Raw genomic sequence first — 57,671 nt, forward strand, 5'->3', positions numbered from 1 at the left:
TTCCTGGGTACCGCCGGCTGATATGACGACCTTCTTGCCCTGCCAGGTGTGTTGCACTCGGTAGCCCGCCATTTCAGTACGGACAATCTCCGCAATCTGTTCCGGCTCCGGCAAACGACCCGGGCCAGAATCTTTGCCGGTTAGGCGGCCGTGGGCGGGCTCGATGACGGTGATACCGCGACGTCGCAAAGTAGCCACGTTGTCCTGCGTAGCGGGGTTATGCCACATCTCAGTGTGCATGGCCGGGGCCACAATAACCGGGCACGTCGCGACCAATACGGTGGCCGTGAGCAAATCGTCTGCACGGCCTGCGGCCAAGCGCGCGATAAGGTCTGCGGTGGCAGGCGCAATGACCACTGCATCCGCATGCTGTCCTACGTTGACGTGCTGCACCTCATCCACGGCCTCAAACACGCTCGTGGAGACAGGATGGCCAGATAGAGCCTCAAACGTAGCCGCGCCCACGAAGTTCAGTGCACTTTCCGTCGGGACAACGCGGACATCATCGCCCGCTTCCTTGAGATTGCGCACAAGGTGGCACGCCTTGTAGGCAGCGATGCCGCCAGCGACGCCCAGAACAATATTGCGAGAGGTATCTTTATCAGTCACACCGCACGATGGTACCTGCCGACATAGAGAAAGGCTCCACCCGCCGCGACCAAGAGGTGCACCCCAAACCGGGGATACACGTCTGTGGCGGCACGTGGAGCCTTAAAGCTATTACACGCTTTGTGCTAGCTACTTACCTTCCTCGTGGTCAAGCAGGCCAGCATCAATCTCGCGCAATGCGATGGACAAAGGCTTTTCGCCTGGCTCTGGGGTAACCAGCGGGCCTACGAACTCGAAGACACCTTCATCCTGCTCTTGGTAGTAGCTATTGATCTGGCGTGCGCGCTTAGCGGCAAAGATGACCAAAGCGTACTTAGAGGAAACCTTGTCCAAAAGCTCATCGATCGGGGGATCAGTAATGCCGATCGGATCATCAAATACTGGTTCCGCCTTTGCGGCTTCAGTGTTAGAAGGGGTGGTCACGTTAGTCACATGCACCTTTACATTGATTGAAGATGGTCAAAAAGGAGGTCTATGCCCGCAGGATATCACTAATGGCAGATACTGCCTCGTCCAGATCCTCGTTCACAACGACGTGATCGAACTCGTCCTGTGCGGCTAGTTCCTCATGCGCAGTTTGCAACCTACGGTCAATGACGTCTTGCGGCTCGGTACCGCGGCCGGTGAGCCGCTCCACAAGTACCTCCCATGACGGGGGTGCCAAAAAGACCAGGTCTGCCTCCGGCAGCGCTTTCTTAACACTCCGAGCACCCGCGAGGTCAACCTCAACAAGTACTGGGCGGCCAGCGGCCAAAGCTTCCTCTACCGGCTGGGCGGGCGTTCCAGAGCGCTGCAATCCGCCGTGGATATCAGCCCATTCGAGCATCTCCCCGGCATCGATTCGCTGCTGGAAGGCTTCTGGGGTGACGAAGAAGTAGTCGACACCGTCCTGCTCCCCGGGGCGGGGCTGGCGCGTGGTCATAGACACGCTGAAGTACAGCCCCTCGACGTCACTGCGCAGACGCGAAACTACGGTGGATTTTCCCACTGCGGAAGGCCCCGCCAATACGACGAGGCGCCCGCGTGCAGTTGCGTCAGCCATGGTTGTGACTATTCGCCGTAGCCGAAACGCTCGAGGAGAGCACGACGCTGACGCTCACCCAGGCCGCGCAGACGGCGGGTCTGAGCAATCTCCAGGTCCTCCATGATTTCCTTAGCCTTGACCTTGCCAACCTTCGGCAGAGCCTCGAGGAGTGCAGAAACCTTGGTCTTGCCGATGATCTCATCGGTCTCAGCCTTTTCGAGCACGTCCTTCAGGTCGGTCTCGCCGCGCTTGAGCGCAGCCTTGAGCTCGGCGCGAGCCTTGCGGGCCTCAGCGGCCTTTGCGAGAGCTTCCTTGCGCTGCTCATCAGTCAACTTTGGAAGGGCCACGGGTTTCCTCCGATTCATTAGATTGATTCTGTTACGTCTAGTACTTGGTACCAGATTACGGCTGCCTAACGCAGTTTATACACCGCGGAAAGTCATCAATAACCTTCGAGCAAACCGACTTCTGGCAATCCTAGCACTGCTCATTGAACGGTGACGATTAACGGGTCCAAAAGCACGCCTATTTTAGCACGTCACCGCACATACCTTAAACAAAGTACCAGGTAAACGGCGCGGCCGTTAATCAGCCACGCCGCCCCTTTTAGTCCCGGAACTCCGCTGCCACCTGAGCAACTGCTTTGCGCAGGTCAGCGACGTCAGGACCTTGCTCCAGCACTGCTCGAGACACATTGGCGAATCCCAGCGATGGACGAGCAGAAACAATGCCGTGCACCTGCTCTGGGCCTGCGCCCTGAGCGCCAACACCGGGCAGAAGAACCGGGCCATTGAGCGCATCGAGGCGCGGCGGGTTGTCCAACGTCGCGCCGACGACTACGCCGACATCGCCAGGCTTGTTAGCCTTCTGCGCCTCGACATTGAACGCGGCGCATTCATCGACGACGCCCTGAGCGATAGTGCTCTCCTCGCCCACCGGGACCGATTGGATGGCACGCGCCTCCGGGTTGGAGGTAGCCGCCAGGACGAATACACCGCGGCCGGTTTCTTCGGCCTTGGTGAATACCGGCCCGAGTGCACCGACACCTAGATAGGGCGACACGGTCACAGAGTCTGCGCGCAGCGGCGAGCTATCGCTAAGCCACGCATCTGCGTAGCCGGCCATGGTGGAGCCAATATCGCCGCGCTTGGCATCGGCAACAGTCAGGCACCCCGCTTCGCGCAGGGCAGCCAGAACGTCTTCGAGGACTGCAAAGCCCTGGGAGCCAAAGCGCTCAAAGAAAGCAACCTGTGGCTTTACCAAGGCGGCGGTATCGCTAAAGGCTTCAACGCAGCGCAGGCTAAAGGTCCGCAGACCGTCAGCGGTAGGCTCCAGCCCCCACTTGTCCAAGAGATATGGGTGAGGGTCGATGCCGACGCACAGGCGTCCCCGCTCCTGACCGGCCTCTTCTAGCCGCTCGCCAAATCCTTTAGTTCTGTGGGCCATGCTCAAGCTCCTGGAGTGCGCGTACCTGGAGGTTGCCAATGCGCATCGCTTCGATGCCCTGGACAGCCGCGGTTACACCCTGCACGGTGGTCACCAGCGGGATTTCCATGTGCACGGCGGCGGCACGGATATCGTAGCCGTCGTGGCGGGCACCGGCGGAGCCGGCCGGGGTATTGAGAATCCAGTCGATCTCGCCGTTGAAAATCTTATCCACGATGGACTCTTCGCCTTCCTTGGCCTCAGAGACCTTGGCGGCAACCTCGCACTCGATACCGTTGCGGCGCAGCATCTGGGCAGTGCCGGCGGTAGCGACGATGTTGTAGCCCATGTTGGCCAGGCGCTGAATCGGGAAGATCAAGGTGCGCTTGTCGCGGTTGGCAACGGAAACGAAGACGGTGCCCTCCGTGGGCGGCACGGCAAAGGCCGCGATTTCGCCCTTGGCATAGGCCGCGCCAAAGTTGGTAGCCAAGCCCATGACCTCACCGGTGGACTTCATCTCTGGCGAGAGCAGCGTGTCGAGCAGGCTGCCATCGGGGCGGCGGAAGCGGTTGAATGGCAAGACTGCTTCCTTGACGGCAATCGGGTGCTCCAGCGGCAAAGAACCACCATCATATTCGGAAGGAATCATGCCTTCGGCGCGCAGATCCGCGATGCTCGAGCCCATCATGACGCGAGAGGCTGCCTTAGCCAGTGGTACGCCGGTGGCCTTGGAGACGAACGGGACGGTACGGGAAGCACGTGGGTTGGCCTCAATGACGTAGAGGATGTCATCCTTCAAGGCGAACTGGACATTCATCAGGCCCTTGACGCCAATGCCCTCGGCGAGCAAGCGGGTGGACCTGCGGACCTTTTCAATGTCTTCTGGTCCAAGGGTCATCGGTGGCAGCGCACAGGAGGAGTCGCCGGAGTGAATGCCAGCCTCCTCGATATGCTCCATGACGCCGCCCAAGTAGACCTCGTTGCCGTCGCACAGGGCATCAACGTCAATCTCGATGGCGGAGTCCAGGAAGCGGTCTACCAGAACCGGGTGGTCCGGAGACAGCTCGGTGGCACGCTCGATATAGTCTTCCAGCGCCTTTTCGTCGTAGACGATTTCCATGCCGCGGCCGCCCAGCACGTAGGACGGACGAACCAGTACTGGGTAGCCGATGGAGGAAGCAACCTCGCGGGCCTCTGCGAAAGAGGTGGCGGTGCCGTATTCCGGTGCTGCCAGTTCCGCCCCGTCAAGGACCTTGCCGAATTCGCCGCGGTCCTCGGCGGAGTCGATTGCTGCAGGGCTGGTGCCCACAACCGGAACGCCTGCCTCTTCCAGGCGGGCAGCGAGGCCCAGCGGAGTCTGGCCACCCAGCTGGACAATCACGCCAGCAACGTCACCGGAAGCGGCCTCCGCGTGGTAGACCTCCATGACGTCCTCAAAGGTCAGTGGTTCGAAGTAGAGGCGGTCTGCGGTGTCATAGTCGGTGGAGACGGTCTCCGGGTTGCAGTTGACCATGACGGTCTCATAGCCCTGCTCCGAAAGCTCGAGGGCCGCGTGAACGCAGGAGTAGTCAAACTCGATGCCTTGACCGATGCGATTAGGGCCAGAGCCCAAAATGATGACCTTGCCCTTAGAGCCTTCCGGTGCCGGGCGAACCTCGGTCTCGGCATCCGGGTCGAGCTCATAGGAGCTGTAGTGGTACGGGGTCTGGGCCTCGAACTCGCCGGCACAGGTATCTACGGTCTTGTACACGGGGCGAATACCCATGCGCCAGCGCAGACTGCGTACGCCATCCTCGCCATTGAATTCGGGGCGAAGGGCGGCAATCTGGGCGTCGGAAAGCCCAAAGACCTTGGCCTCGCGCAGCAGCTCCTCGGTGAGCACTGGGGCGTCGATAAGCTCCTGGCGGAAGGCCACCAACGTGGCCAGCTCAGCGATGAACCAGGGGTCAACGCCGGAAGCTTCGTGGACCTCGTCGATAGAAGCGCCAAGGCGAAGGGCCAGCTCGATGTCGTACATGCGGCCCTCGGTCGGGCGCTCCAGATCCTTGAGCACGGCCTGCAGGTCAGTAGCACGCTCGCCCGCGAAGTACTCATCCGGCTTGGTCCAGAAGCCATTGGGCTTGTTTTCCAAAGAACGCATGACCTTGTTCAGGCCCGCGATGTAGTTACGGCCGATGCCCATGGCTTCGCCCACGGACTTCATGGTAGTGGTCAGGGTGTCATCGGCGCCCGGGAACTTCTCAAAGGCAAAGCGTGGGGCCTTGACAATGACGTAGTCCAGGGTCGGCTCGAAGGCTGCCTTGGTCTCGCCGGTGATGTCGTTTTGCACCTCGTCCAAGGTGTAGCCAATGGCGAGCTTGGCCGCCAGCTTAGCAATCGGGAAACCGGTGGCTTTGGATGCCAGCGCGGAGGAACGGGACACGCGCGGGTTCATCTCGATGACGATGATGCGGCCGTCTTCCGGGTTAACCGCGAACTGGATATTACAGCCGCCAGTATCGACGCCGACCTCGCGGATGATGGCAATACCCAAGTCACGCATCTTCTGGAACTCACGGTCAGTAAGCGTCAGCGCCGGGGCGACGGTGACGGAATCGCCGGTGTGCACGCCCAGGGCATCGACGTTTTCGATGGAGGCGACAACCACGACGTTGTCATCGCCATCGCGCATGAGCTCGAGCTCGTATTCCTTCCAGCCCAGGATGGATTCCTCAATGAGCACGTTGGCCTCAGGGGATGCAGCCAAGCCGCCGCCGGCGATGCGGTCCAGGTCCTCATTATTGAAGGCCAGACCGGAGCCCAAACCACCCATGGTGAAGGAAGGACGGACAACGACGGGCAGGCCGAGCTTGTCGACGGTCTCGTGGACCTCATCCATGTTGTGGCACACAGCGGAGCGGGCGGACTCGCCGCCGATGGAGGCGACGATGTCCTTGAACTTCTGGCGGTCCTCGCCGCGCTCGATGGCGTCAATATCGGCGCCGATGAGCTCGATGCCGTACTTGTCCAGAATTCCTTGGCGGTCAAGCTGAACTGCAGCGTTCAGCGCGGTCTGGCCGCCCAGGGTAGCCAGCACGGCGTCGATGGGGTGTGCCTCTTCGCGCTCCTTGACCAGAATCTTTTCGATGTATTCCGGCTCAATGGGCTCCACGTAGGTGTGGTCCGCAAACTCAGGGTCGGTCATGATGGTGGCCGGGTTGGAGTTGACCAGCGTTACGCGCAGGCCCTCCTCCTTGAGAACGCGGCAGGCCTGGGTACCGGAGTAGTCGAACTCGCAAGCCTGGCCGATGACGATCGGGCCGGAGCCGATGACCAGGACGTGGTTGATGTCGTTGCGCTTTGGCATAGTTATTCTTCCTTTTCCTGGTTGTCTACTTATTTGGGGTGTGGTTAGCCATCAGTTCTTCAAACTGATCAAAAAGCGGGTTGGCATCGTGCGGGCCCGCCGCGGATTCTGGGTGGTACTGCACGGAGTAGGCCATGCCGTTGCGCAATGCCACGCCCTCTACAGTGTCGTCATTCAGGCAGATGTGAGTGACCTGCGCTGGGCCGAAGTCGGTGGCGAACTCGGCGTCGTCGCTGTTGAGGTCATAGCCTTCCGGCGCCTTCAGCGCGAAACCGTGGTTCTGGGAGGTGATGTCGATCTTGCCGGTCACGTTATTGCGCACCGGCACGTTGATGCCACGGTGGCCGAACTTCATCTTGTAGGTGTCCAGGCCCAGCGCGCGGCCCAGGAGCTGGTTGCCAAAGCAAATGCCGAAGAACGGAATCTTGGCTTCGAGCACCTGCTTGATGATGCCCACCATTTCATCGGCGGTAGCCGGGTCGCCCGGGCCGTTGGAGACGAAGACGCCATCCGGGTTATAAGACTTCACCTTGTCAAAGGAGGTATTCGCGGGCACGACGACGGTTTCGATGCCGCGCTGAGAAAAGTGGCGCGGGGTTGCGGTCTTCACACCCATATCGAAGGCAACGACGGTGTACTTCTTCTCCCCTACGGCCTCAACCGTGTAGGGCTCGTCAGTAGATACCTCCGCGGCGAGGTCGGCGCCTTCCATGGAGTCCTGGGACTTAACTTCCTTGAGCAACTCCTCTACCGGGCGCTGTGCAGCTTCGCCGGAGAACAGGCCGGCGGCAATGGAGCCGTAGTTGCGCAGGTGGCGTACCAAGGTGCGGGTATCGATGCCGCGGATGCCGATGACACCCTGCTTTTCCATCTCCTCGCTCAGGCTGCGCTCCGCGCGCCAGTTGGATACGCGCTGCGCGAGGTCGCGGATGACGAGGCCCGCAACCCAGATGTGGTTGCCGTGGGACTCATTGTCCTCGTCGTTCCAACCGGTATTGCCAATGTGCGGCGCTGCGGAAACCACAATCTGGCGGTGGTAAGACGGGTCCGTCATGGTCTCCTGGTAGCCGGTCATCGCCGTGGTGAATACGGCCTCGCCCAAGGTGGTGCCGGTGGCGCCAAAGCCATAACCGCGGAAGGTGCGCCCGTCCGCGAGAACGAGGATTGCTGGGGTTCTATCAGTCACGTCGTGGCCTTTCTCTGCCATATAGGTGGTCTCAGTGTGCAAGGTTAGTCTTCTTCGGAGGCTGCCAAGTCAAAAGTGACGGCACCTCGCAAAATGGTGTGGGTAACGCGGGCGCCAAATTCTTCGCCAGCGTAAGGGTTGTTTTCGGACTTGGAGGCCAGCTTCGAGGAATCAGAAACCCAGTGGTGGTCCGGGTCCACAATGGTCAAGTTGGCTGGCTCGCCCTCTGCGATGGGGCGGCCATGGCCCGGCAGGCGGGTGATTTCCGCGGGGCGCTCGGACATGACGCGGGCAACAAAGCGCCAATCGGCCAGGCCGGTTTCGACGAAGATCTTGGCGATGACGGCCAGGGAAGATTCCAGTCCCAACATGCCAGGGCGGGCATTTTCAAACTCCACGCACTTGTCTTCGGAGCCGTGCGGGGCGTGGTCGGTGGCAACACAGTCGATGGTGCCGTTAAGCAGTGCCTCGCGCAGGGCCTCGGTATCGCGCTGTTCGCGCAGCGGCGGGTTGACGCGGAAGAGGCCATCGTAGGTGCGCAGCTTGTCATCGGTCATCAATAGGTGGTGCGGGGTTACCTCGGCGGTGAGCGGAATATCCTGCTCCTTTGCCCACTTCAGTAGCTCCACGGTGCCCTGCGTCGAGGCATGGCAGATGTGCACGCGGTTGCCGTAGTCGCGCGCCAATAGGGCGTCGCGAGCCACGATGGATTCCTCCGCCACGCGCGGCCACCCGCGCAGGCCGAGCTTGGCCGCGGTCTCGCCTTCATGGGCGGAAGCACCGCCGGTCATGCGGTCATCCTCGGCGTGCTGCGCCAGCAGCACGTCCATGCCCTTGGCGTATTCCAGAGCTCGACGCATTAGCTGCGGATCTTGGACGCACTTGCCGTCATCGGAGAACATGCGGACCTTGGCGTCCGAGCGGGCCATCATGCCGAACTCAGTGAGGGTCTTGCCTTCCAGGCCCTTGGTAATGGAGCCCACCGGGTGGACGTCGCACAGCGCCAGTGCTTGGGACTTGGCCCATACGGACTCAGCGATGATCGGCTGGTCGGTCACCGGGTTGGTATTAGCCATGGTGAACACGGCGGTGAAACCGCCCTTGGCGGCAGCCTTGGAGCCGGTCTCGATGGTCTCGGTATCCTCGCGGCCGGGCTCGCGCAGGTGGACGTGCATATCCACCAGGCCCGGCAAGAGCACATTGCCCTGGCCGTCGATAACCTGTGCATCCTCGGCTTCTGCCGTGTTGCCGATGGCAGCGATGATGCCGTCCTTGACCACGACATCGGTGGGCTCGCCTTCGCCGTACAGGCGCACATTCTTAATCACAAGTGGGGATTCCGCCGGCGCGGAAAGGCGACCGGTTTCCGGGTAAGTAGTCATTGTCTCTCCCTAAAGTTGAGTGTGGGTCGCGGTTTTAAATGCCGGCGTTTTCGCCATTGGTCAGCAGGGTAAACAGCACCGCCATGCGGGCGTGTACACCGTTGTGCACCTGCTGGAGGACCGCAGTTTTGTCCAAATCTGCGACGCCGTAGTTAATCTCCATGCCACGCAGCATTGGGCCTGGGTGCATGACGATGGCGTCCTTGTGCATGGCCGCCGCGCGATCCTTGGACAGGCCAAAGAGGTTGGCGTATTCGCGGTGGGAGGGGAAGAAGCCGCCGTTCATGCGCTCTTGCTGTACGCGCAGCATCATGACGACGTCGGCGTCTGCGATTTCCGCATCAAAGTCATAGGACACGCGCACCGGCCAGTTCTCAACCCCAAAGGGCATGAGGGTGGCTGGGCCTACGAGGGTTACCTCAGCACCAAGAGTGGTAAGCAGATCTACGTTGGAGCGCACGACGCGCGAGTGCAAGCAATCGCCCACAATCTTTACCTTCAGGCCGGCAAAGCCTTCGTCGCTGTGCAGTCCCAGACGCTGGCGCATCGTGACGGCGTCGAGAAGCGCCTGCGTTGGGTGCTGGTGCGCGCCGTCGCCCGCGTTGATCACCGAAGGTCCCTTGCCGTTAGGCGCAACCCACTGAGCCAGCTGCTGGGGCGCACCAGAGGAAGGGTGGCGCATGATGATCGCATCGGCGCCGATGGCGGCCAAGGTCAGGCCCGTATCCTTCAGGGACTCGCCCTTCTTTACCGAGGAGGTGGAGGCGGACAGGTTAATAACGTCCGCGGACATCCACTTGCCGGCCGTTTCAAAGGAAGAGCGGGTGCGGGTGGAGTTTTCATAAAAGAGGGTATAGATGGTCCGGCCCCGCAGGGTCGGCAGCTTCTTTACCTCGCGGCCTTCGAGGGCCTCGCGGAAGCGATCCGCTTCATCCATCAGACCGATAATTTCGCTTCGGTCCAGCTCTGCCATATCGATGAGGTGCTTCATGGTTATGCCTCCCCCGTTTCGGAGCCACCTGCATTGGTTGAAGCGGCGGCTCGGGTCAATACGACCGCATCCCGGCCGTCAATCTCGCTGTTGTATACGGTGACATCTTCTTCTCGCGCGGTGGGCAGATTCTTTCCCACATAATCGGCGCGGATAGGAACCTCGCGGTGGCCGCGATCTACGAGGACGGCCAGCTGAATAATGTCCGGACGGCCCACGTCACTCAACGCGTCCAAGGCGGCGCGGATAGTGCGGCCGGAATACAGCACATCGTCGACCAAAATAACGGTGGCGTTATCGATGCCACCGGTGGGGATGGTCGTGGGTTGTAGCGCGCGATGCGGCTTACCAAGCAGGTCATCGCGATAGAGGGTGATATCGAGGGAGCCCCACGGGACTGCGACCCCGGAAAATTCTTCAATCTTGTGCGCTAGGCGCTGTGCAAGTGGCACGCCACCAGAGGGAATGCCAAGCAGAATGACCCGCGGTGCGTCCGCGGAATCGAGCGCCGTTTTTTCAATGATCTGGTGCGCGATGCGTGCAACGGTACGCGAAACATCATCGGAGCTTAAAAGCTCTAGCTTGTTCGCGGTAGCGTCAGTTCCACTCATCGTGACCTCCTTCCCCGCCTCACGGTGCGGTCTTTAAAGGATGCCGGTTGATGGTCTCAAAAATGTCTATGCTCTTAGACACAAAATACTCTAGCACCTTCCCCACCATTTGGGTGAGGGCGAAAAGAAGGAGGCACTTCACACAGTGAGTTTTTCCGCCGAACACATAGTCCCCGCCCCGCGCGAGCAGGTCTGGCAATGGCATACCCGCCAAGGCGCTTTAACCCGCCTGAACGCCCCCTATGCCTTCATGAAACCCATCCAGCAAGCGGAGAACCTCGGCGATGGCACCTCCATCCTGGGCCTTCCGGGCGGCCTGCGCTGGACCGCTCAGCATAAACTTTCCCAGTACCGCAAGGGCTATGAGTTCACCGATGTGTGCGTAAACTCCCCCATTCGCAAATTTGCCAAATGGCAACACCATCACACCTTTGCGGATCACCCGGACGGCACACTCATTCGCGATGAAGTTACTACCCGCATCCCTTCGGCGGCGCTGGAATCGGTCTTTGCTTATCGGCAGCACCAGCTCATTGAGGATTTTTCCTTTCTCCAGCGGCTTGCCGACGCCTCCTTGAACACCCAACCACTAACCATCGCCATGACCGGCTCCCGCGGCAGCGTGGGTACAGCGCTTACCGCACAACTGCGCACCGCCGGACACACGGTGATCCAGCTCGTGCGCGGCACGGCTTCCAAGGGCCAGCGCACCTGGCGCCCGGAGCACCCCGATCCCGACCTCCTGCGCGGCGTCGACGTCCTCGTCCACCTGGCAGGCGAGCCCATCTTCGGCCGCTTTAATGACGAGCACAAGGCCGCCATCCGCGACTCCCGCGTTGGCCCCACCGAGCGCCTAGCCCGTCTTGCGGGCACCACGGATTCCGTCCACACCATGGTTTGCGCCTCTGCCGTGGGCTACTACGGATCCGACCGCGGCGATGAGGTCCTCACCGAGGACTCCGCACCTGGCGAGGGCTTCTTGGCAGACGTGGTAGTCGACTGGGAGCGCGCCTGCGAGCCCGCCCGCGCCGCGGGCACCCGCGTGGTCAATATCCGTACCGGCATCGCCATGTCAGGCGGTTCCGGCCTCCTGCCACTGCTGCGCGCCCTCTTCTCCACCGGCCTAGGCGGCCCCTTCGGCGACGGTGAGTTCTGGTTCAGCTGGGTTGCCCTCGATGACCTGACAGATGCCTATTTCCGCGCCATCGTGGACGATTCGCTGGAACGCCCGGTCAATGCGGCCTCGCCTAACCCGGTGCTCAACAAGGACTTCGTCAAAGCCCTTGGCTCTGAGCTACACCGTCCGGCATTGCTTCCCGTTCCACCCTTCGGTCCCGCAATCTTGCTGGGCAAGGAAGGCGCCCAAGAGTTGGCCTTGGCGCAACAACGCGTAAGCCCTACGGTTCTACACAACATCGGGCATACTTTCCGCTACCCCACGATCGATACTGCTCTCGCGCACGAACTTGGCGGCGAGCGTCTATGGCAGTCCCACTAACTGGATGGGAACTTAGGTAAACTGGCAAAGGTTGACCTTTATCCCCGATTAGTACATGGATTGAGACTACTTAAGTGTCTGAAGAACCAACCCTGTATCCCGATACGCCGGTAGAGCCCGTAACTCTCGAGCGCATCGGCGAGATCTTTGCATCTGAGAACCTGGAATACCGCCTCGAAGAGCAGCCAGTGAGCGAGGAAGAAACCGTGCAGATCCTGCGCACGGGTTTCTCCAACGTCGCCATCGCCATGCAGGTGCGAGATGATGTGCTCGTGGCGGATTCCGTCTGGCGCGGCAACGTGCCTTCTTCTGAGGGCCCAACCCTGTTGACGGTGCTCAACCAGTGGAACCAGCAGCACTTCGCGCCGACCCTGCGTTTCTTTGAGTCTGCCGAGAATAACCTCGCCGTCTCCGGCGTGCGCGAGATCAACATTGCCCACGGTTTGTCCCGCAATCAGATCGGCGCCTTCGTGATGTCCACGCTGGATTCTATGCTGCAGTCCTTCGCCTTCGTGGAAGAACACTACCCACAGCTCGTGACTTGGGAGGAGCACAACCATGACTAATGCCTCTACCGAAAACAATCTGCCGGAGATCACCCTAGACCGCGTTGTCGAGGCCATGCGTACCTTCGACATCGAATTGACCAAGATGGACAGCGATATTGAGGCAGCTACCGCCAACCTCAACGGCCTGCCCACCATGTTCGCGGTTCTCGATTCCGTGGTTATTGTCCGCTGCGATGTGCCTACCGACGCCGCCTACTCCAAGGCCGATGCCGGCCTCTTCCTCGCGGCTAACCAGATCAACTCCGTAGCCTTCGGCGCCCGCGCAGTTATCTCGGAGCACGATGACATGCTCGTGGTGCGCACCGAGCGCGATATCCCTGCCGCCGCCGGCATGACCGATGAGCAGCTGCAGGCTGCCCTGAAGTCCGCCGTGGATGGCGTCATCCGCGGCCAGGATGCCATGGTTTCTGCCGCCGAAGAGATGGCCAAGCTGGGTTCCGAGACCGCAGCCAACGCCGGCTCTGACGACGCCGCCGCAAGCGACGCCCCGCAGAGCTAAGCCGCCCTAGAATTCACTGCTCTCCCCTTCTCCTTCCGCCTTAACAACGGCGCAAGGGTGACGGGGAGAGTTCTTTTGCCCTTGGCCATACTGGGCACATGGAGACACGAGGATGGGCGTCGTTAGGCACTGTCTTGGGCATGAAAATACCGCCCGCCACAGCTCTTCACCATCGAGCTGGGCGGGCGGTTTAAATATGCGGGCCGGTATAAACCTGACTATTCCGCAGTGGGGTCCTGCTGCGCAGAACCGTCTGCTACAGCCGAGCCGTCGGCCGCGGCAGCGGAGTCCGACGCGGTGGATGCGGAGGTATCCTCGGCCGCATCATCCGCGTTCTCGGAGTCTAGCGGCTCCTCGTCGGTCGAATCTTCGCCGTCCGTATCCGCATCGCTACCCTGGTGTTCTGCGGACATCGGGTTTTCCGCAGAACGGGATTGCGCCACGTCATCCAACACAGCGTGAATGTATGGCGCCGCTTGATCGTTGGAATACTGGGAGGCAATCTCCACGCCTTCCACGACCGCAGTAGCGGTGGGGATATCCGGGTTGAACAGCAGCTCCCATACCGACAGGCGCAGGATCGCACGGTCAACGGCCGGAATGCGGTGCAGTTCCCAGTCCTCGGCAAGGAAGCGAGAAATGGTGTCATCGATGGCATCCAGCTCTTCAGCGACGCCCTTGACAATCACCTGCGTGTATTCGGCCACAGGCGCTACCGCATTGCGGTCCTCACGTGCCAAGGCGATGCGATCCTCCACGATGGCAACGGGGTCAACGTCCCTGTTTTCTGCTTCGTAAAGGATATCGGCGGCACGACGACGTGCGCGGTACCGCGCGGTGTGCCGCTTGTAGTTGATATCGCGCTTAGGGGTGTTATCAGACACAGTCAGATGCCCTAGTTGTTAACGCGGGAGAGGTACTCGCCGGTACGGGTATCAATCTTGAGTACGTTGCCGATCTCGATGAACAGCGGAACCTGGATCTCAGCGCCGGTTTCCAGGGTGGCAGGCTTGGTGCCGCCGGAAGAACGGTCACCCTGCAGGCCAGGCTCGGTGTGCTCCACCTTAAGGTCTACGGAGATAGGCAGTTCTGCAAAGAGTGCCTCATCCTCGTAGAAGGAAACCTGAACGCGCATGTTCTCCAGCAGGAAGCGAGCGGCATCGCCGAACTTCTCCGGCGGGAGCTCGTACTGCTCAAAGGTCTTTTCATCCATAACAACGTAGCTGGTGCCATCGTTGTACAGGTAGGTCATATCGCGGCGGTCCACGGTAGCGGTCTCTACCTTTACGCCAGCGTTCCAGGTCTTGTCCACGGTCTTACCGGAGACAACATCCTTGAGCTTGGTACGCACGAAGGCTGGGCCCTTGCCCGGCTTCACGTGCTGGAACTCAACGATCTGCATCAGTTTGTTGTCGATCTTCAGAACGAGGCCGTTCTTGAAATCAGTAGTATCAGCCATTGCGGTTTAACTCCCGAAAATTGTGGACTTAAGGTTGAAAACAATGTTTAAGCCTACCGGACAACTGCCCCTTGGGGTATTACCGGTCCCCCATTTCTTCCCCACAGTTGACAGCGGAGTGACTTTCGGGGCCTGTCGCCTGCCCTAAGCGGTCAGACACGCGAGCAATCAAAGGTTTTTATCCAGCAATAACTCGCTGTACGATAAGGCTTTGCTTAATTGATTTTTCACATACCTACCAAGGATTTTTGCGATGCCTCTCAAGAAGCTCTACGCCGCGGCTACCGCTACTGGCGCAGCCGTAGCAGCACTGTCCGCTCCGCAGGCCATGGCAGCAGACGCCCAGACCGTGATGTTCGGCGATTCTGTTTTTGCCAACCCAACCTATGGCCAAATTGGCACGACCTCGAGCCTGTCCCCTTCGGCGGGCACTACGCTCTCGTCTGCTACCCACGGCATCGAAGACGCCCCGGGCGCGCCGTCCCCACAGGGCTGCCCGCAGGGTCAGAGTAATGTTGGCCGCGAATTGGGGCGCGTTTCTGGTCAGCACGTAGCCAACTACGCATGCTCTGCGGCAAAGGCCGCCGGCCACTCGCACCGCAAGGACTTCAATGAGCAAATCAACGGAGCCATTGCTAATAATGATCTCAATGGCGAAACAAAGAACGTTTTGATTCAGTTTGGCGCCAATGATCTCCAGGAAATCCTGCGCCCATCTCTTTCTTCTTCCAACCCCTACTACGACGGCATGAAGCATTCGATCCAGCGGGTCCGCCACGCCGCCCCGAATGCCCACATCACCGTTGTAGGCTATCCCGCCATCTCCGCCCGCAATGGCGCAGTATGCCCGCTGCGCACCTCCGCACCGGGCTCCTCTGAAGCCGGATTCAACATGGACTATGCGGGCCTGGTTCGCACCGGCGAGGACCAGGTCAATAGCGCCATGTACAAGGCAGCCCGCGCAAACGGCGTACAGTATTACGACCTACGCGCCGACTCCATTGATCACGGCATGTGCGCGCCGGACAGCACCCGCTGGATTTCCGGCAAGTGGGAGTACTCCGTACCGCACAACCTCTTCAATCACCTCACGCACCTGGGCAACCGTAATGTCGCCCAGCTGCTCAACTCCAAGGTTCTAGCCCACTAGGCGGGCAGTTCAGTAAACTCCTTCGTCGCGGCGGTAATGATCTTCGGTGCGCCATCGGTGATGATAAGGGTATCTTCGATGCGCACGCCGCCCTTGCCGGGCACATAGATGCCCGGCTCGATGGTCAGGGTCATGCCGGCGGCGAGTTTGCCCTTACCGGTTTGTGCCGCGAACGGAGCTTCGTGGACGTCTAGGCCCACGCCGTGGCCCGTCGAGTGTACAAAGTAGTCGCCATAGCCGGCGGCGGAGATGACATCGCGGCAGGCGGCGTCGACGTCGGCAAGCTTAGCGCCCGGCACCGACGCTGCCACGCCTGCCTTTTGGGCGCGGAGCACCACATCATAGATTTCCTTGGCAAAGTCATTCGCCGTGCCCACAACGTAGGTGCGGGTGCAATCGGAGTTGAACCCGCGTAGGTGCGCACCGAAATCGATGGTTACGAGGTCGCCATCCTCGATTACCCGGTCATCAGCACCATGGTGCGGCATCGCCGAGTTCGGACCAGAAGCCACGATGGTATCGAAGCTCACTCGCTCCGAGCCGAGCATGCGCATCCGGTATTCCAAATCGGCAGCCACCTGGCGCTCGGTGCGGCCGGCGCGCAACTCACCAGCGGCGAGCAGATCCTCCAGCGCCTGATTAGCCAGCGCGGCAATCTCTTCCAGCTTCTCTAGCTCGAGCGAATCCTTGACCAAGCGAATTTTTTCAATGACCCCGGCGATGGGAACCAAGGTAACCGACTCCGGGGCGAACTCTTCCAGGTCCTTCAGCTCAGAGACCGAAAGGTAGTCGGCTTCAAAACCGACTCGAACCGGCCCCTCGACATCGGCAAATTGCTGCAGGAGCACCTTTCCTACCGCGCGGCCTTGGATAGCCTCCAGATCGGGAACCTCGCGGGCGATCTGCGTGGTGTACCGGCCGTCGGTAGCAACCTGCGCGGTAAGGTCCTTTCGCAGCAATAGCCCGCCATTCGAGCCGGAGAACCCCGAAAGGTAACGCACGTGCGTGAGGTGGGTGACCAGAACGGCATCGATGCGCTGGCCGGCTAGTTCCGCGGCAAGCTTGCGGCGCCGGTCACTAAAACGGGTATCTGCCAAAGCCATGATTTCATCCTTCTGGGTCGACTGCGGTGTAGAAAGTATCCACCCAGTATATCGACCCTGCCCCCGCAGTTGGGCGGATTTCTTTCTAGCCGGCTGCCGCCCAGCCCGTTCGTGAGGGCTTATTGGCAGAGGTAGTCCACTGCCGCCACGTAGCCGAAGACCCCCAACCCGGCGATGACGCCGCGGGCGATAGGGCTGAGATAGGAGTGATGGCGGAAGGGCTCGCGCGCATGCACATTAGAAATATGCACCTCTACGAATCCGGCGCCATCGGCTACCTCTGCCAGGGCATCCCGCAAGGCCACTGAGGTATGGGTAAAACCGCCGGGGTTGATAATCACTGGGTGGCCCGCATCCGCGGCGGCATGCACCTTCTCAATGAGCTCGCCCTCATGGTTGGACTGGAAGCACTCTACTTCTGCACCGTGCACGGCAGCGCGCGAGGAGATCATCTCTTCTACATCTGCCAAGGTGGTCGAGCCGTAGACATCCGGCTGGCGTTTTCCCAAGCGGTTCAAGTTCGGGCCGTTGAGGACAATAATCTTCATTTCTACTCCGAAATCGCGGCGTAGGCCGCCTCTAGCTCTTCCGTGCTGGGGCCTTCGAGGCGGGCGGTCTCGCCCACCCCGGTCAAGGCGACAAACCGAATCTTTCCGTCGCGGTTCTTCTTATCGTGGGTCATCGCCTCATACAGGTCCGCGAACTGGCCCGGCCTATACGTGGTTGGCAGCCCAATGCTGTCAAGGATTCGGCGGTGCTTTTCCACCAGTTCTGCGTCAATGAGGCCGCGCGCATGCGCCAGGTGGGCGATGAACATCATGCCCACGGCCACCGCGTTGCCATGGCGCCACTGATACTGTTCATGGCGCTCCACCGCATGGCCAAAGGTATGGCCGTAATTGAGCGTTTCGCGCAGGCCCGATTCTTTAAGGTCCTCGCCCACCACCGCGGCTTTTACCGCGATGGAGCGCTCAATCAATTCTGGAAGATAGCCCTGGGGGTCCACGCATGCGGCGGGGTCGATCTCATAACGCTCAAGGATCACCGGATCATGGATGAAGCCGGTTTTGATGATTTCTGCCGAGCCAGCAATGATCTCCGCCGCGGGCAGGGTATCAAGGCGCTCGAGATCCACAAACACAGAGTCTGGCTCATGAAAAGCGCCAACGAGGTTCTTGCCGGCTGCGGTATTGATGCCGGTTTTGCCGCCGACGGCCGCGTCAACCATGGCCAATAGCGTGGTGGGCACCTGAATGACCTTGATGCCGCGCATCCACCCGGCCGCAGCGAACCCCGCCAAATCGGTGGTGGCGCCACCGCCGAGGCCGATGATGGCGTCACGGCGGTTAAAGCCCTTCTCCCCCAGCTGATCCCATACGCTACCGATGACGCTGAGCTGCTTGGCGGCCTCGGCATCGGGGACGTCGATAAGCGTAGGCTCCACCCCCTCAGCGGCGACGAGTTCCGCTAAGCGCTCGGCCGCGGCACGCAGCGGCGGCTGGCAGATAATGCCCGCCTGGCCTGCACCAATCTGCGCACAGCGCTGCGCGATGTCCCGGTTGAGATCGGTGCCAATGCGAACTTCATAGGGCTGTGGTCCATTAACGGCAATGCTGGGCATGATGGTCCTTTCCGTTCGCCGCCAAGCCAGCATGGCGAGGAACTAGTGGTAGCGCTGCGGAGAATCTACAGGGTATCGAGGAAGCCGAGAATATCGCCTACTACCTGCTGTGGGGTCCGGGCATCGGTGCGTACCCGGTAATCGGCCACCTCTTGGTAATAGGGGCGCCGCGCCTCCACAAGGTTGCGGTAGTGCTCAAGGGGATCTGCGGCTGCGAGAACCGGCCGATTGCTATCCCCGGACGTCCGCCGTGCACCTTCTTCAGGGGAAATATCCAAAAAGATGACGGTATGGCGCTCCAGCAGCTCACGGGTGGCGTCCGTCAGCACTGCCCCGCCGCCGAGGCTGACTACTCCACCAGTGCGCAGTGCCGCAGCAACGTGCTCGGCTTCGAGCGCGCGAAAGTCTGGTTCACCAAGCTCGCTAAAGACTTCTCCGCACGGCTTATCCTTAGCCTGTTCGATAAGGTGGTCCGAATCCACCAGTTCGCAGCTCAAGGCGTGGGAAAGGCGGCGGCCAATGGTGGATTTACCCGCACCTGGCGGGCCAACCAAAACAACGCGTGGACGGGGCAGGCCCGTAACGGCGGTTGGGGTGGTCATAACTTACTCCTGGTCAAAAGCAAGGCGGTCCGAAACGTATTTATCATACGCGGCGATGGCCGCAGAGGTTTCTTCGAGGCTATCGCCGCCGAATTTTTCTAGCACGGCGCGCGCAAGAACGAGGGCAACCATTGCTTCTGCAACGACGCCCGCCGCCGGAACCGCGCACACATCTGAGCGCTGGTGGATGGCAGTAGCTGCAGCGCCAGACTCCATATCAATGGTGCGCAAGGCACGCGGCACGGTAGAAATCGGCTTCATTGCCGCCCGCACGCGCAACTGCTGCCCATTCGTCATGCCGCCTTCGAGTCCGCCAGCACGGTTGCTAAGGCGGGATACCCCGTCTTCGGTTCGCACCATCTCATCGTGGGCAACAGAACCGCGACGACGGGCCTCGGCAAAGCCATCGCCAATTTCCACGCCCTTGATAGCCTGAATACCCATCAAGGCGCTGGCCAATTGGGCGTCCAAGCGGTCATCGCCGGAAATATGCGAGCCCAGCCCGATAGGCAGGCCATCGACCACAACTTCAACGATGCCGCCCAAGGTATCGCCCTGCTTTTTTGCGGCCTCAATTTCCGCAATCATGGAGGCTTCAGCCGCCTTATCGCAGGCGCGGACCGGCGAGGCATCGATAGCCTCGATGTCCGCGAACGCTGGCGCAGGCCCCTCATAAGGCTCGGAAGCGCCAATGGAAATCACGTGGGAGAGAACCTCGACGCCGAGGGTCTCGCGCAGGAAATTGCGCGCAACGGTAGCTGCGGCCACTCGCGCCGCCGTCTCACGCGCAGAGGATCGCTCGAGGATGGGGCGTGCTTCCCTGTGGCGGTACTTCACCATTCCGGCAAAGTCCGCGTGCCCTGGGCGCGGCCTCGTCAAGGCGGCACCGCGGCCGGAGTTCATCGCCTTGATGGTTTCTTCATCGTCCATATCCAGCGGATCGGCCGACATGATGGTGGTCCACTTGGGCCACTCCGTATTGCCAATCATGATGGCGATGGGACTACCCAAGGTAAGCCCGTGGCGGACTCCACCCAGCACGGTGACCTCATCAGCCTCAAACTTCATACGGGCACCGCGGCCATAGCCTAGGCGGCGCCGGGAAAGCTGATGGGAAATATCGGCGCGGGTAATAGGAACCCCAGCGGGCATATGCTCCAGCATCGAAATAAGAGCTTGGCCGTGGGATTCACCTGCAGTAGTCCAACGAAGCATGCGGGTATTATCGCACGGCCTGGCCAATCCAGTACCAACTTGGCCCCCGCAATATATTCTTCCACCCCCTCAAAGAGGGTGCGCACATGCGATAACGACCGCTGCCGCTAGCAACATTGCAGGACCATGCGGGCTCTCCTTCTGCCCACTGCACGCCGACCACATAAGCGTCAGGAGGGACGCGCAGCCGCTTGCCGCTACCACGCCCATAAACCCGGCCACATGCCCCACCAGCATTCCCAAGGGCCAAGCGAGTTTGATGTCGCCTCCACCGACTCCTGCACGAACTAGCCCTAGCACCAGGTACAGCCCCGGCCACCACAGCCCACTCCAATTGGCAACGGCGAGCGAGAGCACCGCAGATGGAAGGGTTAACCAGTCTGGCAATCGGCGCTGCCGAATATCCCACCAAGACAAGGTTGCTGCCCATAAACAATAAATAATTCCCCCGACTATTAGCACGGGGATCACTCTAAGGCACGCTGTGAGGAAGCGCTGGGCGTCAATGTCTACATGGCGAAGTCTGCAGTTCCTGCTACACGGGGATTCCAGCCCGCGCTTGCCGACGCCCCCTTTTTTACTTAGTCGTCTGCGACCGCTTCTGCAGCTCCTCGTGCAATGCCTTCAGCATGTCTTCCCGCGGGGCGGCCACCCCGGTAAATTGCTCGAACTGGCTAAATGCTTGGTGCGCGAGCATGACATGCCCGCCCACGGTCTTGTAGCCATTGGCCGCCGCGCACGAGGTCAGCGGTGTGGGCCAGGGATCATAGATGACGTCCAGCACCGGTGCGTGGGCGAGGTCAAAGACATAGTCTTCCACCGCCGCGGCTGGAACGGTGGACACAATGACATCGGCAGCGCGAGCCAGCGCGGATAAGTCCCCGTCGAAACTGACAAAGGAAAGTTCCAGCCCTAATTTCTGGGCGAGCGGCAAAAGTTCGGCGCTGCGGTCGGAACGGTTGAGGACCGTAACCTTTTTCACCCCGCGCTCGGACAGCGCCCACAACGCTGGACGGGCGGTGCCGCCAGCACCAATGAGCAGCGCATGGGCTGCTGGGCCATCCCCCAGAAGTTCGCCGAGCGCACCGCGTACGCCCTCGGTATCGGTATTGTCCGCATACCAACCATCAGCCCTGCGCACCAAGGTGTTTGCTGAGCCTATCAGTTGGGCCCGGTCGCTTACGGTATCCGCAAAGCGGAGGGCGGCAAACTTGCCGGGCATGGTCACGGAGAAACCAGCAAACTCTGAGTCGCTTGCCGCCACCAATTCCGGCAGCCCCTCCGCCGAGGTTTCACAGCGGGTGTAGTCCCAACCGGCCAGCCCGGCGGCCTCGTAGCCAGCATTGTGAAGCACCGGAGACAAGGAGTGCTTGATGGGGCTACCAAGGACCGCCGCACGTGGCATGGTGTTCTACCTCTTTGTGGTTGTCGCGACTCTACTCGGCGGGCTGCTCGGCAGCGGCGTCGCCGTTGCCGGAACCAGCGCCCTCGCCTTCGCGCTTGGAGTCAAGCACGCCGGAGCGGATGGCATCATCAACGCGGCCCAAGTGCTCATCGTAGGTGTCGGAGAAGACGGTAGTGCCCTCCTCGTCCACGGTGACGAAGAACTTCCAGTTGCCCTCAGCCGGTTCTTCCATGGCCTTGATTGCATCGTCCGAAGGAGAAGCAATCGGGGTATCTGGTAGGCCTTCCTTCGCGTAGGTATTCCATGGGGTCTTTTCGCCGCGGGCCTCGTCGGTGGTGGCCAGCTCAACGTCTTCCAAGCCGTAGTTCACGGTGGAGTCAAACTCCAGGCGCATTGGCTCGTCCAAGCGGTTGAGGATAACGCGGGCAACCTTATCGAACTCGCCCGCCGGCGCCTCGCGCTCCACCAAGGAAGCGGAGGTGAGCAACTCATAAGGGCTCAAGCCGATAGCCTGGGCGCGTTCCTCAATATTGGTCTCGTTGTAGCGCTTGGTGGAGCGGGTGATGAGATCCTTGAGGATATCCTTGGCCTCCATGTTGGGGTCTAAGACATACTGGCCTGGGGCAATAAGGCCCTCAATGCGCTTGGGATCATTGCCGCGCTTATTAATAGCGTCCAAGGCCCACTCCGGCGCGCCCAGCTCGGCTGGGTCGGTTTCCGCCGCGACCTTTTCAAGGTCCTCCTTCTTCAGGCAGTTGCCATCGTTGCAGCTGACCTCAGAAATCAGGGAGTAAATGCCGTAGCGGACGTCTCCGCCCACAACCTTGACGTCCTCCAAGGTGGCGCCACCTTGGACCTCGAGCATGTCCACGCGGTTATTCTCATCCAGCAATGCCTCGACTGCCGCGTCCGCGCTCATTTCTTCCTGTAGGCGGTAAAAGCCCGGCTGGATTTGGCTCGCGCCGTGGTTCATCGACGCAGCAGAATCGAAAGCGTCTTGCGTCTTCACCACATTCTTTTCTACCAATGCAGGTCCGAGCTCGGACATGGACGAGCCTTCCGGCACCTCCACCAGCTGGGTGGTACCGTTGCCGGTTCCTTCATAATCGGCGGAGGTATTGCCGAGGCGGAATCCGATGTAGATAAGGGCGCCAAGGATGACGATGATGGACGCAATGACAACGGCAATGCCGCGCTGGCGGCGCTTGACGTATTTCGGCTCCATCGATCGGCCGAGGCGTTCTTGGTTACGGCTCACGTGTTTTAGTCTCCTGAGTCTGAAGGCTGGTCTATTGCATCATGGGATCGTAGCGCGCTCGCGCGCCCATCCAACCAAGTCTGCAATATCTCCACCGCTGCTGCTTGGTCGATGACTTTACGGCCCTTCTTCTCGGACACGCCGGACGCGCGCAGCGCGGTGGTTGCTGCCACGGTGGTCAGACGCTCATCAGCCAAACGTACTGGTGGTGGAACTTTATCTATATTTGCATCTCGATTCAACCGACGGCGGATCCGAAACGCAATTTCTTTAGCGTGTTTTACGCTTTTGGAGCCATTTCCCTGCAAGTCCCGTGGCAGGCCAACGACAACTTCAACTGCATCATAGGAATCTATGAGCTCCAGGATGCGGTCAATATCGCCCTTATCGCGGTCCTTGAACCCGGTTTCCCGGTGCACGGTCTCCACTGGGGTGGCAAGCGTGGCTTCCCTATTGGACACTGCCACACCAATGCGCACCGTGCCGACATCGAGCGCGAGCCGGCGGCCCTGCCCCGGGTCATCAACTCCGGGGCTATCTGGTTCCACTTTTGCCACGGTCGAACTCCTACAGGGACTCGAGCATGTCCTTGACGGCTGCAAAGCCGCGCTCAGCGCCGGCTGCAGTAGAGCCAGAGCCCTGGGCCATATCCGGCTTACCGCCACCACGGCCGTCGACGTACTGTCCAAACTCCTTGACGATGTCGCCGGACTTTACGCCGCGGCCAACAGCCTTGTCCGTGGCTGCCGCGATGAATGGGAACTTGCCCTTGTCTTCGGCGCCCAGGACGATGACGGCTTCTTCCTCGCGCAGGCGGTTGCGCAGGTCCGTTGCAACGGTGCGCAGGTCTCCTCCAGTGGTGCCTTCCGGCAAGGTCAGCGCAATGACCTTGAATCCATTGATGTCCTTAGCAGCGCCGACGAACTCGGAGGCACGTGCAGCCAGCTGCTGCTTGCGTAGGGTTTCAATTTCCTTCTCCGCTGCCTTGAGCTTTTCAGACAGCTGCGCGATGCGCTCCGGCAGATCCTCGGTCTGTACCTTCAGCTCGCGGGACACGCCTTCTACCAAGGCGGTTTCCTTGGAGTAGTAACGGAAAGCATCCAAACCGGAGTAGGCCTCGATGCGGCGAGCACCAGAGCCAACGGAGGACTCACCGAGCACGGACACCGGTCCGATTTCAGCGGAGGAAGCAACGTGGGTGCCGCCGCAGAGCTCGATGGAGAACGGTCCGCCGATTTCTACTACGCGGACCTCCTTGCCGTAGTTCTCACCGAATAGCGCCATAGCGCCCATGGCCTTGGCCTCCTCCAGGGAGGTCTCAATGGTATTCACGGCAAAGTTGGAGTCGATTGCCTGGTTGGTGATCAATGCAATCTCTTCCAGCTGTGCCTGGCTGAGCTGCTCGGTGTAGTTGAAGTCAAAGCGCAGGTAGCCCGGGCGGTTCATGGAGCCGGCCTGGACGGCGGTGGGGCCAAGCACCTGGCGCAGTGCGGCGTGAATGAGGTGCGTAGCAGAGTGTGCCTGGGTAGCACCGTGGCGCCACTGCTCGTCGACGGCCGCCTCAACGGACATGCCCAAGTCAAGGCCGCCGGCAGTAACCGTCGCCTTGTGTACCCACAGCTTCTTGCCAATCTTTTGAACGTCGTTGACCTCAAGGAGGGATTCTCCGGCCATGATGCGGCCGCGGTCTGCCATCTGGCCGCCAGCTTCGGCGTACAGCGGGGTGTGGTCCAAGATGACCTCAACCTGCTCGCCCTCGTGCACCTGGTCGACTTTCTCGCCGCCGCGGACGAGGCCGATCACGCGGGCGTCGGAAGTAAGCTCCTCAAAGCCGGTGAAGACGGTGGGGTTATTGTCCACCCAATCGCGGTAGAGGGAAAGGTCAGTGTGGCCGTGCTTCTTGGCCTGATTATCGGCCTTGGCGCGGCGGCGCTGCTCGCCCATGGCGTCGTTAAAGCCATCCATGTCGACCTCAAGGCCGGCCTCCTGGGCCATCTCCAAGGTCAAGTCGATGGGGAAACCGTAGGTATCGTGCAGCTCAAAGGCCTTCTCGCCCGGCAGGACCTTTGCGGTCTTCGCGCGGGAGGTGGACTTGAGCTCCTGTACGGCATCATCGAAGAGGCGGGTGCCGGACTCGAGGGTCTTCAGGAAGGCCTTTTCCTCACTAACCGCAACGCGCAGGATGCGCTCGCGGTTGTCGGCAATCTCCGGGTAGGACGGGGTCATGGTATCCATGACCGTATTCATGAAGCGCTCCATGGTGGCGCCCTTAGCACCCAGCAGCTTGGCGGAACGGATAATGCGACGCAGCAGGCGGCGCAGGATGTACCCGCGGCCCTCGTTGCCCGGGGTCACGCCATCCAGGATAAGCATCATGCCGGTACGGGAGTGGTCAGCTACCACGCGGAAGCGGATATTGTCCTCGTGGGAGGCCTTGTCACCATAGGTGGCGCCGGTAAGCTCCTCAGCTACGTCAATAACTGGGCGCAGCAGGTCCGTTTCATAGACGTTGTCTACGTCCTGCAAAATGCAGGCCACGCGCTCGATGCCCAGGCCGGTATCGATATTCTTCTTGGGCAGCTCGCCGACGATCTCAAAGTTGCCCTTGCCAATGCCCTCGCCGCGCTCATTTTGCATGAAGACCAGGTTCCAAATCTCCATGTAGCGGTTGTCATCGGCGATCGGGCCGCCGTCCTTGCCGTACTCAGGACCGCGGTCATAATAAATCTCGGAGCACGGGCCGCAGGGCCCAGGGATACCCATGGACCAGTAGTTGTCCTCCATGCCGAGGCGCTGAATGCGCTCTTCTGGAACACCGATCTTGTCGCGCCAAATTTCGGCAGCCTCATCATCATCCAGGTAAACCGTAACCCACAGGCGCTCTGGGTCTAGGCCAAAGCCGCCCTCCTCAACGGAGCCGGTAAGCAAGGTCCACGCATTGGTGATGGCGCCTTCCTTGAAGTACTGGCCAAAGGAGAAATTGCCGGCCATCTGGAAGAAGGTGTTGTGGCGGGTGGTAATGCCCACCTCATCAATGTCCAAGGTGCGCACGCACTTTTGGATGGAAGTGGCAAGGCCCTTGGCAAAGGGCGGGTTCTGCTGGCCTAGGAAGTAGGGCTTAAACGGAACCATGCCGGCATTAACGAAAAGCAGGTTAGGGTCATCCAGGATCAGCGAGGCGCTTGGTACTGCCTCGTGACCAGAATTGACGAAGTGCTGGGTAAACCGTTCCCGGATCTCATGAGTCTTCACGAGCAACAATCCTAACTGTCTGAGCTTTCATCTTCTATCAAGAAGTTTCTAACCCGCCCAACTCTACCCTTCGCTGCACAGCGATTTCCCATCGGTGGGGATCAGCGAGGCCGGCGCGCGTTTTTGCCGGGGCCGCGTTTGCCCCGAATAATGCTGCGCAAGCGGCCTATATAGTCATAAACACGCTTCTCAGCCCCGTGATCGGTGGGCTCATAGTAAACCGAACCCTCCAGCTCATCGGGCAGGTACTGCTGCTCTACTACGCCGCGGGGATCATCGTGGGGGTAGACATAGCCCACGGCATTTCCCATCCGCTTGGCGCCCTCATAGTGCCCATCGCGCAGATGCGGTGGCACGTGGCCCACCTTGCCGGCGGCTACATCGGCTTGCGCCTGCGTGATGGCAGAAATGACCGAGGGAGACTTGGGCGCGGTGGCCAGGTGAATGGTGGCTTGCGCGAGCGGGATTCGGGCTTCTGGCATGCCAATGAGCTGAGCGGCCTCGGCCGCCGCCACGGCCACCTGGAGCGCGGTGGGATCGGCCATGCCGATGTCCTCGGAGGCATGCACAATGAGCCGCCGGGCAATAAAGCGCGGGTCCTCCCCGGCTTCTACCATGCGGGCGAGATAATGCAGCGCCGCATCCACATCTGAGCCGCGAATGGACTTAATGAACGCGGAAACCACGTCATAGTGTTGGTCGCCGTCGCGGTCATAGCGCACCACCGCCTTATTGACGTTGTCCGTGACCGTTTGTGGGGTAATCTCCCCGCCATCGTCAACCGCCTCTGCCGCGGCCTCGAGATAGGTCAGCGTGCGCCGCGCATCGCCGCCGGCGAGGAGTACCAACTGGTCCAAGGCTTCATCGGTAATCCGAATCTTGCGCTCGCCTAGGCCACGGTCGCTTTCTAGCGCGCGCTTGGCGACGCCCCTCAAGTCATCGTCGCTGAGCGAATGCAGCTGCAACAGCAGCGAACGAGACAAAAGCGGCGCGACGACGGAGAAGGAAGGGTTTTCCGTCGTTGCCGCGACGAGCAGTACCGTGCGGTTTTCCACGGCTGCGAGGAGTGCGTCCTGCTGGGTTTTGGAAAATCGGTGTACCTCATCAATGAACAGCACCGTGCGCCGGCCATGAATGAGCTCTTGCCGGGCGTGGGTGATGACCTCGCGGACCTGCTTGACGCCCGAATCAAGCGCGGAAAGGCCCACGAAGTTCTGCCCCATTTGGCTGGCGATGAGCGAGGCAATGGTGGTCTTGCCGGTGCCCGGCGGCCCGTACAAGATGACGGAGGCCTCTCCTGATCCTTCCACGAGGCGGCGCAATGGCTTGCCGGGCGCCAGAAGATGGTCTTGTCCGACCACTTCATCGAGGTTTTGGGGACGCATGCGCGCCGCCAGTGGGGACCCAGCATGGGTGGCAAAAAGGTTCTTCCCCGGCAGCGGCGACGCGCTGCGGTCCGGAGTGGGCCCGCCAAATAATGAGTCTTGAGACACTGGAAAGCTACCTCCTAAAAGCGTGCGGGCACATCGTGATTGTCTATTCGTCATCCAAGCGGCGCGCAATGGCGCTGCCAAATTCCGCGATGGGCGCGCAGGCGGGGCCATCGCAGCGCGCGGCATACCGGGATAGCGCCTCAAAGGTTTCATAGAGGTCGCGGCGCACGAGCAATTCATCTTCCGTGAACGGACCATGGTCAGCAGGGCGCAAGATGGAGCGCTGCGGATCGTGGACCACTTCGGCTTCACCCCTGGCTAGGGCAACCAGCCCTTCGATGCCGCCGGCGTGCATCGTGGTCACGCTCGATAGCGCCCAGCCGATGAGCGAGGCCACAATGAGACCATGGGTTTCTTCCGCATTGGAAAATAGCGGCCACACCTCAGATACGGCACGGGACCAAGCAGAGATGAAGATATCTGCCTCTTCGTCCGTAATCGGCTTGGAGAAGAGGAACTGTGGGAATCCGGCGATAACGCAGGCTACGTCGAAGCCAACATTGCGGAATCCTGCCCATTCATAGTCCAAGAAGTGCAGGCGCTGGGACACAATGATGTTATCCGGTGAAAGGTCGAAGGGAGTAAAGGCCCGGTCCTTGCCGGATGCCAGGGAGCGTGCGGCTTGACCCGCAAGATCCCGGAAGCTGGCCGGTGCCTCGAGCCCGGCTTTATCCAGCAAGTCGAGGCCGATGCCAATGGAGCGCTCCAGCGCCTCATCGCGCACGGACTGGTGCGGGGCCAAGTCCGGATTCTTGCGCAGCATCCTATTGAGCAGGGTTTCATAATCTTGCTCGTGGCCCGCGGTTCCAGCGTGCATGTGCCCCAACGCACTGCCCAGCGAGCGCAGCACCCGCACGCGGTCATCATCGGTGGACTGTACAAGGACGTCGGCAAGCGTTTCGCCCTCACCCAAGTCCGTCAACACGATAATGCGCTGCTCCAGATCGTGGGCCAGAAGTACGGGTCCCGGGCGCACGTCCTCAGATAACGCAGTGGTGAATTGATAAGCCACCACCTCGCGCAGCATCGCGGCATCGTCGACGCCATAGCCGGTGACCGGGTTGTACTTAATGACTACCGAGCGGTGCGGCAGGAAGGCTCCGGGGGCAATCCTGGCGCGCAGGACCATTGCATTGCCGGAACCGTCCAAGCGCTCCACACCCGACATCTCCGGGGTACCACCAAAACGGCGCGACAACATCTCCGAGGCGGCCTTGATGACATCCTCGGGTGATAGCACAGCTTCGTTATCAACCATAGTTCTATCCAGTATGCCCCCTCACACCAAAGCGGGGTCACAAGTTCGCCCGCAGCGAAATTGCCGCGGACTACGATGTGCCCCGCACGGTGCGCCTGAAAGGCCGAGGTTTAAGTTCCCGGCTTACTTCTCCTCAGCAGTCTCGGCCGCAGTGGAACCAGACTTTTCCTGTTCCTTCTTCTTTTCCGGCTTGTAGTCTACGCCGGTCTCCTTACGCTGTGCGGCAGGGATTGCCGCAGGGGCGTCGGTAAGCGGATCCACGCCGCCGCCGGACTTCGGGAACGCAATGACGTCGCGGATGGAGTCGAAGCCGCCCAACAGGGAGACGATGCGGTCCCAGCCGAAGGCGATGCCGCCGTGCGGTGGGGCGCCGTACTGGAAAGCATCGAGCAGGAAGCCGAACTTCTCCTGGGCTTCCTCGTCACCGATTCCCATAACGTCGAAGACGCGCTTCTGCACGTCCTGCTGGTGGATACGGATGGAGCCGCCGCCGATCTCATTGCCGTTGCAGACAATGTCATAGGCGTATGCCAGCGCCTCGCCCGGGTTCTGGTCAAAGTTGTCCAGGTACTCCGGCTTAGGAGAGGTAAAGGCGTGGTGAACCGCGGTCCACTTGGAGTGCCCCAGTGCGACGTCGCCAGAAGCGGTCGCATCAGCGGAAGGCTCAAAGAGCGGAGCATCTACAACCCAGGTAAAGGCCCAGTCGCCTTCCTTGATAAGGTCCAGCTTCTTTGCAATCTCGCCACGTGCAGCGCCCAGGAGGGCACGGGAAGACTTGGTGTCACCAGCGGCAAAGAAGATGGCGTCGCCCGGCTTGGCGCCGACGTGCTCTGCAATGCCCTCGCGCTCGGCGTCGGTAATGTTCTTAGCTACCGGACCGCCCAAGGTGCCGTCCTCACCCACGGTGATGTAGGCCAGGCCCTTGGCGCCACGCTGCTTAGCCCAGTCCTGCCAAGCATCGAACTGACGGCGCGGCTGGGAGGCGCCGCCCTCCATGACCACGGCGCCGACGTATTCGTTCTGGAAGACGCGGAAAGTGGTGTCCTTGAAGAACTCGGTGCACTCTACAATCTTGATGTCGAAGCGCAGGTCCGGCTTATCGGAACCGTAGTACTTCATCGCATCGGCGTAGGTCATGCGCGGGATCGGAGTCTTAATCTCGTAGCCAATGAGCTTCCACAGCTCAGTGACAATCTCTTCCGCCAAGGCGATGACATCGTCCTGGTCTACGAAGGACATCTCCACGTCCAGCTGGGTAAACTCCGGCTGGCGGTCAGCGCGGAAGTCCTCATCGCGGTAGCAACGCGCGATCTGGTAGTAGCGCTCCATGCCGGAGACCATGAGCAGCTGCTTGAAAAGCTGCGGGGACTGTGGCAGTGCATACCAGGTGCCCGGCTTCAAACGTGCTGGAACCAGGAAGTCGCGTGCACCCTCCGGGGTGGAACGGGTCAGGGTTGGAGTCTCGATTTCAGCAAAGTCATGCGAATCCAGCACCTTGCGGGCCGCGCGGTTGGCTGCAGAACGCAGGCGCAGCGCCTGTGCCTGGCGCTCGCGACGCAGGTCCAGGTAGCGGTACTTCAGGCGAGTCTCCTCGCCTACCTCACCCGAGGTGGAAGGATCATCAATTTGGAACGGCAGCGCTGCGGACTTATTCAAAACCTCAAGATCCGCGACATTGACCTCAATTTCACCGGACGGCAGGTTGGGGTTTTCTGAGCCTTCTGGGCGAGGCTCCACGGTACCGGTGACCTTAACGCAGTATTCGGAACGCAGGTCGTGGGCGCGCTCCGCCACGTCAGATTCACGGAAGACAACCTGGGCGATGCCGGAGCGATCGCGCAGGTCAATGAAGATCACACCACCGTGATCGCGGCGGCGGGAAACCCAACCGGTTAGGGTGACGGTCTCTCCTGCGAGTTCTTTGCGGAGCTCACCTGCTAAGTGGGTACGCAGCACTGTTGTTCAATCCCTTCTGAAAATTGTGTCACTTGCGGGTCCCGCCACGCGTAAACAGCGCGCGCCAAACCAAGCACAAGACTAGGAACGCGCACAATTCTACATCCCTACCGGTACGCGGAGCGCAGTTAGGTGGACGCAAGCTAACCCTGAAGGCCGCAGAAGAACCCCCGTTTCCCTCCTTCGGCTTCTTTGCAACAATCTCCATCCAGTGTATGAGGGGACCATGTGGCACTATTTAGGCATGACTTTTAGATCAGGTGCCGATTTCGGCGGCAAAGAAGCGCGTTCGGGTGGTGGTGGCGGTGGTATCGCCATTGGCGGTGGCGTCGGCTCGATTGTTCTAGTAGGCCTTTTCCTCCTCTTGGGCGGCAATCCCTCAGACTTGGGCTCAATTCTGGGCAGCGAGCAGACCCAATCCGACGGCGCTGCACAAGGCGAAAGCCCCGAATGCGAAACTGCAGAAGATGGCAACACCAAGGATGAATGCCTCGTTGAGTTCACCGGTCGCAGCGTAGACAACGTCTGGTCCAAGGTCTTGCCGGAACAGGCCGATATCCAATACACCGAGCCGGAGCGCGTGGTCTTCCACGGCGGCGTTAATACCGGTTGCGGCGCGGCCTCTTCTTCTACCGGCCCCTTCTACTGCCCGCGCGATGAGTCCGCCTATTTCGACACCGCGTTCTTTGATTCCCTGCGCAACTTCGGCGCGGAAAATGCCCCCTTGGCCCGCATGTACATCGTGGCGCACGAGTTCGGCCACCACATTCAAAACCTTGAGGGCACCCTCGGCCTGTCGGACTATGACGACCCAGGCGCCGATTCCAACGCGGTGAAGATCGAGCTCCAGGCTGACTGCTACGCAGGCCTGTGGGCTTCCTACGCCGACAAGGGCGATAACCCCTTGCTCGAGCCGATTACTAAGGAACAGGTCTCAGACGCTGTCGCGGCTGCCCAGGCGGTGGGCGATGACAATATCCAGCGCCGCTCCGGCGGCCAGGTCCAGCCTGATTCCTGGACGCACGGTTCCTCCGAACAGCGTGAGAAGGCATTCCTCGCCGGATATAACTCTGGCAAGATGTCCCAGTGCGACACCCTGGAGCGCGGCGCCTACCGCGGCTAAAACTCTCAACGTGGCCGTCGCCGAGAGCGGCGGCCATTATGTTCACAAATAGCCACATTGCTTTCACGAACTCCACATCTTGAGTTCACTTTCCTGACACCTAGGGCCTTTAGTCTGAGTGTGCATTCTCTACATAAGAATTTCCTTTGAGAATCCTCTTAACCACGCTGAGAAGCGCGGTCATCCCTCTCGTGCACGCTTTTCCTGAAAGGTTCTTCCTGTGTCTACCCCTACCACCCACATGACGGACATTGAGGCCGTCAATGGCAAGGGCAACGACTGGATTTGGCACGCCATCTTTGGCGGCCTCACAGCCGTTACCCTCATCGGTTTTATGATCTGGGGCCACGACTACGTCGATGGCTCTAAACCTATTCTGCTTGGCACTGCCATTCTCTTCGCTCTCTTCATGGCCTTCAATATTGGCGGCAATGACGTTGCCAACTCCTTCGGTACCTCCGTAGGTGCCGGTACGCTGTCCATGAAGCAGGCCCTCGTTGTCGCCGCCATCTTCGAAGTCTCTGGCGCCATCCTCGCCGGCGGCGAGGTCACCGATACCGTGCGTTCTGGCATCGTCGACCTTGACGCCATCGATGGGCTCGACCCCATGGAGTTCGTCTACATCATGATGTCGTCCCTTTTGGGTGCGGCCATCTGGCTCCTCGTTGCCACCCGTATGGGTTGGCCAGTGTCTACCACCCACTCCATCGTCGGCGGCATCGTCGGCGCCGCGCTCACCGTTGGCTTCATCACCGGCAAGGGTGGCTTGGACATGGTGCAGTGGGGCGGGATTGGCACTATTGCCATCTCGTGGGTGCTCTCCCCTGTTCTCGGCGGTCTCGCTGCGTTCATCCTGTTCAAGTGGATTAAGACCTCCATCTTGGTCTACAACGAGGAAGCAGACCAGAAGCTGCGTGAAATCAAGACCCGTCGTGCGGAGCTGCGCCAAGAGCACAAGTCTCGCTTTTCGCGCCTCAATGAAATCCAGCAGATCAGCTACACCAACGCCATGGCCCGGGACGCCGCCTTGGTGGCAGAAGAAGACTTTGATCCGGATCAGCTGGAATCCGAGTATTACCGCGATCTGTATAACCTCAACAAGGACATGGATAATGTCAAGGCTCACCGCGCCCTGGAGAGCTGGGTACCGGTACTAGCCGCCATCGGTGCCATCATCATTTCCGCCATGGTGATGTTCAAGGGCCTCAAGCACACCGGACTCGATTTCAGCGTCCTTCAGAACCTGTTGGTCATGGGCATGGTCGGCGCAGTAGTGTGGATGGCCGTCTTCATTTTCGCCCGCTCCCTGAAAAAGAAGTCGCTGGCTAAGTCCACCTTCCTTCTCTTTTCTTGGATGCAGGTATTTACCGCTTCCGCCTTCGCCTTCTCCCACGGTTCCAACGACATCGCCAATGCCATTGGCCCCTTCGCTGCGGTTATTGACGTCCTCAAGACCGACCAAGTCAGCGATGAGGCTGCCGTGCCGGTTGCCGTCATGATTGCCATGGGCGTTGCCCTGATTTCTGGCTTGTGGTTCATCGGCCGCTTCGTGATTCAGACTGTGGGCTCGGGCCTAACCCAAATGCACCCCTCCTCCGGCTTCGCTGCTGAGCTTGCCGCCGCCGCTGTGGTGATGGGTTCATCGATCTTGGGCCTTCCGGTTTCTTCCACCCACATCCTCATCGGCGCCGTGCTGGGCGTGGGCATTGTCAACAAGGCAGCTAATTGGAACCTGATGAAGCCTATCGCTTTGGCGTGGGTCATCACCCTGCCCGCCGCGGCAGTCATCGCTGCCATCACCGTATCTGTGCTGCGCGTAGTCTTCTAGGGATAGCTCAGCGCCGCATATCCTCGACACTCCCCATTTCATCCGCTAGCCGCACCGGCCATCGAGCCGGGGCTAGCGGATTTTCCATTGGGTAGCTTGGACAAACGCCCTGCTTGGCGACGCCCCCTTCTCTACACTGGCCCATATGACCGCGCACCGAGCAACTGCATTCCTGGCCGCATTCAACGACATAGAGCAACACTTGCGCTCGGCTCTCAACGCTGAGAACTCAGATTCCTTTTGGTGGATAGTAGACAAGGCACGAGACAAACACATGCTTTCTGGCAAGCAAGCCGAGGCACTCAAAGATTTTTCCAACCTACGCAATGCCATTGCCCACGGGCGTTACTACAAATCAGAGCCCATCGCTGAACCGCACGAAGCAGTGGTTAAGCAGATTTCGGCTCTCCGAGACATAGTGGTGTCCCCGCCCGACACGCTTCAGGTTTTGCAGCCACAAAAGGTATTCACCTTGACGTCTGCCACATCCATCATGGAGGCATTTAGCGTCATAAAGGATAAGGACTTCTCCCAAATCCCCATCTACGATGAGGGCCGCTTCACCGCTTTGCTAACCACCAACACCATTGCGCGATGGGTAGCCGGGGACCTCAGCGATAATCACGTGCTCGATGCGGCGGACATCGCGGACATCGTGGAATATCAAGAACCCAGTGATCGCGCTATCTTTCTTGCCCGCACAGTCAGCGTGCAGGAAACGGTGGACGCCCTTTCAGAAACCGACAACCAAGGACATCGCCCATGCGCAGCGGTCATCACGGAACACGGCAAGGTCACTGAGAGGCCCCTGCGCCTCGTTGCACCGGCCGATCTACCGGCACTTTTTGATGCCCTAGAATGGGAATAATTCTCCCGCAGTCGGCTTTTCCGCAGTCGGCACGGCGTCTATCTTTACTCCTGTGCACCGCATAGAAAGGCAACCATGCAATTCGGCATCTTCACTATCGGGGATTTAACTACTGACCCCATCTCAGGAAAGACACCCAATGAGGCTGAGCGCATCCGCAACCTAACGGAAATTGCGCTTAAAGCCGAAGAGGTCGGCCTTGATGTCTTTGCTACCGGCGAGCACCACAACCCACCTTTCGTGCCGTCCTCTCCTACAACGCACTTGGCCTATATCGCCGCGCAGACGGAGCGCTTGCAGCTATCTACTGCGACCACGCTCATTACCACCAATGACCCGGTAAAAATCGCAGAGGACTATGCCTTTCTGCAGCACCTTGCTGACGGCCGCGTAGACCTCATGCTCGGACGCGGAAATACCGGCCCGGTCTATCCCTGGTTTGGCAAAGACATCCAGCAGGGCATTCCTTTGGCTATTGAAAACTACCACTTGCTGCGCAGGCTGTGGCGCGAGCCAGTCGTTAACTGGCAAGGAAAGTTCCGTGCGGGTTTGGAAGGGTTTACCGCAACTCCGGCACCGCTGGATGGAATTCCGCCCTTTGTCTGGCACGGCTCCATTCGTTCGCCGCAAATCGCAGAACAAGCGGCCTACTACGGCGATGGCTTCTTCCACAACAATATCTTCTGGAATAAGGAGCACACCGCTCAGTTGGTGGACCTCTACCGCCGTCGCTTTGAAAGCTATGGCCATGGTCAAGCGGACCAAGCAATCGTCGGACTTGGCGGCCAAGTCTTCATCGGCGATACCGAACAGGAAGCTAAAGACTTCTTCCGCCCCTACTTCGACAACGCCCCAGTCTATGGCCACGGGCCAAGCCTCGAGGATTTCACGGCGCAGACTCCACTGACCGTCGGCACCGTGGAACAGGTAGTTGAAAAGACCCTCAGCTTCGCTGACTGGGCCGGTGACTATCAGCGCCAGCTATTCCTCATCGATCACGCGGGACTTCCACAAGAAGTAGTCCTCCAACAGATAGAAATCCTAGGCACGCAGGTTGTCCCCGAGCTGCGACGCCGCTTTGAGCAGCGCCGTCCGAGCCACGTGCCTTCTGACCCGCCGACGCACGCAAGCTTGCTCTCTGCGCCTCATCCTTCGCACCTTCAGGTCAGCCCAGGAAAGGAAAACTAGTTATGCGCTCCCTCCTCGTTGTCTCAGCTGGCCTTTCGCAGCCGTCTTCCTCTCGCAGGTTGGCGGACATGCTCGCAGAAGCCACCCGCGCCAAAATCTCCGCGCGCGGTGAAGGAGCCGAAATCGATGTCATTGAGGTCCGCGATCTCGCTTTCGAACTAGCTACCGCCATGACCGATCAGACTGCGCAAACGCCCCTTTTGTCTCGAGCCAAGCAGCAAGTTGCCGATGCCGATGGACTCATCGCCGTCACCCCTGTATTCCAAGGCAGCTATTCGGGCCTTTTCAAGATGTTCTTTGACACCTTGGAGCCCCATGCCCTCGACAACCTTCCCACCATCATCGCAGCGACGGCCGGTTCTTCGCGCCATGCCCTCATTTTGGACTACGCGCTCCGCCCGCTATTTAACCAATTGCACGCAAACATCGTGCCGACGGGTGTTTTTCAGGCCGCAGAAGACCTAGGCACTCCGGAGGGCGAGCGCATTGCCTCCAGAATTGAGCGCTCAGCCATCCAGCTGGCTGACCAGATCGTTACCCCGCGGGACCGGGTGCCAGGAATTGCCGGCGATCTCACTGGGTTGGGAGGCCGCTCCACCGTACGGCTAGCAAAGGAGAACTTCATCCCCCTCGACAAGCTCCTGAATGGGTACGGCAAATAAGCCACAACGCGAGCAGCGCTACGCATAGACAGCGATTGATAGAAGGTGTGACTTTCGCTACCCTGGTCACATAAAATCTGCCTCTACCCTTTGGGTCCAGCTTGACCCCAATAACGGCACAGCAAGCACCCTATAGCTATCCCTTCAGAAAGGTTCGGCACAGCTTAACTATGACAATTAGCGTCACGGACATCTTCTCCATCGGCATTGGCCCTTCCTCTTCGCACACCGTCGGGCCCATGCGCGCGGCTAAGCAATTCCTCGATTCCCTAGAGAAGCACCCAGCTAAGGTCTATACGGAGTTGCGCGGCTCGCTTTCCGCCACTGGCCGTGGCCACGCTTCCGATCGCGCCGTTATCCTTGGGCTCGCTGGCTGGGATCCGCTAAGCGTGCCTATCGACGCCGAACCTCACGCGGGCGGCTTCATCCCCAGCGAAGGAACTATTTCTGGTCCCCGGGGCACGGTGGACTATGAGATCGTCTTTGATAATGAACCGCTGCCCCAGCACCCGAATGGCATGATTTTTAGCGCCTGGGATGACAGCGGAAACCTGCTCGCAGAAAAGGAAGAGTACTTTTCTGTCGGCGGCGGCTTTATCCTCTCCCGCGCCGAGCTCGATGCGGAAGTCGCCGAAAGCAATGAAGTTCCTGCCGGCGTAGCCGCCGCCCATGTAGATGACTCCGTTCCCTATAAGTTCACCACGGGCGAAGAATTGCTCAACCTCTGCGAGGCTCATGACAAAGCAATTTGGGAGCTCGTCCTTGCCAACGAGGAGGCCTTGCACCGCGATGAAGGCGGAGCGGAATACGTTCTGCGCCACCTTGATTTGGTCTGGGACATCATGCGTGAATGTGTGACTGAGGGTATTTCCACCAAGGGCCTTCTTCCAGGTGGCCTGCGTGTGGCACGCCGTGCCCCGAAGATGTATGCCCAGTTGCTAGAAAACCAAGACGATACCAGCTGCGGTTTCTCCGCCATGGAGTGGGTTAACCTGTACGCCTTGGCGGTTAATGAGCAAAACGCTGCCGGTGGCCGCGTCATTACTGCACCTACCAACGGCGCGTGCGGCATCATTCCAGCGGTACTGCATTATGCGCGCGATTTCCGCGCAGACTTCACCCGTTCCACTGCCCGTCGGTACCTATTGACCGCCGGTGCCATCGGCATGATTATCAAGGAAAACGCGTCCATCTCCGGAGCTGAGGTGGGCTGCCAAGGCGAGGTGGGTTCCGCCTCCGCTATGGCCGCCGCAGGCATGGCAGAGCTGCTGGGAGCAGCCCCGGCGCAGGTGGAAAACGCCGCTGAGATTGCTTTAGAGCATAATTTGGGCCTTACCTGCGACCCAGTGGGCGGATTGGTGCAGATTCCGTGCATCGAGCGCAATGCCATTGGCGCGGTAAAGTCCATCAACGCCGCGCGCATGGCCAAAATGGGAGAAGGCACTCACCACGTGACCTTGGATAATGCGGTACAAACCATGGCTGAAACCGGCCGCGATATGCTCTCCAAGTATAAGGAGACCTCCCTGGGCGGATTGGCCAAGACCATGGGCTTTAGCGTTTCGCAGGTGGAGTGTTAAAAAGGACTGCATGCGCGCAGATGCTCTTCACCGCCGCACCGCCATTATCGCTGCGGCATGCCAGCTCTTTCGTACCCACGGCGATGATGTCGCTTTGGAAAAGGTGGCTACGCAGGCAGGCGTAAGTGTGGCTACGGTCTATCGCAACTTCCCCAACCGTGCGAGCCTCATCCGCGCGTGCGCGGAATATATGGGTGATGCCTTTGCCAAGTTTCAACAGCGCCTCATCGCGGACTTTGAGAACTCTACCCATTCCGGGAAAGACTACGTCCGGACCTACGCCACTCATATCCTGACCATGGGACTGAACACCCTTATTCCAGCGTTCGTCCCGCAGGATTTGGACTCTCTGAGCCCTGAATTAACCGCCCAGCGCGACCTCCTAGAGCGCAACGGCCGACGGTTTATTGAGCTGGGCCAAAAGCAAGGCGAGATTGGCCCCGGCGTCACCCACCTCGAATTCATTGTGGGACTGTTGAGCCTGGCACGACCCCGCGAGGTTGATATCGATGCCTACCAGCCGGATATTCAGGAAAAGATCATTGACCTCTTTCTGGCGGGCATAAAAAGTGGGCACCGCGCCTAAGCGCAATGCCCACCGGCTAAAGGAAATTTAGGCCTCGCCGTTCATTTCCCGAGCAAGTACAGACACTAGGTCAGAAACCTGTACGTCGTGCTGCTCATGGGCGGCAAGGTCCTTGAGCGCAACCGTACCATTTTCTAGCTCTTGTTCACCCAAGACCAGCGCGAAGCGTGCGCCGGCGCGGTCGGCGCCCTTCATCGCACCCTTCAGGCCGCGGTCTCCAAAGGACATATCCGCAGAGATTCCAGCCTTGCGGAGGTCATTGATCAGGGTGGTCATGGTGCGCTTGGCAGCAGCACCCAGTGCAACGCCAAAGACATCCACGCGGGACTCAACGCCATCGAGGGTGATGCCCTCAGCCTCCAGCGCCAGCAGAGCGCGGTCGACACCCAGACCGTAGCCAATACCAGATAGGTCTTGACCGCCCAGCTGGGCCATCAGCCCGTCGTAGCGACCACCGCCACCAATGCCGGACTGCGCACCAAGTCCGTCATGGACGAACTCGAAGCAGGTCTTGGTGTAGTAATCCAAGCCGCGGACCATGCGCGGATTAATCTCGTAGGCTACGCCCATATCGTCTAGCATGCCGGTAACAGTTTCGAAGTGCTCGCGGCATTCGTCATTGAGGTGGTCGAGCATCAAGGGGGCGTCGGCAAGCTGCTCTTGGACCTCTGGGCGCTTGTCATCCAGCACGCGCAAAGGGTTGATCTCTGCACGGTGGCGGGTCTCTTCATCCAAGTCGAGCTTGAAGAGGAATTCCTGCAGCTTCTCGCGGTAAGCCGGACGGCAATTGCGATCGCCCAAGCTGGTGAGCTCGAGGCGGAATCCGCTAAGCCCCAGCGCGCGGAAGGAACGATCCGCCAAAGCGATGACCTCGGCGTCAAGCGCAGGATCGTCTACGCCAATGGCTTCTACACCAACCTGCTGTAGCTGGCGGTAGCGGCCAGCCTGGGGGCGCTCATAGCGGAAGAAGGGGCCAAAATAGTTGAGCTTCACGGGCAGCTGGCCGCGGTCTAGGTTGTGCTCGATGACCGAGCGCATCACGCCAGCGGTGCCCTCCGGGCGCAAAGTAACGGAACGGTCGCCGCGATCCGCAAAGGTGTACATCTCCTTAGACACCACGTCGGTGGACTCGCCTACGCCACGGGCAAAGAGTGCGGTGTCTTCAAAAATGGGCAGCTCAATATGCTGGAAGCCGGAGAGATGTGCCTGCTCCACCATGGTCTGGCGCACCATATAGAACGCGGCCGACTGCGGTGGGAAATAGTCTGGGACACCTTTGGGGGCGGACAGGGCTTGGAACTGCTTCTTATTACTCACGGGTATTACAGTACCTCCCTCAATGTTGCGAAGAAGGGATTGGTCGCCCTCTCCTTACGCATCGTGGTGGTAGGCCCGTGGCCGGGCAGAATGTCGAGGTTATCTGCCAGACTCCACACTGGACCGGCAAGCGATTTTTGCATGGCATTGGGGTCCGAGTGAGGTAAGTCGGTGCGTCCAATGGCCCCGGCGAAGAGCACGTCACCGGTGAGGGCAAAGTCCTCGGCGACGATCATGACGCAGCCCGGCGAGTGCCCAGGCGCGTGTTTGAGGGCAAAGGTATGACCGATAAGCTCCAGGGTTTCGCCATCCTGGAGCTCGCGGAGGTCGGAGATGGGGGTCATATGGGCGGCGTCGAAAAGCTCTTGCGCCTGGGGCGAAACACCTTCACCGCTGTCAAGCATGAACTTGTCAGCCGGGTGGATATAAACAGGGATGTCGAGCTCTTCTGCCAAAGATCCGGCATCCCGAGTGTGGTCAATATGGCCGTGGGTGAGCACGATAGCCTCGTACTCCAAGTCATGCTCGAGGACTTTCTCCATCGCATCCATGCCTGGGTCCACAATGAAGGCTCGGCGGCCTTCCGCAATCACATAGGTATTGGTCTGAAACGGACCGGCAGTAAAACCGTAGATTTCCATACCCACTACCCTAGCTGCCTGAAACAAAAAAGAGCCGGCCTCCCCCATTTTCAGGATGAGTAGAGGCCGGCAGCGCCAAACGGCTTAACGCAAAATATCCCAGACCTTGTCATAATCAAGCTGGGTGACCACGCCTGGAACCAATTGAGTGTGGATGACCTTGTGGTTTTCATCAGCCACCACCACGGAGCGGGCAAGCAGGCCCTCCAAGACGGAATCGCGCACAGTCACGCCGAACTTCTCGCCAAAGTCAGAGCGAAATGCGGAGGCGGCGATGACATCATCAATGCCGTCAGCCGCGCAAAAGCGCTTGAGAGTAAAGGGCAAATCGAGAGAAACGGAAAGAAGCTTGGTGTTATCTAGCTGCGAAACCTGCTCATGGAAACGGCGCAGCTGGTCCTGGCAGGCAGGGGTTTCAATAGAGGGCAAGATGGAAATAATAAGGCGCGTGCCCGCAAAAGTCTCATTGGTAATCTGACGCAGGTCGGTACCGATGAGTTCAAATTCGGGCAGCGGGTCTCCCACTGCGGGAAGTTCACCAACGGTGGGCGTTGGCGGATCGGTAAAATCTGGTTCAACCATAGAAACCAGCGTACTTATGATTGGGCTTTAGAGCTATTAACTTGCTCAATTTTCCATGCCAACGCTTTCTCAGCTGTCGGGAACCGCTAGAATCGGTCAGGTTGAATCATGCCACCGATAATCGCTAGAAAGGTTGACTCCCGGTGCCAAATAATCAAAAGCGCGGCGAAGAGGCGCTGAGCAAGCTCGAGCGCGAGCTGAAATCCCGCGAACGCAAGCAAAAGGCACGCCCGCTCGGCGTTGTTGCCGCCTCCCTCGTAGTAATTCTCGCCCTCGTCGGCGGCATTTACTTCTTGTCCACCCGCGAAGGCGACGATGAAAACGTACAGGCTGAGGAGTCTTCCGCAGCTGAGACCTCGCAGGAAACCCCACAGGCGCAGCCCATCGCTGACAAGCGCGCTAAGGCCCTGCCGGATACTGTGACCTGTAAGTATGAGGACAACGGGCAAGAATCCAACGGCGCAAAGAAGCCGAACGGCAAGGATATTTCCACCAAGGGCACCGTCACCGTTTCCTTTGAAACCAACCAGGGCACCATTGAGATGGAAATGGACCGCGCCAAGGCGCCATGTACCACCAACGCTATTTCTGAGCTGGCCAAGTCGGGCTACTACGACGACACCGTCTGCCACCGTATGACCTCGGGCGGGCTCAACGTGCTGCAGTGCGGCGACCCCACCGGTTCCGGTTCCGGCGGTCCTGGCTTTAGCTTCGCCGATGAGTACCCCACCGACGAGGTTGATGAGAAGGACGCACAGAACCCCGTTGTCTACCCGCGCGGCTCCGTCGCCATGGCCAACAGCGGCCCAGACACCAATGGTTCCCAGTTCTTCCTCAACTACGACGATTCTGAGCTGGCCCCGAACTACACCTACTTCGCCACCATCACCGACAAGGGCATGAAGACGATGGATAAGATTGCCAAGAACGGCGTCGAAGGCGGCCAACCAGATGGCAAGCCTGCCAAGGAAGTCAAGATTAAGAAGGCAACCGTCAAGGCTTAGGCGGCAGAAAAGCCCTGCTTGGCGACGCCCCCTCTTAGCTCCACCGCACCACACCCCCCTAACGGGGGCGGGCACAAAGCCCCGGCCAATCACCACACAGCTCGTGGACGAATGCGCCGGGGCTCATCCTTTCCTTAAATTATACTGAACCCGATTATGAGGGTTAAGCTGCAGAAACAGGAGAACACTAAAATTCCTCTAGATCACAAGAATCACAGTAGTAAACACGCAGCACACAGCGGGCTTTCAGCTAGTTCAGCCAGTGAGCAAAAACCTGCCGATACTGTTGCGGAAGCCTGTCAGCCTGTCTAGTATTTGAAACGTCTTTGAACACACCAAGCTTGTTAGGAATCAAAAAATGAAGCTTTTCTCCCGCAAGGCACTCGTTGCTGGCGCAACCGCTCTGTCCATGACCTTTGCTGGCACCACTGTAGCTACCGCTGCTGAGTCGACCACCCAGTCCACCACTGCTAAGCCGACCACCACCAAGCCAGCTGAGCCGGCTGAGCAGGGTTCCTCCCTCAAGGACGCAGATCCAAAGGAGATCAAGGCTTGGATCGGCGTTGTCACCGCTATTATTGGCGCTTTGGGCACCCTGTTTGCTTTCGCTAACAAGTACCTCGACCTGCCTTTCGGCAACAAGTAAAGTCACCGCTTCATAGCGATTCTTAAGCCGCTGCTTCCCTAAGTGGAATGCAGCGGCTTTTTCGTGCGCTCTTGGGTAAAGGGAGCCTACAGATGACCTTTGCGCTTCTGGCCAAGCTGTGAGGTGCGTCCTAAGAGTCTTTAGCGTCTTCGATGTATTCGGACCCCACGAGGTCTTTAAAAAGCTCTGGGTCGATGGTTTGACCGACCTTGATGACGGAGATGTGGCCCGTAGGCTCCAGGATCATTATCTGCACGTCTTCCATGCGGCTAATGCCGGCTCTACGAGCCGCCGAGTAGATATCCGATTCTGTAATGTGAGCCAGCGTCAGGTTATCTTCAACCATCTCACCGCTAAAGACTAAAAGGATGGGACGACGGTCCAGAAAGCGCGTCCACTTCACTACCTTGCGAATGGTACCGAAGGCAGCTTCGAGCGCCATCAGCGTGGTCAGGCCGATGACGCCGGCGGCAAGGGTCGGTGGATTGCCCACGATGACACGGCCCGCGACTGCGCCAAACATAATAATGATGATGGCATCTGAGGCCGTCATGGACGTAAGTACGCGAGAGCCGAATACCTTCACCAAAACCATGAAGGATAGGTAGATACCCAAAGTCGCCAGCACGACAACGGGAATACGGTGCCATTCAATACCCAGCTGATAAGTAATCTCGCGCAGGAAGAGTTCTAGAGTGTCCACGACTGCTTAGGTTACCCGGCAGCCGCTAGACATACAGAAAAGGCGGAGCGTCACTCCCCTGTTCAGGAAGAGCCGCTCCGCCTAGTGCTGTGCTGTCCTAGATGTGGAACTGCTTGCGCAGGTCCTCAATCATCTTGCGCGCTGGAGCAGGAAGAATCTGCGGGTTCATGCCCACAACCGCAACGCCAGCTACCAGCGCTGCAACGATGGCGAATACTGCGCCACCCACGGAAGAGCCGTTGGAAGAGAAGGAAGAGCCCTTTGGCGCAGGCTTAGCTCCCGGCTCTTCGGAGCCCTCGCCGCTTACCTCGATAGGCAAGGTTGCCTTGGTGCCTGCGTCAGTGGTGATTTCGAGGTTCTGCTTGCCGCTCAGGTTCTCTGGAACGGTGAGCTTTACCGTTGCGCGACCGCGCTCACCAAATTGCGCATCGCCTTCCTGTGCGGCGTTGTCGATGTCTACGGTCTGCTCAGCGTCGCCCAACTTCACGGTTGCCTTCTTCGCCATCGGCTCGCCCTCGGTGGAGTAATTGAGGCTGGACAGGTTCACCGTGATTTCCTCACCCGGCTTCACGTCCCCCTCAATGTGTGCACCGATCTGGCCCTGGCCGGTGCGGACCTCCGATTCACCCGACTTGATGTAGTCGATCATGGCCTGAGTGTCCATGTAGCCCACATCGTTCTTGTCCTTGATGGAACCAGCGTTGAAGTAGCCGTCACCGCCTGCTTCTTCATCACTGGAAGCAAGGAAGGAAGACAGCGCAATGGAGTAATCCTTCTTCGGATCAATTGGCTCGCCATTGATAGTCACGGACTTTACGCGCTCGCCCTTGCCGGCCTTCTGGTCGTAGACCACCTGGACGTTATTGGAAATCCCCATGGCAAGGCGTGGACGGCTTCCCTCCTGCCACTGGTTGTCCAATGCCTTGATGAAATCTTCACCAGAAATCTTGGCGGTAATCACGGAGTTGCCAAAAGGCTGTACTTCAAAGATGTCCTTGTAGGTAACATCTCCGCCCTTTAGGTCGGCACGTACACCGCCGGCGTTCATCACACCGATTTCGATATCCTTGCCTACCTGCTTGCTCATGGCATAGCGTTGGCCTTCTGCGATGAAGTTATTGAGAGTGGATTCTACGCCATGGTTGGAACCAGCCTCTGCGCCTTCGTCAGAGCCACGGAACAGGTCTTGCTTCACATTGCCGGCTGTCTTAGAACCTTCAACCTCGGCTTCCTTCTGTGCCTTCTCAACGAGGTCCGCAATCTCGGCGTCCGGCTCAACATCGGCAGCATCCGTAGCATCGTACTGGCTGAGTTTGATGTCGGTTACCTTCTTGGCGGACTTGTCAAAGGTGATGTCGACGTCGTTAAGCAGCTTGCCATACTCATGACCCTCTGCCCACTGCAATGGAAGGGCACCTTCGCGGGGGATTTCGCCCTTGGTGCGCTGGTGGGTATCGCCGCCGAAGAGCACGTCTACGTCTTTATTGAAGCCCTCGGCATAGTCTTGGGCATCCTCGTGGAAGAGCGCGACGACGACGTCCGCCTCGCCAGATTCCTTCAGGCGGGTGGCCTCTTCATTCGTTGCCTTTACTGGGTCCGTGAAGGTAACGCCCGGGATCTTCGCCGCGGATACCTTGTACTTGGTATTTTCCGTCACGGTTCCGACATAACCCACTTTGACGCCGTCCACGTCTTCAACGTGAGAAGGCTCGAGCAAGGGTTGACCATCCTTAAGCACGTTTGCGCCCAGGATGGGGTACGTAGAGTTCGGCTGAATGCGCTCGGTGAGATCCTCGGTGCCCTTATCGAACTCGTGGTTGCCCACCGCTGACACCTTCATGCCCATCTGATTGAGAGCCTCAAGGGTGTACTTGTCATCAGAAATTGCAGATACGAAGGCGGAGCCACCCACGTTATCGCCCGAGGAGGTCAGGTTGAATTCCTGACCCTCATTTACCTGTTTAATGAGGGTCTGCAGACGAGCTACGCCGATCTCATCACCGGCCTTGGCTGGGTCACCAATCTTGTCTTCCAAGTGACCGTGAATATCGGTGATATTGGTGACGGAGATGGTGGTCTTGTTTTCCTGTGCCACCGCCTGCGCGCCGGAGAGAGCAACAGCGGAAACGGTAGTGGCGGCCACAAGCTGGCCGATGCGACGGAACTGCATTGAAGTACTCCTAGATAGTAGAAAGCGACAGGATAATTTATATCGCTTCATAATTTATATCGCTTCGCTAACTACTTGGCAGGAGAAATCAAGCTTGCTTGCTGGAGTTTTACCTTGCAGCAGTCAAGAATTCACATACAAGTAACCTCCCCGATGCCTTTGCATTGCTTGCCCCGCCCCTCCTTGAGGGTGGGGCACAGCGCCTTAGGCGGTTACGCGGTAAACGTCAAAGACGCCTTCGGTATTGCGCAGTGTGGTCATCAAGGTTCCCAATTGCTTGGTATCCGAAACGGAGAATGTGAACCTTACCGTCGCGATATGGTCATCGCCCCGATTCGAGTTCATGGTCAAAACGTTGATGTTCTGATCGCTCATTACCCGAGTGAGCTCTGAAAGGAGGCCCTGACGGTCGAGGGCTTCCAATTGCAGCGTCGCCGAGAAAGCGCCCGTTGCGGAGGTACCAGAAGACCAGGCCACCTCCAACATGCGCTCTGGTTCTGCCTTGAGCTTTTCCGCATTGGTACAGTCGGCACGGTGCACGGATACCCCGCCGCCTCGAGTGACGAAACCAAAAATGGTATCACCTGGTACAGGCTGGCAGCATTTGGCGAGCTTTGCCATCACATCTGGGCTGCCTTCCACCAAGATGCCGGTGCCCGATGCCGAATCTTCGGTGTGCTGGGCACGGGAGTGCTCAATCTCAGAAAGCGGCGTGCGCGAGGCCAGGGTGTCGATGGCATCATCTTGGTCGCCAAACATGGCAACCAATTGGTTGGCAACGTGTTGAGCAGATACGTGGCCGGCCCCGATGGCGGTATACAGCGAATCGACGTCGGTGTAGTGCAGCTGTTCCGCTACCTGCTTCATGGAGCTGGCAGTAAACAGGCGGTGCATAGGCAGGCCGCCGCGCTGAACTTCGGTCGCTAGGGCATCGCGACCGGCTTCCAAGTGTTCTTCGCGGCGTTCCTTGGCAAACCACTGCCGCACCTTGGTCTTGGCTCGAGCAGACACGAGGAAGTCTTGCCAATCGCGGGACGGACCAGCATTGGGATCCTTGGAGGTAAAGATCTCCACCTTGTCGCCGGACTTTAGCTTCGATTCGAGCGCGACGAGCTTGCCATTGACCTTGGCACCGATACACCTGTGCCCCACCTCAGTATGTACTGCGTAGGCAAAGTCCACTGGTGTAGAACCGGCAGGCAGGTTCACCACATCGCCCTTGGGGGTAAAGGCGAAGATCTGCTTGGCGGTCAGGTCGTAGCGCAGGGAGTCGAGGAACTCGTTGGGATCGGCGGCCTCCTTCTGCCAGTCCAGAAGTTGCCGCATCCACGCCATCTGGTCCACTTCTTCCTGGTGGCCCGAGTTCTTGCCCTTGGTTTCTTTGTAGCGCCAGTGAGCAGCCACACCGAACTCAGCGTTATAGTGCATCTCGTGGGTACGTACCTGGACCTCCAAGGTAGCGCCACCATCTGCCAGCACCGTGGTGTGCAGCGACTGATACACGCCGAATCGCGGCGAGGAAATATAGTCCTTAAAGCGCCCCGGCAATGCCTGGTAGATCGAGTGGACCACGCCGATCGCGGCATAACAGTTATTGACGTCCTCGACCAAGATGCGGATTCCTACGAGGTCGAAGATCTCCGCGAAGTCGCGGCCGCGCACAATCATCTTTTGGTAAATGGACCAGTAATGCTTTGGTCGGCCCATAACCTCGGCTTCAATGCCGTTTTCCTTCAGCGCCCCGCTGACCTGGCTAATGATCTCTTTCAGCGCGCGATCGCGCGAGGGGGCACGATCTGCCACCATCCGTACGATCTCGTCGTACTTCTTCGGATACAAGATGGCAAAGGACAGGTCTTCCAACTCCCACTTCACGCTGGCCATGCCGAGGCGGTGAGCTAGCGGCGCGATAACCTCGAGGGTCTGCCGCGCCTTCTTAGCCTGCTTTTCGGGCGGGAGGAACCGCATGGTACGCATATTGTGCAGACGGTCGCTGACCTTGATGACCAGGACTCGGGGGTCGGTGGCCATGGCGACAATCATCTTACGAATGGTCTCGGCCTCTGCGGCCGAGCCCAGTGCCACCTTGTCCAGCTTGGTCACGCCATCGACCAAGCGAGCCACCTCCGGACCGAAGTCTCGGGTGAGGTCCTCTAGGGAGTACTCAGTATCCTCCACGGTGTCGTGCAACAGTGCTGCGACGATAGTGGTGGTGTCCATACCGATCTCCGCCGCGATCGTCGCCACGGCGAGCGGGTGGGTGATATACGGTTCTCCGGATTTGCGAAAGACACCCTCATGGAGCCTCTCCGCGGTGTCATAGGCGCGATTGAGTAGATCAACATCGGCCTTGGGGTGAAACTTGCGGTGGATGGACATCAACGGGTCCAGCACCGGATTTACCTTCACTCGACCGCCGGTAAGCGAACGAGCAAGGCGAGCCGACATGCTGCGCATTCCGCCGCCGGACTGGCGCTTTACGGGTTTGTCCATGGCCAAATCTACCGCCCTTCACAGTGCCACGGGCCTTGTGGCCTCATGTCCAACTAGATCGTTCGATCTAGCTTAGGCATCCCATCTTAGTCTGTGGCATTCAACACAATGAGCGGTGGGCCGGATAAACGCTCACGACCGTTGAGCCCCTTGACTTCCAGCACCACCACATTGCCAGCGACTTCGGCACCTGCTGACTCAAGCAAAAGCTTGGCACCGTGGAGGGTGCCACCGGTGGCCAGGACGTCGTCGACAAGCACTACGCGCTTGCCCTTGATGTCAACGCCGCTGGCTGGAATCTCCAGCGCCGCAGAACCGTACTCCAGCTCGTATTCCTCGGTATATACCGGTGGGGGAAGCTTGCCCTTCTTGCGGATGGCCAAGATGCCTAGGCCCATCTTGTAGGCAACGGCCGAACCGAGGAGGAATCCGCGAGCATCCAGGCCGCCGATCATATCCGCGCCCAATTCCTCGCAGGCGGCCGCCAAGCCGTCCACTACGGTGCGAAATGCCTCTGGATCCGCCAAGACTGGGGTGAGGTCCTCAAAGAGGATGCCCTCCTCCGGGAAGTCTTGAACGAGGCGAACCTTATCCTTGAGTGCCTGTGCTGCTGATTCGTAGTGCGAACTCATAGTCTTCCTTGAGAAATAATTGCGAGAGGTTTTGAACGCCCGATATTCGGGGCCTATTCCGTGTCCGTTGGGGCGGTGCTGTGCCAGCGATCCATATTCCAACCGATGCCCGAGACGCCAGTGTACGGCAGGACGCCTTCCACGTCGCGGCGGACGAGGAAGACGCGCGGCTGCGCGGAGAGAGGAATGGATGGTACATCCTTCCACAGAGCCTCTTCTGTCTTCTTCAGCTCCGCAGAGTTCTTCATGCTTGACTCCACAGTGGAATACTCCGTCTGGGGATCGACCGGGCCGAGGAAGGCATCGACGGTAGGCGCCCAGGTTTCCGGATCCATTTCCAAGTAGTGCTGGGACATGAACTCCCCAGACGCGTCCTCGATGGTGATACCAGCCGGCTCACAGGATGCACGGAGTTGTTCCACCATGGCGGCGTAGCGTTTGTCTGGCCCCAAATAGCCGACCTTGATGGTCGTACCGTTGAGGTCACCGGCCTTAGCCAAATCCGTGCCTTGGTGTTCCTTGCCCACCTTGTCTAGACCGCCGGCGACTGGGTTGGTCGCGGAGACGGTACGCAAGTAAGCCGGTGGCACCTCCACACCGGAGGCCGCTGAGCTTGCTTGCGCAACCGCCTGCTGATCGACGCAGGCCGCGAAGCTCTCGCGCGCCCACGGCTCCGCGAATACTCCAGCTTCAGATAGCGTGAGCGTATCCGTTAGCTCGCCGACCATTGGAGTGACCTCATAGGGGGACTCCCCTGCCTCATCCTTCGTGCTGTCCAGCCAGTCAGGATTTTCGCTTGCGGCATCGACTACGCGCAACGCGCCTTTATCTGCGAGCTTCTGTGCATCAGCCTCCGAAGGCCAGACCACAACATGATCTTCCGCTGGGGCGTCTCCGAAGTACTTTTCGTTTGCCTTGAGAATAACCTCCCCTTCGTCGCCTACCTTGTCAATGACATAGGGTCCGAAGGAGACCTGCAGCTCGGGATCTAGTTGATCCTTGGCCACGGAAAAGCCATAGCGCCATTCCTTAGCTACCGGCGCAAGCGCCTGCATGTCTTCTACTGCCAGGGCGGCGTTGAGTTCCTCAATGCTCAACCCGGATTTCTTAGCCAGCGCATGGGCCGGCATGACCGTGCCGGCGCCAAACATGTGGCGCCAGCGCTGCCCCTGATCCTTGTTAAAGGTCAGGGTGAAGGTTTTGCTTTGGGGCTCACAGCTAAATTCCGAGATGTCATTCATCAACGGCATATGGGAGGCAAATTCAGCTGGATGAGTACCGGCCACATACGTCAACAAGTAATCATCGCAGGTAACAGGAGTGCCATCGGAGAATACGGCGTCCTCCTCCAAAGTGAGCTGAACGCTGCGCTGGTCGCTGCCGGCAACGGGCGGAAGCTCTTCAGTTTCAACCAGATCCGCATTGGGAATTAATTCGCCAGAGGGACCGGGCACAAAAAGCCCCGGATAAAGCCGCGTAGACAGCAGTCCGGCGGAGGTAGCATCACCAAAAGACGTGCCAGCATTAGTGGTGGCCAAGCGGGAATTAACCTGGTAGCCAAAGTATCCATAGGATTCTGGCTCCTGGGGAGCACTAGAGGTGTCCTCCTCGCCGCCCTGCCCGCTACAGGCAGAAGCAGCTAGAGCTAGAGCTGAAACGCACGAGGCAATGGCCTTCCTTCCCCAGTGACGATTTCTAGAACTGCTCTTTGATTTAAGCACCGTAATTTGCCCTCACTTCAGCTACCGCTTCGCCAAAATTTTACTACCGCAAGCTACCGGCCCGGGCGCCAGGTTGCGCCAGGTTGCCCAGTGGACTCGGACGGATCGTCTTCGATCTCAGCCGGGGTGGACTTTGCGCTCACTGGTGAGACCACGGTGCGACCGGAGGATGCTGCGCCGGATTCTACCGCTGCATCCTGGTCCTTGCCGGCACGGTAGTCCGCGACCCGCTTGTTGTGGCGCTTGATCTTCTTGGACATGTTGGCGAAGGTCACGACCAGCGGCGTAGCAAAGAAGATGGAGGAGAAAATGCCCTCGACCACGCCGATGAGCTGGATGAGTGCCAAATCGCGGAGGGTACCGATACCCATGAGCCACACGGCGACCACGAAGAGCGCGATGATAGGCAGCGCAGAAATTACCGAGGTAGAAATCGAGCGCATGACGGTCTGGTTAATAGCCAAGTTTGTCAGCTCAGCAAAGGTCTTCTTGCGCTGGCCCTCGAGGCCTTCCGTATTTTCGTTGATCTTGTCAAAGACGATGACCGAGTCATACATGGAGAAGGTCAGGACGGTAAGCAGACCAATAATGACGGCCGGGGAAACTTCGAAGCCAAAGAGGGCGTAAATACCGGCGATGATAACGCCGTCTGCAATCAGCGCGATAATCGCGGCAAAAGCCATGTTCTTCTGCAAGCGAATGGCCACGTAGACGGTCGCGGCTACCAGGAAGACCAGCATGGCAATGAGCATGCGCTGGGTAATAGAAGAACCCCAGGATTCGGATACCGTGGACGAGCCAATGGCATCCGGGGTGGCCTTGCCGTTTTCATCCTTCGGCTGGAAGTTGTCATAGATAGCCGCGCGGGCCGCATTCACGTCCTCTTGGCTCAGGCGCTCAGAAACGATTTCCAAGGTCTCGGAATCGCCAGCGCCCACGATGTGAACCTGCTCGGGTTCTACACCGGTGGAGTCTTCGAAGACCTGGCTTACCTCGTCTTCCTTGAGGTCGCCTGCCGGCATCGACAACGTGGTGCCGCCTTCGAAGTCAATCGAGAGCGAGAATCCACGAATAAGGATTGCGGCCACTGCGGCCACGATCAACGCGGCGGTGATGCCGTACCACAGCTTGGTGCGACCGATGAAGTCATAACCGCGCTCGTCCTCATAGAGGCGGTCCATCCGGGAAATTTTGTGCTTAGTCGAAACAGCCATGCTTATTTCTCCTCATCTTCCGCAGCATCTACGGGACGTGCGGTTCCTGCGGCAGAATCTCCTGCCGTTTCCTTGGTGGCTGGCTCCTTTGCACTCGCGGATTCAGCAGCGTTCGCTTGACGACGTCCCGATCCGAAGTAGCCGCGCTCACGGCGCTCTTCCACCAGTGCGTAGATACCGCCGAGGCCATTCATCGAAGGTTTAGCGGCAGCCGGACGGCGGCCGACCATCTGCATCAGTGGTGCCATGACCAGGAAGGATACGACTAGGTCGAAGACCGTGGTCAGGCCCATGGTAAAGGCGAAGCCCTTCACCTCACCGATGGCGAGGAAGTAGACCACAACAGAGCCAATCAGGGTCACCGCGTTACCGGTCACAATGGTGGCACGCGCGCGCTCCCACGCCTTTTGTGTAGCGGAGCGGAAGGTGCGTCCCTCGAGGAGCTCGTCCTTGATGCGCTCGTAGTAGACCACGAAGGAGTCAGCGGTTGCGCCCACACCGATGACCAGACCGGCGATGCCGGAAAGGTCCAGCGAGTAACCGATCCAGCGGCCCAGCAGAACCAGGGAGCCATAGGTCAGTACGCCAGAGGCAATGAGGAAGATGAGGGATACGCCGGCCAGCGCGCGGAAGTAGTACAGCGAGTAGGCCATCACGAGTACCAGGCCAACAAGGCCTGCAATGAGGCCGGCCTGCAGAGCGGCCTTACCCAGTGTTGGCGGGATGGACTCTACGGTGCCACCCGGCTCGCCATTTTCACCTGCGAAGGACAACGGCAGTGCGCCGTACTTCAGGTTATTAGCCAGGTTTTGTGCCTCTTCCTGGCTAAAGTCACCAGTAATGGAGGTAGCAGAACCGACTGGGGTTGCTCCCTGAATGACCGGTGCGGAAATAACCCCAGAGTCAAGGGTGATGGCTACCTGGTCCTTCAAGTGTTCCTGCGTCAGGTCTGCCCAGGTCTGAGAACCGTTCGGGCCATCACCGGTCTTGAAGGAGAAGTTGATCTCCATCTGGCCGGACTGACCGTTCAGGCCGCCTTCGATCGGAGAATTGGTATCGATCTCGTTACCGGTGAGGCGGGTGCCGTTTTCGTCCTTGATGCCATTGAGAAGCGGTGCTGGCTCCAGAACGTACGGGTTGCCCTTGGAGTAGTCACAAGTAACAAATGGCTTGGCAGGATCATCGGCGCCGGCCAGTGGATCGGTGCTGCCCTGGCAAGTCATCAGCGCGGAGGCTGCAGCCTGGGTGGTCGGGTCCTCGGACTGACGATCCTTCAGCAGCATCTCCGTGACTTCATCACGGCGCTTAGTCTGCTCGATGGAGTTGCTTGGCTCCTCAAGCGGCTTGGCGCTGACCTTAGGAGCCTTCTGTTTCTTTGGCTCCTTGCCAGTCATCTGGGCTTCTTGCTGAGCGACGGCCTTGGTCATCTGCTCCATCTGCTTATTGGCCTCCTCTGCGCTCAGTACGTCGTACTTCACCCAGCGATTGGCCATATCTTCCAGCTCCTTATTGAGCTTTTCCATGTCCGGCATGGAGGGCTTAGCCACCGGACGGAAGAACAGCTGCGAGGTCTGGCCCACGGCCTGTGCCTGGGAGGCGTCTTCACCTGGCACGGTAATGACCAGGGTATTGCCGTTGATGACAACCTCAGAACCAGAAACACCCATGCCGTTAACACGCTGTTCCAAAATGTTGCGTGCTTGCTTGAGCTGGTCTTGGGTGGGTTCCTCGCCTTGCGGCGCCAGCGTTACGCGGGTACCGCCCTGCAAGTCAATGCCAAGCTTTGGAGTGCTTTGACGGCTACCAGTTAAAAAGATAAGCGCATAGATAACAACCACAATGAGACCGAAGAGCGCGATCGCACGCTTCGGCCATTGGCGTTTGCTATTTTTCATAGCGCCACGGGATTTTGCGGACAACGATAATCTCCTGTGCTGCTTATAACAGGGTGTTTAAACATTAAATACGGCCCCGCCATACGGCGCAGGCACGTCAACAACGCACAATCGTACGTCATCAGGCGGAGTTTTCCTTAACGAGGGCCGGAAAAGGCCCAAAGTGTGACGGGGTCTACGCTCCGCGAAGGCCCCACCTACCTAGCAAACATTAAGGTAACTCTTAGGAAATGGCGGGCTATTTCTTCTCCTCGCCGTCAAACGGAGGGTATTTCTCATCTGGCAGGTCATCTGCCGCATCATTCTTCTCTTCCCCAGCAGCAGGACGGGCCAGGTCATTGGCCTCTTGTTCGGTGCGAATGACGGCCATCTTGTCAAAAGTAACCACCACGCCAGGGGCGATTTCTAGATCCACATCCTTGTCGCCAGCGCTGCGCACCACGCCGTGCACACCGCCCGCCGTAACGATGGCGTCGCCCGGCTGCAGGGAATTCTGGAGGGCCTGCATCTCATTTTGGCGCTGGCGCTGCTTTCGCATGGCCATAAACGAGGGAACGACGAAGAGGATGCCAATAATGATGAGAATGATGATTTCCATAGCACCCTAGTGTGCCAGACGGCGATGCACACAGAAACCCCAAGGGGACATCGCCAAGCAGGCTAGCCCTTGAATTAAAACAGCCCGGCCGCGCCCTCCGGCGGGGTAAGCCCCAGGTGTCGCCATGCTGCAGCGGTAGCTACACGGCCGCGTCCAGTGCGCGCAACCATCCCGGCACGCACCAGGTAAGGCTCACACACCTCCTCGACCGTCGAGGGCTCCTCGCCCACTGCGATGGCCAGCGTGCTCACGCCAACCGGTCCACCGCCGTGCCCCTTAATCAAGGCATTGAGCACCGCCCGGTCGAGGCGGTCAAGTCCCATGTCATCTACGTCAAAGACTTCGAGCGCTCCCTGGGCCGCGCTGAGATCAATCAGGCCGGTGCCATTGACCTCGGCATAGTCACGCACGCGGCGCAGCAAACGGTTAGCAATACGCGGGGTTCCGCGCGACCGAGAGCCAATTTCTACCGCCGCATCGTGGTCAATTTCCACGTCCAAGATGTGGGCGGCGCGCTTGATCACCTGGGTGAGATCGGCCGTGTCGTAGTACTCCATCTGCGCGGTGAAACCGAAGCGGTCGCGCAATGGGCCCGTGAGCATGCCGGCACGCGTAGTCGCGCCGACCAAGGTAAAAGGCGGGATCTCTAGCGGAATGGAAGTAGCGCCAGGCCCCTTGCCCACAATGACGTCAATGCGGAAGTCCTCCATTGCCATGTACAGCATTTCTTCTGCTGGCCGGGCAATACGGTGGATCTCATCGATGAACAAGACATCGCCTTCCATCAGGTTGGAAAGCATTGCGGCCAAATCACCGGCGCGCTCCAAAGCAGGCCCAGAAGTCATACGCAGCGAGGTGCCCAGCTCCTGGGAAATAATCATCGCCATAGTGGTCTTGCCCAGGCCCGGCGGACCTGAAAGCAAAACGTGGTCGGGCGTCACCCCACGGTTCTTTGCCCCCTTAAGCACAAGGGAGAGCTGCTCGCGCACCTTGGGTTGGCCGATAAATTCCTCGAGCGACTTTGGACGCAAGGAGCGTTCAATATCATGCTCCTCGGAGTGCGCGGTGGCATCCACATCGCTATTGCGTTGGGTGGCGTGCGCCGCGTCGACGCCCTCAGGGAGATTGAACTCGGTGCGCTCAATATCGGACATGATTTTTCAGCCTTCCTGCCGGTTATTTCTTCTTGCCCAGCTGCGCCAGCGCCGCGCGCAAGAGAGAGGACGTATCGGCATCGGGGTTGTCCGCGTAAGCGGATTCCACTACGGGACGCGCTCCCTTATCGGTAAACCCAAGGCCAATGAGTGCCTCAGTCACGCTTTCTACCACGGCACCACCGGCCGGCGCGACGGCAGTATCAACGGAACCTGCGGCGGCGGGCTCGCTTGGCGCAAAGGCCGCTACCTTATCTTTCAGCTCCAGCGCCAAGCGTTGGGCCATACGCTTGCCGACGCCCGGGATAGACTGCAGCGCCTTCACATCTTCCGCGCCAATTGCCGCAGCAAGCTCCCCTGCCCCCATTACCGACAGCGCCGCCAAGGCAAGTTTAGGCCCTAGGCCGGACACGGATTGCAGCACGTGGAACATCTCGCGGTCTTCATCAGCGCTAAAGCCATAGAGAGTCAGAGAATCTTCTTTGACCACCAAGTTAGTCAGAACCGTAGCCTGTTCCCCGCGACGCAAGGTGCCCAGAGTTTTTGGGGTAGCTAAAAATTTGTACCCCACACCTGCACAGTCGATAACCCCATGGTCGAGTCCAATATGGATTACCTCTCCACGCAGTGCAGCAATCATTGGCTTCCTATCCTTCCACTCTCAGTAAAATTCCCTAGCGCTTCTTGCCCTGGCCGCGCACGCCGCTGGTCTTAGCACCAAGCCCGAGACCGGTATGGTCCATCCGCACAATGGCCGGGGCACGCCAGCAGTGGCAGACTGCCAACGCAAGAGCGTCGGCGGCGTCGGCAGGCTTGGGCGGTTCAGTCAACCCCAGAATACGGGTAATCATGGTGGTCATCTGCTTCTTATCCGCGCGCCCGTTTCCAGAGATGGCCTTTTTCACCTCGGACGGGGTGTACATGTAGACCGGAATATCGCGTTCGGCGGCAGCTAGCACCAGCACACCAACTACATGGGCCGTTTGCATGACTGTGGACACCTGGCCGCGTTCGAAGACGCGCTCGATCGCAACCACATCTGGCGAATAGTCATCCATCCACTCTTTCGCCGCCACCGAAAGGCGCAGGAGGCGCTCCGTCAAGTCCTTATCGCTAGGGGTGCGCACCACACCGACAGAAACAGGAAGGATTGCTCGGCCACGACCAGCCTGAACCACGGAAAGTCCGCAGCGCGTCAAGCCTGGGTCAATTCCCATCACGCGCATTCCTTCTAGGTTCATCTCTCCCCCATTGTCATGTTGGCACCACTGTGCACCGCCTACTGCCCCATTATGGACTACACACAGGTGTTCTACAAGCGTAGCATCCAGCTGTCACATAACGAAGCGCCGGCAACGTCTCCTGGGCTATACCCACGGAGCGCTACCGGCGCTAAGAGCCGTCCTTGCGGCGAGGTGGTTAGTCCTCGTTCAGCTCGGCTAGAACCTCATCGGAGAGATCCATATTGGTGTAGACGTTTTGCACATCGTCGGAGTCTTCCAAGGCGTCGATGAGGCGGAAAATCTTCTTGGCGTCATTGGCCTCCAGCGGCACCTCGACAGACGCACGGAAGTCATTGTCGGAGTCATCGACCTGAATGTCGGCGTCCTTGAGCGCGTCCTTGACTGCCTGCACGTCCGTCGGCGCGCAAACAATCTCAAACTTCTCGCCCTGGTCCTTGACCTCTTCCGCGCCTGCTTCCAGCACGGCCATCAAGACGTCATCCTCCGTTAGCTCGCCCTTTTCTACCAAGACGTAGCCGGTACGGGTGAACATGTAGGCCACAGAGCCGGACTCACCCAGGTTGCCGCCGTTCTTGGACATCGCGGTACGCACGTCGGTCGCCGCACGGTTGCGGTTATCCGTTAGGCACTCAATGAGCATGGCTACACCGTTCGGGCCGTAGCCCTCGTACATGATGGTTTCCCAATCGGCGCCGCCGGCCTCTTCACCGGAACCGCGCTTGCGAGCACGCTCAATATTGTCATTGGGGACGGAGGCCTTCTTGGCCTTCTTGATCATGTCATCAAGGGTTGGGTTAGCCGCTGGGTCACCACCGCCGGTACGAGCCGCCACTTCGATGTTCTTGATCAGCTTGGCAAATTCCTTGCCACGCTTGGCATCGTTGGCAGCCTTCTTATGCTTGGTAGTTGC

At 59.3% G+C, this 57,671-nt stretch carries 53 protein-coding genes (2 of these 53 only partly in view); 13 read left to right on the forward strand and 40 right to left on the reverse strand.

Translation table 11 applies throughout. From position 1 onward, the window contains the following. From coaBC to pyrR, 10 genes are all read right to left on the reverse strand, one after another. Window positions 1–609, reverse strand: partial view of a bifunctional phosphopantothenoylcysteine decarboxylase/phosphopantothenate--cysteine ligase CoaBC gene (gene coaBC / locus BJ985_RS02965; protein ID WP_179386547.1) — the beginning only. The gene continues 639 nt to the left of window position 1, outside the view; only the first 609 of its 1,248 coding nucleotides appear in the window; the start codon lies at window positions 607–609; its stop codon lies beyond the left edge, outside the window. Between the two features lie 129 nt (window positions 610–738). Then, a complete protein-coding gene (rpoZ, locus tag BJ985_RS02970; protein ID WP_005324891.1) occupies window positions 739–1,041 on the reverse strand; it encodes a DNA-directed RNA polymerase subunit omega in 303 nt (100 codons plus the stop codon). Between the two features lie 40 nt (window positions 1,042–1,081). Next, on the reverse strand, window positions 1,082–1,651 hold the full coding sequence (gmk, locus tag BJ985_RS02975; protein ID WP_179386548.1) for a guanylate kinase: 570 nt from the start codon (window positions 1,649–1,651) through the stop codon (window positions 1,082–1,084). A gap of 8 nt (window positions 1,652–1,659) precedes the next feature. After that, a complete protein-coding gene (gene mihF, locus BJ985_RS02980) occupies window positions 1,660–1,980 on the reverse strand; it encodes an integration host factor, actinobacterial type (RefSeq protein ID WP_005328460.1) in 321 nt (106 codons plus the stop codon). 259 nt (window positions 1,981–2,239) lie between these two features. Then, window positions 2,240–3,079 carry an orotidine-5'-phosphate decarboxylase gene (gene pyrF, locus BJ985_RS02985; RefSeq protein ID WP_179386549.1) on the reverse strand — a complete coding sequence of 280 codons (840 nt, stop codon included), beginning with the start codon at window positions 3,077–3,079 and terminating at the stop codon, window positions 2,240–2,242. Further along, on the reverse strand, window positions 3,063–6,404 hold the full coding sequence (gene carB, locus BJ985_RS02990; protein ID WP_179386550.1) for a carbamoyl-phosphate synthase large subunit: 3,342 nt from the start codon (window positions 6,402–6,404) through the stop codon (window positions 3,063–3,065). Before carB ends, pyrF begins: the two co-directional genes overlap by 17 nt. A gap of 25 nt (window positions 6,405–6,429) precedes the next feature. Then, complete coding sequence (carA, locus tag BJ985_RS02995) at window positions 6,430–7,611, reverse strand: glutamine-hydrolyzing carbamoyl-phosphate synthase small subunit (RefSeq protein WP_179387569.1); 1,182 nt, start codon at window positions 7,609–7,611, stop codon at window positions 6,430–6,432. A gap of 23 nt (window positions 7,612–7,634) precedes the next feature. After that, complete coding sequence (locus BJ985_RS03000; protein ID WP_179386551.1) at window positions 7,635–8,972, reverse strand: dihydroorotase; 1,338 nt, start codon at window positions 8,970–8,972, stop codon at window positions 7,635–7,637. 34 nt (window positions 8,973–9,006) lie between these two features. Beyond that, window positions 9,007–9,963: an aspartate carbamoyltransferase catalytic subunit gene (locus BJ985_RS03005; protein WP_179386552.1), complete on the reverse strand. Its 957-nt coding sequence runs from the start codon at window positions 9,961–9,963 to the stop codon at window positions 9,007–9,009. A gap of 2 nt (window positions 9,964–9,965) precedes the next feature. Beyond that, entirely contained in the window at window positions 9,966–10,574 is a 609-nt protein-coding gene (gene pyrR, locus BJ985_RS03010; RefSeq protein ID WP_179386553.1) for a bifunctional pyr operon transcriptional regulator/uracil phosphoribosyltransferase PyrR, read from the reverse strand. Between the two features lie 145 nt (window positions 10,575–10,719). Between pyrR and BJ985_RS03015 the strand changes: the two genes are divergently transcribed. From BJ985_RS03015 to BJ985_RS03025, 3 genes are all read left to right on the forward strand, one after another. Beyond that, on the forward strand, window positions 10,720–12,072 hold the full coding sequence (locus BJ985_RS03015) for a TIGR01777 family oxidoreductase (protein ID WP_179386554.1): 1,353 nt from the start codon (window positions 10,720–10,722) through the stop codon (window positions 12,070–12,072). Window positions 12,073–12,146: 74 nt separating this feature from the next. After that, entirely contained in the window at window positions 12,147–12,638 is a 492-nt protein-coding gene (locus tag BJ985_RS03020; RefSeq protein ID WP_179386555.1) for a YbjN domain-containing protein, read from the forward strand. After that, entirely contained in the window at window positions 12,631–13,140 is a 510-nt protein-coding gene (locus tag BJ985_RS03025; protein ID WP_179386556.1) for a YbjN domain-containing protein, read from the forward strand. Before BJ985_RS03020 ends, BJ985_RS03025 begins: the two co-directional genes overlap by 8 nt. Before the next feature lie 218 nt (window positions 13,141–13,358). Here the strand turns inward: BJ985_RS03025 and nusB are convergent, their stop codons facing one another. Together nusB and efp are read right to left on the reverse strand one after the other, a co-directional pair. Next, window positions 13,359–13,997, reverse strand: coding sequence for a transcription antitermination factor NusB (nusB, locus tag BJ985_RS03030; protein ID WP_373366782.1), 639 nt, complete (start codon window positions 13,995–13,997; stop codon window positions 13,359–13,361). 38 nt (window positions 13,998–14,035) lie between these two features. Then, window positions 14,036–14,599, reverse strand: coding sequence for an elongation factor P (gene efp, locus BJ985_RS03035; protein ID WP_005324919.1), 564 nt, complete (start codon window positions 14,597–14,599; stop codon window positions 14,036–14,038). A 253-nt stretch (window positions 14,600–14,852) separates the two neighbouring features. Here efp and BJ985_RS03040 point away from each other — a divergent pair, with 253 nt between their 5' ends. Then, window positions 14,853–15,749, forward strand: coding sequence for a GDSL-type esterase/lipase family protein (locus BJ985_RS03040; RefSeq protein ID WP_179386558.1), 897 nt, complete (start codon window positions 14,853–14,855; stop codon window positions 15,747–15,749). Here the strand turns inward: BJ985_RS03040 and BJ985_RS03045 are convergent. The 13 genes from BJ985_RS03045 to aspS form a co-directional block, all read right to left on the reverse strand. After that, window positions 15,746–16,852 carry an aminopeptidase P family protein gene (locus BJ985_RS03045; protein WP_179386559.1) on the reverse strand — a complete coding sequence of 369 codons (1,107 nt, stop codon included), beginning with the start codon at window positions 16,850–16,852 and terminating at the stop codon, window positions 15,746–15,748. The two genes, BJ985_RS03040 and BJ985_RS03045, sit on opposite strands and share 4 nt — an antisense overlap. A gap of 119 nt (window positions 16,853–16,971) precedes the next feature. After that, window positions 16,972–17,400 (reverse strand): type II 3-dehydroquinate dehydratase, encoded by a 429-nt coding sequence (gene aroQ / locus BJ985_RS03050; protein WP_179386560.1) that lies wholly within the window; start codon window positions 17,398–17,400, stop codon window positions 16,972–16,974. A gap of 2 nt (window positions 17,401–17,402) precedes the next feature. Beyond that, entirely contained in the window at window positions 17,403–18,473 is a 1,071-nt protein-coding gene (gene aroB / locus BJ985_RS03055; protein WP_179386561.1) for a 3-dehydroquinate synthase, read from the reverse strand. 65 nt (window positions 18,474–18,538) lie between these two features. Then, window positions 18,539–19,075: a shikimate kinase gene (locus tag BJ985_RS03060; RefSeq protein ID WP_005328489.1), complete on the reverse strand. Its 537-nt coding sequence runs from the start codon at window positions 19,073–19,075 to the stop codon at window positions 18,539–18,541. A 3-nt stretch (window positions 19,076–19,078) separates the two neighbouring features. Continuing rightward, window positions 19,079–20,290: a chorismate synthase gene (gene aroC / locus BJ985_RS03065; protein ID WP_179386562.1), complete on the reverse strand. Its 1,212-nt coding sequence runs from the start codon at window positions 20,288–20,290 to the stop codon at window positions 19,079–19,081. A gap of 69 nt (window positions 20,291–20,359) precedes the next feature. Continuing rightward, window positions 20,360–20,761 (reverse strand): prepilin peptidase, encoded by a 402-nt coding sequence (locus tag BJ985_RS03070; RefSeq protein WP_308936795.1) that lies wholly within the window; start codon window positions 20,759–20,761, stop codon window positions 20,360–20,362. A 106-nt stretch (window positions 20,762–20,867) separates the two neighbouring features. Then, window positions 20,868–21,695, reverse strand: a complete 828-nt coding sequence (locus BJ985_RS03075) for a shikimate dehydrogenase (protein ID WP_179386564.1) — start codon at window positions 21,693–21,695, stop codon at window positions 20,868–20,870. Between the two features lie 31 nt (window positions 21,696–21,726). Continuing rightward, a complete protein-coding gene (gene mltG, locus BJ985_RS03080; RefSeq protein ID WP_179387570.1) occupies window positions 21,727–22,920 on the reverse strand; it encodes an endolytic transglycosylase MltG in 1,194 nt (397 codons plus the stop codon). Between the two features lie 38 nt (window positions 22,921–22,958). Beyond that, a complete protein-coding gene (gene ruvX / locus BJ985_RS03085) occupies window positions 22,959–23,510 on the reverse strand; it encodes a Holliday junction resolvase RuvX (protein ID WP_005324945.1) in 552 nt (183 codons plus the stop codon). Window positions 23,511–23,520: 10 nt separating this feature from the next. Further along, window positions 23,521–26,205, reverse strand: a complete 2,685-nt coding sequence (alaS, locus tag BJ985_RS03090; protein ID WP_179386565.1) for an alanine--tRNA ligase — start codon at window positions 26,203–26,205, stop codon at window positions 23,521–23,523. 101 nt (window positions 26,206–26,306) lie between these two features. After that, on the reverse strand, window positions 26,307–27,698 hold the full coding sequence (locus BJ985_RS03095) for a replication-associated recombination protein A (protein WP_005324949.1): 1,392 nt from the start codon (window positions 27,696–27,698) through the stop codon (window positions 26,307–26,309). A gap of 43 nt (window positions 27,699–27,741) precedes the next feature. Further along, window positions 27,742–28,956 carry a protein kinase family protein gene (locus BJ985_RS03100; protein WP_005328494.1) on the reverse strand — a complete coding sequence of 405 codons (1,215 nt, stop codon included), beginning with the start codon at window positions 28,954–28,956 and terminating at the stop codon, window positions 27,742–27,744. Between the two features lie 123 nt (window positions 28,957–29,079). Then, window positions 29,080–30,912: an aspartate--tRNA ligase gene (gene aspS / locus BJ985_RS03105; protein ID WP_005328495.1), complete on the reverse strand. Its 1,833-nt coding sequence runs from the start codon at window positions 30,910–30,912 to the stop codon at window positions 29,080–29,082. A gap of 244 nt (window positions 30,913–31,156) precedes the next feature. Here aspS and ypfJ point away from each other — a divergent pair, with 244 nt between their 5' ends. The 7 genes from ypfJ (at window position 31,157) to BJ985_RS03140 (ending at window position 38,747) form a co-directional block, all read left to right on the forward strand. Then, complete coding sequence (gene ypfJ / locus BJ985_RS03110) at window positions 31,157–32,035, forward strand: KPN_02809 family neutral zinc metallopeptidase (RefSeq protein ID WP_005328496.1); 879 nt, start codon at window positions 31,157–31,159, stop codon at window positions 32,033–32,035. A gap of 241 nt (window positions 32,036–32,276) precedes the next feature. Beyond that, window positions 32,277–33,863, forward strand: coding sequence for an inorganic phosphate transporter (locus tag BJ985_RS03115; RefSeq protein ID WP_179387571.1), 1,587 nt, complete (start codon window positions 32,277–32,279; stop codon window positions 33,861–33,863). Between the two features lie 145 nt (window positions 33,864–34,008). Further along, the gene (locus BJ985_RS03120; RefSeq protein WP_179386566.1) at window positions 34,009–34,731 is read left to right on the forward strand and encodes a CBS domain-containing protein; all 723 of its coding nucleotides are present in this window, start codon (window positions 34,009–34,011) and stop codon (window positions 34,729–34,731) included. A gap of 75 nt (window positions 34,732–34,806) precedes the next feature. Next, window positions 34,807–35,919: an LLM class flavin-dependent oxidoreductase gene (locus tag BJ985_RS03125; RefSeq protein ID WP_005324960.1), complete on the forward strand. Its 1,113-nt coding sequence runs from the start codon at window positions 34,807–34,809 to the stop codon at window positions 35,917–35,919. A 2-nt stretch (window positions 35,920–35,921) separates the two neighbouring features. Further along, a complete protein-coding gene (locus BJ985_RS03130; RefSeq protein ID WP_005324961.1) occupies window positions 35,922–36,581 on the forward strand; it encodes an FMN reductase in 660 nt (219 codons plus the stop codon). Between the two features lie 170 nt (window positions 36,582–36,751). Further along, complete coding sequence (locus tag BJ985_RS03135) at window positions 36,752–38,161, forward strand: L-serine ammonia-lyase (RefSeq protein ID WP_179386567.1); 1,410 nt, start codon at window positions 36,752–36,754, stop codon at window positions 38,159–38,161. Window positions 38,162–38,171: 10 nt separating this feature from the next. Then, on the forward strand, window positions 38,172–38,747 hold the full coding sequence (locus BJ985_RS03140) for a TetR/AcrR family transcriptional regulator (protein ID WP_179386568.1): 576 nt from the start codon (window positions 38,172–38,174) through the stop codon (window positions 38,745–38,747). A gap of 27 nt (window positions 38,748–38,774) precedes the next feature. Here the strand turns inward: BJ985_RS03140 and hisS are convergent, their stop codons facing one another. The 3 genes from hisS to tpx form a co-directional block, all read right to left on the reverse strand. Then, window positions 38,775–40,064, reverse strand: a complete 1,290-nt coding sequence (gene hisS, locus BJ985_RS03145; RefSeq protein ID WP_179386569.1) for a histidine--tRNA ligase — start codon at window positions 40,062–40,064, stop codon at window positions 38,775–38,777. 5 nt (window positions 40,065–40,069) lie between these two features. Continuing rightward, window positions 40,070–40,705 carry an MBL fold metallo-hydrolase gene (locus BJ985_RS03150; protein ID WP_179386570.1) on the reverse strand — a complete coding sequence of 212 codons (636 nt, stop codon included), beginning with the start codon at window positions 40,703–40,705 and terminating at the stop codon, window positions 40,070–40,072. Window positions 40,706–40,789: 84 nt separating this feature from the next. Further along, a complete protein-coding gene (gene tpx, locus BJ985_RS03155; protein ID WP_179386571.1) occupies window positions 40,790–41,287 on the reverse strand; it encodes a thiol peroxidase in 498 nt (165 codons plus the stop codon). Window positions 41,288–41,430: 143 nt separating this feature from the next. Here tpx and BJ985_RS03160 point away from each other — a divergent pair, with 143 nt between their 5' ends. Both BJ985_RS03160 and BJ985_RS03165 read left to right on the forward strand, forming a co-directional pair. Continuing rightward, window positions 41,431–42,291, forward strand: coding sequence for a peptidylprolyl isomerase (locus BJ985_RS03160; protein WP_179386572.1), 861 nt, complete (start codon window positions 41,431–41,433; stop codon window positions 42,289–42,291). A gap of 358 nt (window positions 42,292–42,649) precedes the next feature. Next, window positions 42,650–42,937, forward strand: coding sequence for a hypothetical protein (locus BJ985_RS03165; protein ID WP_179386573.1), 288 nt, complete (start codon window positions 42,650–42,652; stop codon window positions 42,935–42,937). Between the two features lie 130 nt (window positions 42,938–43,067). Here the strand turns inward: BJ985_RS03165 and BJ985_RS03170 are convergent, their stop codons facing one another. From BJ985_RS03170 to BJ985_RS03225, 12 genes are all read right to left on the reverse strand, one after another. After that, window positions 43,068–43,640: a DUF421 domain-containing protein gene (locus BJ985_RS03170; protein WP_179386574.1), complete on the reverse strand. Its 573-nt coding sequence runs from the start codon at window positions 43,638–43,640 to the stop codon at window positions 43,068–43,070. Between the two features lie 97 nt (window positions 43,641–43,737). Beyond that, window positions 43,738–45,810: a bifunctional metallophosphatase/5'-nucleotidase gene (locus BJ985_RS03175; RefSeq protein ID WP_179386575.1), complete on the reverse strand. Its 2,073-nt coding sequence runs from the start codon at window positions 45,808–45,810 to the stop codon at window positions 43,738–43,740. Between the two features lie 204 nt (window positions 45,811–46,014). Next, window positions 46,015–48,303: a RelA/SpoT family protein gene (locus tag BJ985_RS03180; RefSeq protein ID WP_179386576.1), complete on the reverse strand. Its 2,289-nt coding sequence runs from the start codon at window positions 48,301–48,303 to the stop codon at window positions 46,015–46,017. A gap of 86 nt (window positions 48,304–48,389) precedes the next feature. Beyond that, window positions 48,390–48,935 carry an adenine phosphoribosyltransferase gene (locus BJ985_RS03185; RefSeq protein WP_005324978.1) on the reverse strand — a complete coding sequence of 182 codons (546 nt, stop codon included), beginning with the start codon at window positions 48,933–48,935 and terminating at the stop codon, window positions 48,390–48,392. Window positions 48,936–48,988: 53 nt separating this feature from the next. Then, window positions 48,989–50,473 (reverse strand): ABC transporter substrate-binding protein, encoded by a 1,485-nt coding sequence (locus BJ985_RS03190; protein ID WP_236587091.1) that lies wholly within the window; start codon window positions 50,471–50,473, stop codon window positions 48,989–48,991. A gap of 236 nt (window positions 50,474–50,709) precedes the next feature. Next, entirely contained in the window at window positions 50,710–51,870 is a 1,161-nt protein-coding gene (secF, locus tag BJ985_RS03195; RefSeq protein WP_179386577.1) for a protein translocase subunit SecF, read from the reverse strand. Between the two features lie 2 nt (window positions 51,871–51,872). Then, window positions 51,873–53,765: a protein translocase subunit SecD gene (secD, locus tag BJ985_RS03200; RefSeq protein WP_179386578.1), complete on the reverse strand. Its 1,893-nt coding sequence runs from the start codon at window positions 53,763–53,765 to the stop codon at window positions 51,873–51,875. Between the two features lie 238 nt (window positions 53,766–54,003). Next, on the reverse strand, window positions 54,004–54,363 hold the full coding sequence (yajC, locus tag BJ985_RS03205; RefSeq protein ID WP_150851480.1) for a preprotein translocase subunit YajC: 360 nt from the start codon (window positions 54,361–54,363) through the stop codon (window positions 54,004–54,006). Between the two features lie 74 nt (window positions 54,364–54,437). Further along, complete coding sequence (ruvB, locus tag BJ985_RS03210; protein ID WP_179386579.1) at window positions 54,438–55,517, reverse strand: Holliday junction branch migration DNA helicase RuvB; 1,080 nt, start codon at window positions 55,515–55,517, stop codon at window positions 54,438–54,440. A gap of 22 nt (window positions 55,518–55,539) precedes the next feature. Next, window positions 55,540–56,157: a Holliday junction branch migration protein RuvA gene (ruvA, locus tag BJ985_RS03215; RefSeq protein WP_179386580.1), complete on the reverse strand. Its 618-nt coding sequence runs from the start codon at window positions 56,155–56,157 to the stop codon at window positions 55,540–55,542. 34 nt (window positions 56,158–56,191) lie between these two features. Beyond that, window positions 56,192–56,758, reverse strand: coding sequence for a crossover junction endodeoxyribonuclease RuvC (gene ruvC / locus BJ985_RS03220; protein WP_040425252.1), 567 nt, complete (start codon window positions 56,756–56,758; stop codon window positions 56,192–56,194). 178 nt (window positions 56,759–56,936) lie between these two features. Beyond that, window positions 56,937–57,671, reverse strand: partial view of a YebC/PmpR family DNA-binding transcriptional regulator gene (locus BJ985_RS03225; RefSeq protein WP_150851185.1) — the 3' portion only. Its footprint extends 21 nt past the window's final position; the window shows 735 of its 756 coding nt (coding positions 22–756); its start codon lies beyond the right edge, outside the window; its stop codon occupies window positions 56,937–56,939.

This window comes from Corynebacterium tuberculostearicum (assembly GCF_013408445.1).
Lineage (GTDB): Bacteria > Actinomycetota > Actinomycetes > Mycobacteriales > Mycobacteriaceae > Corynebacterium > Corynebacterium tuberculostearicum.

Bases quoted from the DNA above. Each gene is read 5' to 3' on its own strand.
- gmk (WP_179386548.1), bottom strand. From the start codon at position 1,651: ATGGCTGACGCAACTGCACGCGGGCGCCTCGTCGTATTGGCGGGGCCT.
- pyrF (WP_179386549.1), bottom strand. From the start codon at position 3,079: ATGGCCCACAGAACTAAAGGATTTGGCGAGCGGCTAGAAGAGGCCGGT.
- carB (WP_179386550.1), bottom strand. From the start codon at position 6,404: ATGCCAAAGCGCAACGACATCAACCACGTCCTGGTCATCGGCTCCGGC.
- carA (WP_179387569.1), bottom strand. From the start codon at position 7,611: ATGGCAGAGAAAGGCCACGACGTGACTGATAGAACCCCAGCAATCCTC.
- BJ985_RS03000 (WP_179386551.1), bottom strand. From the start codon at position 8,972: ATGACTACTTACCCGGAAACCGGTCGCCTTTCCGCGCCGGCGGAATCC.
- BJ985_RS03005 (WP_179386552.1), bottom strand. From the start codon at position 9,963: ATGAAGCACCTCATCGATATGGCAGAGCTGGACCGAAGCGAAATTATC.
- pyrR (WP_179386553.1), bottom strand. From the start codon at position 10,574: ATGAGTGGAACTGACGCTACCGCGAACAAGCTAGAGCTTTTAAGCTCC.
- BJ985_RS03025 (WP_179386556.1), top strand. From the start codon at position 12,631: ATGACTAATGCCTCTACCGAAAACAATCTGCCGGAGATCACCCTAGAC.
- efp (WP_005324919.1), bottom strand. From the start codon at position 14,599: ATGGCTGATACTACTGATTTCAAGAACGGCCTCGTTCTGAAGATCGAC.
- BJ985_RS03040 (WP_179386558.1), top strand. From the start codon at position 14,853: ATGCCTCTCAAGAAGCTCTACGCCGCGGCTACCGCTACTGGCGCAGCC.
- BJ985_RS03045 (WP_179386559.1), bottom strand. From the start codon at position 16,852: ATGGCTTTGGCAGATACCCGTTTTAGTGACCGGCGCCGCAAGCTTGCC.
- aroQ (WP_179386560.1), bottom strand. From the start codon at position 17,400: ATGAAGATTATTGTCCTCAACGGCCCGAACTTGAACCGCTTGGGAAAA.
- aroB (WP_179386561.1), bottom strand. From the start codon at position 18,473: ATGCCCAGCATTGCCGTTAATGGACCACAGCCCTATGAAGTTCGCATT.
- BJ985_RS03060 (WP_005328489.1), bottom strand. From the start codon at position 19,075: ATGACCACCCCAACCGCCGTTACGGGCCTGCCCCGTCCACGCGTTGTT.
- aroC (WP_179386562.1), bottom strand. From the start codon at position 20,290: ATGCTTCGTTGGACTACTGCAGGTGAATCCCACGGCCAAGCTCTTATT.
- BJ985_RS03075 (WP_179386564.1), bottom strand. From the start codon at position 21,695: ATGCCACGTGCGGCGGTCCTTGGTAGCCCCATCAAGCACTCCTTGTCT.
- mltG (WP_179387570.1), bottom strand. From the start codon at position 22,920: ATGGAGCCGAAATACGTCAAGCGCCGCCAGCGCGGCATTGCCGTTGTC.
- BJ985_RS03100 (WP_005328494.1), bottom strand. From the start codon at position 28,956: ATGGTTGATAACGAAGCTGTGCTATCACCCGAGGATGTCATCAAGGCC.
- ypfJ (WP_005328496.1), top strand. From the start codon at position 31,157: ATGACTTTTAGATCAGGTGCCGATTTCGGCGGCAAAGAAGCGCGTTCG.
- BJ985_RS03115 (WP_179387571.1), top strand. From the start codon at position 32,277: ATGACGGACATTGAGGCCGTCAATGGCAAGGGCAACGACTGGATTTGG.
- BJ985_RS03120 (WP_179386566.1), top strand. From the start codon at position 34,009: ATGACCGCGCACCGAGCAACTGCATTCCTGGCCGCATTCAACGACATA.
- BJ985_RS03125 (WP_005324960.1), top strand. From the start codon at position 34,807: ATGCAATTCGGCATCTTCACTATCGGGGATTTAACTACTGACCCCATC.
- BJ985_RS03130 (WP_005324961.1), top strand. From the start codon at position 35,922: ATGCGCTCCCTCCTCGTTGTCTCAGCTGGCCTTTCGCAGCCGTCTTCC.
- BJ985_RS03135 (WP_179386567.1), top strand. From the start codon at position 36,752: ATGACAATTAGCGTCACGGACATCTTCTCCATCGGCATTGGCCCTTCC.
- BJ985_RS03140 (WP_179386568.1), top strand. From the start codon at position 38,172: ATGCGCGCAGATGCTCTTCACCGCCGCACCGCCATTATCGCTGCGGCA.
- BJ985_RS03150 (WP_179386570.1), bottom strand. From the start codon at position 40,705: ATGGAAATCTACGGTTTTACTGCCGGTCCGTTTCAGACCAATACCTAT.
- tpx (WP_179386571.1), bottom strand. From the start codon at position 41,287: ATGGTTGAACCAGATTTTACCGATCCGCCAACGCCCACCGTTGGTGAA.
- BJ985_RS03165 (WP_179386573.1), top strand. From the start codon at position 42,650: ATGAAGCTTTTCTCCCGCAAGGCACTCGTTGCTGGCGCAACCGCTCTG.
- BJ985_RS03175 (WP_179386575.1), bottom strand. From the start codon at position 45,810: ATGCAGTTCCGTCGCATCGGCCAGCTTGTGGCCGCCACTACCGTTTCC.
- BJ985_RS03180 (WP_179386576.1), bottom strand. From the start codon at position 48,303: ATGGACAAACCCGTAAAGCGCCAGTCCGGCGGCGGAATGCGCAGCATG.
- BJ985_RS03185 (WP_005324978.1), bottom strand. From the start codon at position 48,935: ATGAGTTCGCACTACGAATCAGCAGCACAGGCACTCAAGGATAAGGTT.
- secF (WP_179386577.1), bottom strand. From the start codon at position 51,870: ATGGCTGTTTCGACTAAGCACAAAATTTCCCGGATGGACCGCCTCTAT.
- secD (WP_179386578.1), bottom strand. From the start codon at position 53,765: ATGAAAAATAGCAAACGCCAATGGCCGAAGCGTGCGATCGCGCTCTTC.
- yajC (WP_150851480.1), bottom strand. From the start codon at position 54,363: ATGGAAATCATCATTCTCATCATTATTGGCATCCTCTTCGTCGTTCCC.
- ruvB (WP_179386579.1), bottom strand. From the start codon at position 55,517: ATGTCCGATATTGAGCGCACCGAGTTCAATCTCCCTGAGGGCGTCGAC.
- ruvA (WP_179386580.1), bottom strand. From the start codon at position 56,157: ATGATTGCTGCACTGCGTGGAGAGGTAATCCATATTGGACTCGACCAT.
- ruvC (WP_040425252.1), bottom strand. From the start codon at position 56,758: ATGAACCTAGAAGGAATGCGCGTGATGGGAATTGACCCAGGCTTGACG.